The organism is Campylobacter sp. W0014 (genome assembly GCF_020135975.1).
GTDB lineage: Bacteria > Campylobacterota > Campylobacteria > Campylobacterales > Campylobacteraceae > Campylobacter_D.
This window is the reverse complement of sequence record NZ_JACHTR010000007.1, coordinates 1-57,671: the sequence shown is the minus strand read 5'-3', so window position 1 is coordinate 57,671 and position 57,671 is coordinate 1. Positions and strand designations below refer to the sequence as shown.

55 protein-coding genes, 1 tRNA gene and 1 other RNA gene (1 of these 57 running past the window's edge) are annotated in these 57,671 nt (G+C 29.9%); 35 read left to right on the top strand and 22 right to left on the bottom strand.

Annotation, left to right across the window (positions count from 1 at the left end; genetic code table 11):
- Both H2277_RS03705 and H2277_RS03700 read left to right on the top strand, forming a co-directional pair.
- Window positions 1-643, top strand: partial view of a phosphomannomutase/phosphoglucomutase gene (locus H2277_RS03705; protein ID WP_337201038.1) — the final stretch only. It extends 728 nt beyond the left edge of the window; the window shows 643 of its 1,371 coding nt (coding positions 729-1,371); its start codon lies beyond the left edge, outside the window; its stop codon occupies window positions 641-643.
- 38 nt (window positions 644-681) lie between these two features.
- Complete coding sequence (locus tag H2277_RS03700; protein ID WP_337201037.1) at window positions 682-1,059, top strand: DUF1090 family protein; 378 nt, start codon at window positions 682-684, stop codon at window positions 1,057-1,059.
- Window positions 1,060-1,116: 57 nt separating this feature from the next.
- Here H2277_RS03700 and rsfS read toward each other — a convergent pair whose 3' ends face one another.
- Complete coding sequence (gene rsfS, locus H2277_RS03695; RefSeq protein ID WP_337201036.1) at window positions 1,117-1,437, bottom strand: ribosome silencing factor; 321 nt, start codon at window positions 1,435-1,437, stop codon at window positions 1,117-1,119.
- Window positions 1,438-1,466: 29 nt separating this feature from the next.
- Window positions 1,467-2,012, bottom strand: coding sequence for a nicotinate (nicotinamide) nucleotide adenylyltransferase (gene nadD, locus H2277_RS03690; protein WP_337201035.1), 546 nt, complete (start codon window positions 2,010-2,012; stop codon window positions 1,467-1,469).
- Window positions 2,013-2,073: 61 nt separating this feature from the next.
- Between nadD and gap the strand changes: the two genes are divergently transcribed.
- From gap to H2277_RS03665, 5 genes are read left to right on the top strand one after another with little or no spacing between them, the layout of a single operon-like run.
- Window positions 2,074-3,072 carry a type I glyceraldehyde-3-phosphate dehydrogenase gene (gene gap, locus H2277_RS03685; protein WP_337201034.1) on the top strand — a complete coding sequence of 333 codons (999 nt, stop codon included), beginning with the start codon at window positions 2,074-2,076 and terminating at the stop codon, window positions 3,070-3,072.
- A 1-nt stretch (window position 3,073) separates the two neighbouring features.
- On the top strand, window positions 3,074-4,273 hold the full coding sequence (locus H2277_RS03680; RefSeq protein WP_337201033.1) for a phosphoglycerate kinase: 1,200 nt from the start codon (window positions 3,074-3,076) through the stop codon (window positions 4,271-4,273).
- Complete coding sequence (locus H2277_RS03675) at window positions 4,274-4,945, top strand: triose-phosphate isomerase (RefSeq protein WP_337201032.1); 672 nt, start codon at window positions 4,274-4,276, stop codon at window positions 4,943-4,945.
- A 3-nt stretch (window positions 4,946-4,948) separates the two neighbouring features.
- Entirely contained in the window at window positions 4,949-5,773 is an 825-nt protein-coding gene (gene fabI / locus H2277_RS03670) for an enoyl-ACP reductase FabI (RefSeq protein WP_337201031.1), read from the top strand.
- A gap of 3 nt (window positions 5,774-5,776) precedes the next feature.
- Window positions 5,777-7,285 carry a hydrogenase small subunit gene (locus H2277_RS03665; RefSeq protein ID WP_337201030.1) on the top strand — a complete coding sequence of 503 codons (1,509 nt, stop codon included), beginning with the start codon at window positions 5,777-5,779 and terminating at the stop codon, window positions 7,283-7,285.
- A gap of 32 nt (window positions 7,286-7,317) precedes the next feature.
- On the opposite strand, the gene H2277_RS03660 is transcribed toward H2277_RS03665, so the two are convergent.
- Genes H2277_RS03660 through H2277_RS03640 form a run of 5 tightly spaced genes read right to left on the bottom strand, consistent with a single transcriptional unit; the run spans window position 7,318 to window position 13,074 of the window.
- Window positions 7,318-8,649, bottom strand: coding sequence for an MmgE/PrpD family protein (locus H2277_RS03660; RefSeq protein WP_337201029.1), 1,332 nt, complete (start codon window positions 8,647-8,649; stop codon window positions 7,318-7,320).
- Window positions 8,650-8,657: 8 nt separating this feature from the next.
- Complete coding sequence (gene purB, locus H2277_RS03655) at window positions 8,658-10,025, bottom strand: adenylosuccinate lyase (RefSeq protein ID WP_337201028.1); 1,368 nt, start codon at window positions 10,023-10,025, stop codon at window positions 8,658-8,660.
- A gap of 12 nt (window positions 10,026-10,037) precedes the next feature.
- Window positions 10,038-11,201, bottom strand: a complete 1,164-nt coding sequence (locus H2277_RS03650) for a PLP-dependent aspartate aminotransferase family protein (RefSeq protein WP_337201027.1) — start codon at window positions 11,199-11,201, stop codon at window positions 10,038-10,040.
- A gap of 11 nt (window positions 11,202-11,212) precedes the next feature.
- Complete coding sequence (dcuC, locus tag H2277_RS03645) at window positions 11,213-12,709, bottom strand: C4-dicarboxylate transporter DcuC (RefSeq protein WP_337201026.1); 1,497 nt, start codon at window positions 12,707-12,709, stop codon at window positions 11,213-11,215.
- Between the two features lie 2 nt (window positions 12,710-12,711).
- A complete protein-coding gene (locus H2277_RS03640; RefSeq protein ID WP_337201025.1) occupies window positions 12,712-13,074 on the bottom strand; it encodes a RidA family protein in 363 nt (120 codons plus the stop codon).
- Between the two features lie 120 nt (window positions 13,075-13,194).
- Here H2277_RS03640 and H2277_RS03635 point away from each other — a divergent pair, with 120 nt between their 5' ends.
- Window positions 13,195-13,863, top strand: a complete 669-nt coding sequence (locus H2277_RS03635) for a PAS domain-containing protein (protein WP_337201024.1) — start codon at window positions 13,195-13,197, stop codon at window positions 13,861-13,863.
- Here H2277_RS03635 and H2277_RS03630 read toward each other — a convergent pair whose 3' ends face one another.
- On the bottom strand, window positions 13,864-14,334 hold the full coding sequence (locus H2277_RS03630) for a Cj1386 family hemin-binding protein (protein WP_337201023.1): 471 nt from the start codon (window positions 14,332-14,334) through the stop codon (window positions 13,864-13,866).
- 56 nt (window positions 14,335-14,390) lie between these two features.
- Window positions 14,391-15,815, bottom strand: coding sequence for a catalase (locus H2277_RS03625; RefSeq protein ID WP_337201022.1), 1,425 nt, complete (start codon window positions 15,813-15,815; stop codon window positions 14,391-14,393).
- A 180-nt stretch (window positions 15,816-15,995) separates the two neighbouring features.
- On the opposite strand from H2277_RS03625, the gene H2277_RS03620 reads away from it, so the two are divergent.
- The 3 genes from H2277_RS03620 to H2277_RS03610 are packed head-to-tail and all read left to right on the top strand — an operon-like array spanning window position 15,996 to window position 17,481.
- A complete protein-coding gene (locus H2277_RS03620) occupies window positions 15,996-16,313 on the top strand; it encodes a DUF2325 domain-containing protein (protein ID WP_337201021.1) in 318 nt (105 codons plus the stop codon).
- Complete coding sequence (locus H2277_RS03615) at window positions 16,313-16,999, top strand: hypothetical protein (protein ID WP_337201020.1); 687 nt, start codon at window positions 16,313-16,315, stop codon at window positions 16,997-16,999. The genes H2277_RS03620 and H2277_RS03615 overlap by 1 nt, the downstream gene beginning before the upstream one ends.
- A complete protein-coding gene (locus H2277_RS03610) occupies window positions 16,990-17,481 on the top strand; it encodes a flavodoxin (RefSeq protein WP_337201019.1) in 492 nt (163 codons plus the stop codon). Before H2277_RS03615 ends, H2277_RS03610 begins: the two co-directional genes overlap by 10 nt.
- A 28-nt stretch (window positions 17,482-17,509) precedes the next feature.
- Here the strand turns inward: H2277_RS03610 and H2277_RS03605 are convergent, their stop codons facing one another.
- Window positions 17,510-19,144 (bottom strand): 4Fe-4S dicluster domain-containing protein, encoded by a 1,635-nt coding sequence (locus H2277_RS03605; protein WP_337201018.1) that lies wholly within the window; start codon window positions 19,142-19,144, stop codon window positions 17,510-17,512.
- Between the two features lie 72 nt (window positions 19,145-19,216).
- Between H2277_RS03605 and selA the strand changes: the two genes are divergently transcribed.
- From selA to H2277_RS03585, 4 genes are read left to right on the top strand one after another with little or no spacing between them, the layout of a single operon-like run.
- Window positions 19,217-20,533 carry an L-seryl-tRNA(Sec) selenium transferase gene (gene selA, locus H2277_RS03600; protein ID WP_337201017.1) on the top strand — a complete coding sequence of 439 codons (1,317 nt, stop codon included), beginning with the start codon at window positions 19,217-19,219 and terminating at the stop codon, window positions 20,531-20,533.
- Window positions 20,533-22,335 (top strand): selenocysteine-specific translation elongation factor, encoded by a 1,803-nt coding sequence (gene selB, locus H2277_RS03595; protein ID WP_337201016.1) that lies wholly within the window; start codon window positions 20,533-20,535, stop codon window positions 22,333-22,335. Before selA ends, selB begins: the two co-directional genes overlap by 1 nt.
- A 46-nt stretch (window positions 22,336-22,381) precedes the next feature.
- Window positions 22,382-23,092 carry a thioredoxin fold domain-containing protein gene (locus H2277_RS03590; RefSeq protein WP_337201015.1) on the top strand — a complete coding sequence of 237 codons (711 nt, stop codon included), beginning with the start codon at window positions 22,382-22,384 and terminating at the stop codon, window positions 23,090-23,092.
- A gap of 32 nt (window positions 23,093-23,124) precedes the next feature.
- The gene (locus H2277_RS03585; RefSeq protein WP_337201054.1) at window positions 23,125-23,613 is read left to right on the top strand and encodes a hypothetical protein; all 489 of its coding nucleotides are present in this window, start codon (window positions 23,125-23,127) and stop codon (window positions 23,611-23,613) included.
- Here H2277_RS03585 and H2277_RS03580 read toward each other — a convergent pair.
- Window positions 23,603-24,898 (bottom strand): MFS transporter, encoded by a 1,296-nt coding sequence (locus tag H2277_RS03580; protein ID WP_337201014.1) that lies wholly within the window; start codon window positions 24,896-24,898, stop codon window positions 23,603-23,605. The two genes, H2277_RS03585 and H2277_RS03580, sit on opposite strands and share 11 nt — an antisense overlap.
- Window positions 24,899-25,048: 150 nt before the next feature.
- On the opposite strand from H2277_RS03580, the gene rdgB reads away from it, so the two are divergent.
- Window positions 25,049-25,660 carry an RdgB/HAM1 family non-canonical purine NTP pyrophosphatase gene (gene rdgB / locus H2277_RS03575; RefSeq protein WP_337201013.1) on the top strand — a complete coding sequence of 204 codons (612 nt, stop codon included), beginning with the start codon at window positions 25,049-25,051 and terminating at the stop codon, window positions 25,658-25,660.
- Between the two features lie 21 nt (window positions 25,661-25,681).
- Here rdgB and H2277_RS03570 read toward each other — a convergent pair whose 3' ends face one another.
- The 6 genes from H2277_RS03570 to mqnE are packed head-to-tail and all read right to left on the bottom strand — an operon-like array spanning window position 25,682 to window position 32,291.
- The gene (locus H2277_RS03570; RefSeq protein WP_337201012.1) at window positions 25,682-28,156 is read right to left on the bottom strand and encodes an MMPL family transporter; all 2,475 of its coding nucleotides are present in this window, start codon (window positions 28,154-28,156) and stop codon (window positions 25,682-25,684) included.
- Entirely contained in the window at window positions 28,157-28,723 is a 567-nt protein-coding gene (locus tag H2277_RS03565) for an ABC transporter substrate-binding protein (RefSeq protein WP_337201011.1), read from the bottom strand.
- 8 nt (window positions 28,724-28,731) lie between these two features.
- A complete protein-coding gene (locus tag H2277_RS03560; RefSeq protein WP_407928555.1) occupies window positions 28,732-29,415 on the bottom strand; it encodes a VacJ family lipoprotein in 684 nt (227 codons plus the stop codon).
- A 27-nt stretch (window positions 29,416-29,442) separates the two neighbouring features.
- On the bottom strand, window positions 29,443-29,886 hold the full coding sequence (locus tag H2277_RS03555; protein WP_337201009.1) for a phosphoribosyltransferase: 444 nt from the start codon (window positions 29,884-29,886) through the stop codon (window positions 29,443-29,445).
- A gap of 12 nt (window positions 29,887-29,898) precedes the next feature.
- A complete protein-coding gene (locus H2277_RS03550) occupies window positions 29,899-31,218 on the bottom strand; it encodes an NCS2 family permease (RefSeq protein ID WP_337201053.1) in 1,320 nt (439 codons plus the stop codon).
- Between the two features lie 8 nt (window positions 31,219-31,226).
- A complete protein-coding gene (mqnE, locus tag H2277_RS03545) occupies window positions 31,227-32,291 on the bottom strand; it encodes an aminofutalosine synthase MqnE (protein WP_337201008.1) in 1,065 nt (354 codons plus the stop codon).
- Window positions 32,292-32,498: 207 nt separating this feature from the next.
- Between mqnE and glmS the strand changes: the two genes are divergently transcribed.
- Together glmS and fumC are read left to right on the top strand one after the other, a co-directional pair.
- On the top strand, window positions 32,499-34,295 hold the full coding sequence (gene glmS, locus H2277_RS03540; protein WP_337201007.1) for a glutamine--fructose-6-phosphate transaminase (isomerizing): 1,797 nt from the start codon (window positions 32,499-32,501) through the stop codon (window positions 34,293-34,295).
- 136 nt (window positions 34,296-34,431) lie between these two features.
- Window positions 34,432-35,823 carry a class II fumarate hydratase gene (gene fumC, locus H2277_RS03535; RefSeq protein WP_337201006.1) on the top strand — a complete coding sequence of 464 codons (1,392 nt, stop codon included), beginning with the start codon at window positions 34,432-34,434 and terminating at the stop codon, window positions 35,821-35,823.
- A gap of 29 nt (window positions 35,824-35,852) precedes the next feature.
- Here fumC and H2277_RS03530 read toward each other — a convergent pair whose 3' ends face one another.
- Together H2277_RS03530 and ruvB are read right to left on the bottom strand one after the other, a co-directional pair.
- Window positions 35,853-36,896 carry an AI-2E family transporter gene (locus H2277_RS03530; RefSeq protein ID WP_337201005.1) on the bottom strand — a complete coding sequence of 348 codons (1,044 nt, stop codon included), beginning with the start codon at window positions 36,894-36,896 and terminating at the stop codon, window positions 35,853-35,855.
- A 4-nt stretch (window positions 36,897-36,900) separates the two neighbouring features.
- Window positions 36,901-37,908 carry a Holliday junction branch migration DNA helicase RuvB gene (gene ruvB / locus H2277_RS03525; RefSeq protein WP_337201004.1) on the bottom strand — a complete coding sequence of 336 codons (1,008 nt, stop codon included), beginning with the start codon at window positions 37,906-37,908 and terminating at the stop codon, window positions 36,901-36,903.
- 89 nt (window positions 37,909-37,997) lie between these two features.
- Here ruvB and H2277_RS03520 point away from each other — a divergent pair, with 89 nt between their 5' ends.
- Together H2277_RS03520 and ssrA are read left to right on the top strand one after the other, a co-directional pair.
- Window positions 37,998-38,408, top strand: a complete 411-nt coding sequence (locus H2277_RS03520) for a histidine phosphotransferase (RefSeq protein ID WP_137623744.1) — start codon at window positions 37,998-38,000, stop codon at window positions 38,406-38,408.
- A gap of 1 nt (window position 38,409) precedes the next feature.
- Window positions 38,410-38,769, top strand: a transfer-messenger RNA (tmRNA) gene (gene ssrA / locus H2277_RS03515).
- Here the strand turns inward: ssrA and H2277_RS03510 are convergent.
- Window positions 38,770-40,854: an RNA degradosome polyphosphate kinase gene (locus tag H2277_RS03510; protein WP_337201002.1), complete on the bottom strand. Its 2,085-nt coding sequence runs from the start codon at window positions 40,852-40,854 to the stop codon at window positions 38,770-38,772.
- 287 nt (window positions 40,855-41,141) lie between these two features.
- Between H2277_RS03510 and nrfH the strand changes: the two genes are divergently transcribed.
- The 4 genes from nrfH (at window position 41,142) to H2277_RS03490 (ending at window position 44,277) form a co-directional block, all read left to right on the top strand.
- Window positions 41,142-41,633 (top strand): cytochrome c nitrite reductase small subunit, encoded by a 492-nt coding sequence (nrfH, locus tag H2277_RS03505; protein WP_337201001.1) that lies wholly within the window; start codon window positions 41,142-41,144, stop codon window positions 41,631-41,633.
- Window positions 41,634-41,648: 15 nt separating this feature from the next.
- Window positions 41,649-43,481: an ammonia-forming cytochrome c nitrite reductase subunit c552 gene (locus H2277_RS03500; RefSeq protein ID WP_337200999.1), complete on the top strand. Its 1,833-nt coding sequence runs from the start codon at window positions 41,649-41,651 to the stop codon at window positions 43,479-43,481.
- A 92-nt stretch (window positions 43,482-43,573) separates the two neighbouring features.
- Complete coding sequence (locus H2277_RS03495; RefSeq protein WP_337200997.1) at window positions 43,574-44,128, top strand: hypothetical protein; 555 nt, start codon at window positions 43,574-43,576, stop codon at window positions 44,126-44,128.
- A gap of 59 nt (window positions 44,129-44,187) precedes the next feature.
- Window positions 44,188-44,277, top strand: a tRNA-Ser gene (locus H2277_RS03490).
- A 1-nt stretch (window position 44,278) separates the two neighbouring features.
- On the opposite strand, the gene H2277_RS03485 is transcribed toward H2277_RS03490, so the two are convergent.
- Both H2277_RS03485 and H2277_RS03480 read right to left on the bottom strand, forming a co-directional pair.
- On the bottom strand, window positions 44,279-45,259 hold the full coding sequence (locus tag H2277_RS03485) for a phospholipase A (RefSeq protein WP_337200995.1): 981 nt from the start codon (window positions 45,257-45,259) through the stop codon (window positions 44,279-44,281).
- Window positions 45,256-45,831, bottom strand: a complete 576-nt coding sequence (locus tag H2277_RS03480; RefSeq protein WP_337200993.1) for a molybdenum cofactor guanylyltransferase — start codon at window positions 45,829-45,831, stop codon at window positions 45,256-45,258. The genes H2277_RS03485 and H2277_RS03480 overlap by 4 nt, the downstream gene beginning before the upstream one ends.
- A 61-nt stretch (window positions 45,832-45,892) precedes the next feature.
- On the opposite strand from H2277_RS03480, the gene H2277_RS03475 reads away from it, so the two are divergent.
- The 11 genes from H2277_RS03475 to H2277_RS03425 form a co-directional block, all read left to right on the top strand.
- Window positions 45,893-47,200 (top strand): NFACT RNA binding domain-containing protein, encoded by a 1,308-nt coding sequence (locus H2277_RS03475; protein WP_337200992.1) that lies wholly within the window; start codon window positions 45,893-45,895, stop codon window positions 47,198-47,200.
- Window positions 47,201-47,202: 2 nt separating this feature from the next.
- Window positions 47,203-47,538 (top strand): hypothetical protein, encoded by a 336-nt coding sequence (locus H2277_RS03470; RefSeq protein WP_337200991.1) that lies wholly within the window; start codon window positions 47,203-47,205, stop codon window positions 47,536-47,538.
- A gap of 10 nt (window positions 47,539-47,548) precedes the next feature.
- Window positions 47,549-48,274, top strand: a complete 726-nt coding sequence (locus H2277_RS03465) for a phosphatidate cytidylyltransferase (RefSeq protein ID WP_337200990.1) — start codon at window positions 47,549-47,551, stop codon at window positions 48,272-48,274.
- Window positions 48,271-49,344 carry a 1-deoxy-D-xylulose-5-phosphate reductoisomerase gene (dxr, locus tag H2277_RS03460; RefSeq protein WP_337200988.1) on the top strand — a complete coding sequence of 358 codons (1,074 nt, stop codon included), beginning with the start codon at window positions 48,271-48,273 and terminating at the stop codon, window positions 49,342-49,344. The genes H2277_RS03465 and dxr overlap by 4 nt, the downstream gene beginning before the upstream one ends.
- Complete coding sequence (locus tag H2277_RS03455; RefSeq protein ID WP_337200986.1) at window positions 49,344-50,732, top strand: M99 family carboxypeptidase catalytic domain-containing protein; 1,389 nt, start codon at window positions 49,344-49,346, stop codon at window positions 50,730-50,732. Before dxr ends, H2277_RS03455 begins: the two co-directional genes overlap by 1 nt.
- Window positions 50,729-51,736, top strand: a complete 1,008-nt coding sequence (gene tsaD, locus H2277_RS03450) for a tRNA (adenosine(37)-N6)-threonylcarbamoyltransferase complex transferase subunit TsaD (RefSeq protein WP_337200985.1) — start codon at window positions 50,729-50,731, stop codon at window positions 51,734-51,736. Before H2277_RS03455 ends, tsaD begins: the two co-directional genes overlap by 4 nt.
- Before the next feature lies 1 nt (window position 51,737).
- Entirely contained in the window at window positions 51,738-52,256 is a 519-nt protein-coding gene (locus tag H2277_RS03445) for a prepilin-type N-terminal cleavage/methylation domain-containing protein (protein ID WP_337200984.1), read from the top strand.
- The gene (locus H2277_RS03440; protein ID WP_337200982.1) at window positions 52,243-53,496 is read left to right on the top strand and encodes a DUF2920 family protein; all 1,254 of its coding nucleotides are present in this window, start codon (window positions 52,243-52,245) and stop codon (window positions 53,494-53,496) included. Before H2277_RS03445 ends, H2277_RS03440 begins: the two co-directional genes overlap by 14 nt.
- Window positions 53,483-54,733, top strand: coding sequence for a DUF2920 family protein (locus H2277_RS03435; RefSeq protein ID WP_337200980.1), 1,251 nt, complete (start codon window positions 53,483-53,485; stop codon window positions 54,731-54,733). The genes H2277_RS03440 and H2277_RS03435 overlap by 14 nt, the downstream gene beginning before the upstream one ends.
- Window positions 54,734-56,560, top strand: a complete 1,827-nt coding sequence (locus H2277_RS03430) for a motility associated factor glycosyltransferase family protein (protein WP_337200979.1) — start codon at window positions 54,734-54,736, stop codon at window positions 56,558-56,560. It abuts the gene before it with no gap.
- 83 nt (window positions 56,561-56,643) lie between these two features.
- Window positions 56,644-57,671, top strand: a 1,028-nt coding sequence (locus H2277_RS03425) for a flagellin hook IN motif-containing protein (protein ID WP_337200978.1), incomplete at its 3' end; no start/stop codon positions are given.

The following is a 57,671-nucleotide window of genomic DNA, read 5'->3' as shown; positions in this document are numbered from 1 at the left end:
TGATAGAATGGTGGCTTTAAGTAAAACGCATATTTTTTGCGGAGATGAGCTTTGTTATTTGTTTGCTAAAAACATCCCAAATCCTAGAATTTTAGGAGAGGTAAAATGCAGCAAAAATCTTTTTGATGAGGTTGCTAAATTCGGAACTATTTTTATGGGAAAAACTGGACATTCAAATATTAAAAAAATGATGAAAGAAAAAGATATTGATTTGGCTGCGGAAGTAAGTGGACATATATTTTTCAAGCATAGATATTTTGGATATGATGATGGAATTTACGCTTTTTTAAGAGCCTTAGAACTTGTTTATAAAGGTTTTGATTTAGAGGGCATGATTAAAGAATTGCCTAAATTATACACCACGCCAGAAATTAAAATTCCAGTAAACGAAGAAGAAAAATTTCAAATCGTTAGTGAATTTCAAAAAGCAGTTGAAAAAGGTGCTTTAGAGGGAGTAAAAAGCCTTTGTGAAATTGATGGAGCTAGAATTGATTTTGGTTATGGTTGGGCCTTGCTTAGAGCGTCTAATACAAGCGCATATCTTATCACTCGTTTTGAGGCAAATTCGCTAGAGCAAGCAAATGAACTTCAAGATAAAGTAATGAATTTATTTAATCAAATAAAAGCCAAACTTAAGAGTTAATCAAGTAGTATTTGAGATTTTATTTTAAGGAGTGATTGATGAAAAAAATATGGATTTTAATGGCTGCATTATGTACTATGGCATTTGCAAATGAATGCGATAAAAAAATAGAACGCATCAATAAAGAAATAGAATTTGCAAAAATTCATAATGATAATGCAAGAAAATTAAGCTTAGAACTTGCTTTAAAAGAAGTTAAAAATGATTGCAGTAAAGATCCTCTTTTTTACGATAAAAAGCTAGAGGCTAAAAAGCTAAAAGAGCAAGAGGTAGAAAAAATAGAAAAAGAACTTCATGCTTTAGATGAAAAAAAGGACTACATGAGTAAGGTTGAATACAAAGCCAAGAAAAAAGCTTTAAAAGAGCAAAAACATAAAATTAAAAAAGAAATTGAAGAGTATATTGATCATCTTTGATTTAAAAATTTATTCTCTATGGTTTAAAATCATAGAGAATGTTTGTTTTAATTAGTTTTATTTTTTTTTCAAACTTTCTAACAATTCTTCTATATTATAAATTCCTCTATGTTCAGGTGTTAAAAGATGGATTAAAATATCACCTAAATCAATCACGCTCCATTCTTCACTGCTGTCTATATTTAAAAATTCTTCACCCTTGCTTTTGAGTTTGGTTTTTAACTCATCAATTAAAGATAAAGCGTGTTTTTCTCCCAAGGTTGCAGCTATAATAACGTATTTTACAAAATATTCTTCTTTGCTCATATCAAAAGTTTTTATATCTTCTGCTTTTTTTTCATCTAAAATTTTAACAATTAAATCAATTCTTTCTTGCATTTTTTTCCTTTAATTTTTTTGAAATTGTATCAATTTTTTTGAAATTTTTTATAATAATTTCGTACTTCATCTTTAATTTTTCCACACACTTCATCAGTATTTAAGGTGTTTCTTATAAACGAAGAGGCTATTTTAATATCGGTTTTTAAATCTTTAAATTGCTCTGGAATTTCTATATTATCTCGTTTAGCGATGACAAATTCAACCAAAGAAGCCAATTTTTCAAATTGATGCCAAAGATAGAGTTTTTCTAAATGATCTGCTCCAATTAAAAAATAAAATTTACTTGGCCGATAAATCTTATAAAGGTATTCTACGCTTTCTATACTTGGAACCGGACGTTTTTGCTTGATTTCAAAGTCACAAATTTTTACTTTGTCTAAATTTCCCCAAAGTTTAATCACCCATTCTAATCTTTTTTCTTCATCAGCAAAAAATTCTTTTTTAAATGGATTGATAAAGGTTGGCATGATAATTAATTGATCAATATCAATGGTTTTTAAAGCTTCTTCTATGACAGCATTATGCCCTTTATGTGGTGGATCAAAGCTGCCTCCAAAAAGTGCGATTTTCATCTATTTTTTAACCTTTTTTTAGTAGAATATTAGCATAAAAAATTTGTATAAGGAAAATAAAATGGCCGTAAAAGTTGCTATTAATGGTTTTGGACGCATAGGAAGATGCGTTGCAAGGATAATTTTACAAAGGAATGATATAGAGCTTGTAGCGATTAATGATACTACCGATATAGAGCTTGCAAAATATCTTTTTAAATACGATACGGTCCATGGAGAATTCAAAGGAAGTGTAGAAAGCGAAGGTGATGATTTAATAATTAATAATAAAAAAATCAAGGTTTTTAAAAGTCGCAGTGTTAAAGATCTTGATTTTGCAAAATATGGAGCTCAAATCGTCTTAGAATGCACAGGAGCGCATTTAACAACAGAAAAATGTCAAGAATTTTTAAACATGGGTATAGAAAAAGTTATAATGAGTGCTCCTGCAAAAGATAATACGCCCACTTATGTTTTAGGCGTTAATTCTGATCTTTATCGTGGTGAAAAAATTATTTCCAATGCAAGCTGCACCACAAATTGCTTAGGGCCAGTTTGTAGAGTTTTGCAAGATAATTTTGGGATAAAAAAAGGCCTTATGACAACTATACATGCTTATACTAATGGACAAAGTATTATTGATGCTAAAGCCAGAGATAAGCGTCGCTCACGTGCTGCAGCACAAAATATTATTCCAACTTCTACAGGTGCTGCTAAGGCCATGAAACTTGTTATGCCAGAGCTTGACGGAAAGCTTCATGGGCAAAGTATGCGTGTTCCAGTTGTTGATGTATCAAGCGTTGATTTAACTGTTTTACTTGATCATAAAGTTAAAAAAGAAGAAATCAATGATGCTTTTAGAAAGGCTTCGGTTTCAAATTTAAAAGGCCTTTTGATGGTGGATGATGAAGAGCGTGTTTCAAGTGATTTTATCACTTGTTCTTATGGTGCGATTGTAGCTAGCGATTTAACTCAAGTTATAGCAGATGATTTGATAAAAGTGATCGCTTGGTACGATAATGAATGGGGTTATTCAAGTCGTTTAGTCGATATGGCCGTTTATATTGCAAATAGGAATTAAAATGAATGGTATTATTTCAATTAAAGATCTTGATTTAGATCATAAAAAAGTTTTTATAAGATGTGATTTTAATGTTCCTCAAGATGATTTTTTAAATATTACAGATGATAGACGTATCCGTTCAGCTATTCCTACTATTAGATATTGTTTAGATTGTGGTTGTAGTATTATTTTGGCTTCACATTTAGGTCGCCCAAAAGAACTCAATTCTAAATATTCTTTAGAGCCAATTGCCAAACGATTATCAAGACTTCTAGATAAAGAAATTATAATGGCTAAAGATGTTATCGGAGATGATGCGAAAAACAAAGTTTCCGCCTTGCAAACAGGCCAAATTTTAATGCTTGAAAATTTACGTTTTGAAAAGGGTGAAACTAAAAATGACAAAAATTTAGCTAAAGAGCTTGCTTCTATGGCTCAAATTTATATTAATGATGCTTTTGGGGTTTGTCATAGAGCGCATGCAAGTGTTGAAGCTATAACTGAATTTTTTGATGAAAATCACAAAGGAGCAGGATTTTTACTCCAAAAAGAAATTGATTTTGCGATTAATTTAATCAAACGTCCAGTACGTCCTTTTGTTGCAGTCGTAGGGGGTTCTAAAGTGAGTGGAAAATTGCAAGCTTTAACAAATTTATTACCTAAAGTTGATAAGCTGATTATCGGTGGAGGTATGGCCTTTACTTTTTTAAAAGCTTTGGGTTATGATGTGGGAAATTCGCTTTTGGAAGAGGAACTTTTAGAAGAAGCTCATAAAATTTTAATCAAGGGTAAGAATTTAGGAGTGAAAATTTATTTGCCTGTGGACGTTGTTGCAGCTCCTTCTTACTCTCAAGAGGCACCGATGAAATTTTCACCCGTTCAAGAAATTCCTAGTGGCTGGATGGGATTAGATATTGGACCTGCTAGTGTAAGGCTTTTTAAAGAAGTGATTTCTGATGCACAAACAATTTGGTGGAATGGCCCAATGGGAGTTTTTGAAATTGATAAATTTTCAAAAGGCAGTATAAAAATGAGCCATTATATCAGCGAAGGACATGCTACTTCTGTTGTGGGCGGAGGAGATACGGCTGATGTGGTTGCACGTGCTGGTGATGCAGATGAAATGACTTTTATTTCAACAGGCGGAGGAGCTTCTCTTGAGCTTATAGAAGGTAAAGAGCTTCCAGGTATTAGGGTTTTAAGAGTAAAGGAGAATTAAGTGATTTTTGCTGCAAATTTAAAGTGTAATCATACTAGGGCAAGCTTTAAAAATTATGCTGATATCTTAAATAAGACTATGGGTGCAAAATGTGATGATATCATCGTTTTTCCACCTAGTATTGCTTTTTTGGAGTCTCAAACTAACTTTATACAAGGAGCGCAAAATTTTTATCCTTGTGTTAATGGAGCTTTTACAGGCGAGCTTGGAAAAGAGCATTTGGACGAATTTGGTATTAAATGCGTCTTGATTGGGCATTCTGAAAGAAGAAATTTAGGTGATGAGGCTATAATTAAAGCTAAATTTGATTTTGCAAAAGAGCATCGTTTTAAAATAGTTTTTTGCATAGGAGAGGATTTAAAAACAAAAAATTCAGGCAAAACCTTAGAATTTTTAAAATCCCAGCTTGATATAATCGATTTAAAATATGAAAATTTAATCATCGCTTATGAGCCTATTTATTCTATTGGAACTGGAGTGAGTGCAGATATTAAAGATATTAATAACGTTCTTGAGTATTTGGCCACTTTAACTCAAGCACCTTTGCTTTATGGTGGAAGCGTGAATGAAAGCAATATAAAAGAAATTTTAAGTATTAAAGAATGTGGAGGAGTTTTGATAGGCTCCGCTGCTTTAAAAGTTGAGAATTTTATAAAACTAATCAAAGGATAAAAGATGATAATGAAAGGCAAAAAAGGTCTGATTGTAGGAGTTGCTAACAATAAATCAATTGCTTATGGTATAGCAAAAGCTTGTCGCGAACAAGGCGCAGATTTAGCTTTTACTTTTTTAAATGATGCTTTGAAAAAACGCGTAGAACCTATTGCTGAAGAACTTGGTTCCCATTTTGTTTATGAACTTGATGTCAATAATGAAGAACATTTATCTAGTATTGGAGATAAAATTAAAAAAGATTTAGGAAATATTGATTTTCTTGTGCATGCAGTTGCTTACGCTCCTAAAGAAGCTTTGGAAAATGATTTTTTGCAAACTTCAAAAGAAGCTTTTGATATAGCAATGGGAACTTCGGTGTATTCTTTACTTTCCTTAACCCGTGCGGTTTTACCCATCTTAAATGAGAATTCTTCCATTTTGACTTTAAGCTATCTTGGTGGGGTAAAATATGTACCGCATTATAATGTTATGGGTGTAGCAAAAGCAGCCCTTGAAAGTTCTGTGCGTTACTTAGCAAGGGATTTGGGTCTTAAAGGAATTCGTGTAAATGCTATTTCAGCAGGTCCTATAAAGACTTTAGCGGCTAGTGGAATAGGGGACTTTAGAATGATATTAAAATATAATGAAGTTAATGCACCATTAAAACGCAATGTTAGCATAGAAGATGTTGGAAATTCAGCTATGTATTTACTTAGTGATTTATCTCGTGGGGTTAGTGGAGAGATTCATTATGTAGATGCAGGATACAATATCATGGGAATGGGTGATGTTGAAAAAGATGAACAGGGTAATACTATTCTTTGTTGGGATAATATAAAAGGATAAAACATGACAAAGCTTAGCAATGAAGAATTAAAAATTATACTTCAAAATCGTATAGTTGAAATTGAAAATTCAAGCTCAAAACATGAGAAGATTATCAATGAAGAAAGCGTAAAAACCATTGTTAAGCATTTATCTTTAGGAAATGAAATTCTACCTTTAGCCCAACAATATTTTAAAATAGCTTCAAAAATGAAAATAGTTTGGCTTCATCTTTGTGAGTGTACCGGTTGTAGCGAGAGTTTATTGCGTTCTGAATTACCGAGTTTTGATGAATTTATATTTGATTTTTTTTCTTTAGAATACCATGAAACTTTGATGGCTGCAAATGGAACAAAAGCCGAAGAACTTATAAAAGATATTTTAGATCAAGATTTTCTTTTGGCTGTTGAAGGTGGGGTTGCTGCGATTGATACCTTTTTCTTAACTATAGGTGCTAACGCTGAAAGTGGTTATGAAATTTTACAAAAATTAGCTAAAAAAGCTAAGGCTATTTATGCAATTGGAACTTGTTCTTCTTATGGAGGAATTCAAGCTGCATATCCAAATCCTAGCAAGACTTGTGGAATTTCTGAAGTCTTAACTCAAAAAGTAGTTAATATCCCAGGATGTCCACCAAGTGATATAAATATCGTTGCAAATTTGGCATTTTTTGCACTTTTTGGAATTCTTCCAGAATTAGATGAGCAAAATCGTCCTGTATGGGCCTATGGTAAATGTTTGCATGATATGTGTGAAAGAAAAGCCAAATTTGAAAGCGGAATTTTTGCAGAACATTTTGATGATGAAGCGGCAAAAAATGGAGCTTGTCTCTTTAAAATAGGCTGCAAAGGTCCTTATACTTACAATAATTGTCCAAAAGTGAAATTTAATTCTAAAACCTCTTGGCCAGTTGCTTCTGGGCATGGTTGTATCGCATGTAGTGAAAAGAATTTTTGGGATGAATTTGGCAATTATGAAAAACCTATGGCAAATATTTTTTCTTATGCAAAATTGCAAAATAAAAATTTTTCAACTCAATTTATTTTAGAAGAGCAAATCAAGACTTTATCGAGTATAGATTTTGAATTTGAAACTAATATAAAGCTAATTTTGCAAAATATAGCTAAAAATAAATTAGGAGCTTTATTGGTTGAAAATTATAAAAAAAGTTTTGAAGCAAACTATGCCTTTATAGAGAAAAATTTTGACGAAAACTCAAATATTTCAAGTGATTTTTGGAAATACCTCGAAATTAATTTTATTTTAGCTAAGGGAGAGTTTTTAAAAAATAAAGAAGATTTTATAAATGCAGCGCAAAATTATGCTTTTAAGCACGCTAGTCCTTATGATTTTAAATTAAACTTGAGTGGTGAAAAACCTAAGCTTGATGTAAGTAAATCTTTTCGTATGCCTTTAATTTATCTTTGCGGTGGGCTTGATTTTGAAGGCATTGCTTTTAGTGTTTTAAAAGCTTTTGAAAAGAGTATTAAAGATGTGCTAGAATTTAACAATCCAAAAATTGTTAATCTGTAAGAGGCTTTTGTTTTTTAAATAAAAGCCTTTAATTAGGGTTTAAAATCGTTTTGATTTTCTAAATTTATAATTTGTTTTAGTAAATCATGAGCTTTTTCTTCTGTAAGGCTCATTTTGGCGTTGTTTAAAAATTTTTCTTTTAATTCTTCAAAGCTCAAAGGATTATCAAAATTTCCTTTATTGATAAAAACATCTTTTTGAATGACTTGTCCATTTTGCAAAGTCACTTTTATATGCCCTGGAAAGTATTTTGGAAATCCCGTAGATTGTTTTTTCTCATAAGTGATTTTTTGCGCAAAATTTATAAGTTCTTTACGCATTAGATTTTCATAAGAATTTAATGTGATTTTGCCATCAAAAAAACCTAAAGCCATCAAAAAAGGTAAAGAAAATTTAGCTTCATAAGCAGTTTTTGGTTGATATTTTTTTTCAATTGGATCGCAAACAAAAGAAATAGGAACCTCATCAACAAAACAATGGATATTTTTTATTTCATTGGCTTTTAAACCATCATTTTTTAAAGAAATAGCACACTCAATAAAACCATGCGTAAAATGGCAACTTGGATAAGGTTTGATAGAAACTTGCATAATCTGCCAAATTTGACCTAAAGCTTTATCAAGTTCTGTTTTATCCGAGTTTTCTTCTATGCCAAAGCATTTAAAAATATTATCTCTTCCTTCAAAAATACTCAAAGGTCCACTCATGTTATTTTTAGCTAAATTTGCAACCAAAATACCATTTTTTACAACATTTGCTAAATGTAAAACTTTAGAATTAGATCCATTGGATAAAAATTCATTCACTCCGCTTGCAAAACTCCCAGCAAGACCTAAGGCATTGATGATTTGTTCCTTATTTAAATTTAGCAAAACTGCACTTGCACTTACACTCCCAAAAATTCCAGCAATAGCGCTTGTGTGAAAACCACGTTTATGAAAACTTCCTTTACTTGCAATACCCACTCTAGCAGCTATTTCCCAGCCAATAATAAAAGCTTTTAAAATTTGTTTTGCATCTTTACAAACACTAAAACCATAGCTTAAGCAAAGCGGAGTTAAAAAAGCACTGCCATGCAAAATCGCTTCTGTATGTGTATCATCAAAATCAAGAGCATGGGAAGCGATTGAGTTAAGCATGGCTGCATTAATGGCATCTATTTTTTGTTCTTGTCCCCAAACAGTTGTACTTCCTTCGGTTTTTAAAGCATTTAAAGCATTTAAAACACATTCTTCTTTATGGGCGGCTAAGGCTGTTCCAAGACTATCAAGCATAAGTTCCTTAGCTCTGTAAATTACATTTTGAGGTATATCATCAAAATGTAATTTTATAATAAATTCAGCTAATTTTTCACTATAAAACATTTGCTTTCCTATTTTAAAATAGCACTATTTTTAATTTTTGCTAAAAATTCATCCACAAGTTTTGGTGCATAACCTACGTAAGTAGTTGCGTCAAGTAAAGCATCAATTTCTTTTTCTTTTAAAACTTTAGAAACTCTTTTATCGGCTAGTAATACTTCTTTAAAAGTTTTTTGTTTTTCGATGCCTAACATAGCGTTTTCATAAACGATTTCATGCGCATGTTGCTTACCGTAGTGATCACTCAGAGCAAACATAACACGTTCTGCTAAAACAAAACCATTAAGAGTATTTAAATTTTTAAGCATTTTGTCTTTCTTAATTTCTAAACCACTTAAGGCAAATTTCATATTAGCTAAAACCACAGAAAGCATTAAAAACATTTCAGGTAAAAGCTTCCATTCCATTTTCCAAACCTGCCCATCTCTTTCATGTTCATGTCTTTCTATATCACTAAGTATGGCTAAATTTGCCTTTAAAGCATTGCTTACTGTAACAGCATTTTCACTGACTGCGGGATTTCTTTTATGGGGCATAGTGCTAGATCCTACTTGACCTTTTCCAAAAGGTTCTGCTACTTCATCAATTTCATTGTGCGAAAGTATAAGAAGTTGATGAGCGATTTTATTGAAAGTTGCATTGATATTGCCTAAAACATATCCTAATTCTATAAAACGATCGCGTGCAGGTTGCCAAGAAATATTTGGCATACAAAGTCCTAAATTTTCTAAAGTCAACTTTTCAACTTCATTAGCCTTTTCACTTAAACTCGCTTTAGTTCCAACAGCTCCTACGATACTTCCAACATAAAGTCTCTTTTCAAGCTCCAATATTCTTTCAAAATGACGATCAAGTTCGCTAAGCCAAATAGAAACCTTGTGTCCAAAGGTTATTGGCAAGGCTTGTAAAGCCAAAGTTCTTCCCATCATCGCAGTATTTTTGTGAGTTTTAGCAAGTTTTACTAAGGCTTTTGCAATAGCTTTTAACTCTTTCTTGATAATTTGCATTGCTTCTTTAAACTGTAATACGATACCTGTATCAATGATGTCTTGAGTAGTAACTCCAAAATGAACAAATTCGCCCAAATTATCTTTACAAGCTTTTTCTAAGCCTCTTACTGTAGGAACTAGTGGATGTTTTGTTTTTTTAAATTCTGCAAAAATAAATTCCATATCCATAAATTTATAATGTGCTTTTTTAGCAATTTCATCTGCTGCTTTTTTAGGGATAATTTCAAGCTTTGCTTGGGCTTTTGCTAAAGCTGCTTCAACATCAAGCCATTTTTGAATGCGATTTTCTTCGCAAAAAACAGCACGCATTTCTTGAGTGCTCCAAGAATCTGCCAATAATTTATGATCAAATACACTTATTCCGGTCATTTTTTAATCCTTTTATTTTTTAATTTTTCCAAAAGCTTGTTCTAAATCAGCTATAAGATCTTTAGTATCTTCTAACCCTATGTGAAATCTCACAAATGGACCCCTCTGACTCCAATCACTTGCTGTTCTAAGAGGGATTGTTACCGTAGCTAAGCTTTCATATCCACCCCAACTTGCTCCTATAGAAAAATATTTTAAATAATCTACAAAAGCAATGGCATCATTTTGATTGTATTTATCATTAAATTCTATAGTGATCATTCCATTACTTCCTTTATGATCGCGCATAAAAATTTCATGATTTGGATGAGATTTGAGTTTTGGGTAAAAAATAGTTTTAATTTCTTTTCTGGTTTTTAGAAATTCAACTATTTCATCAGCACTTTTTTCATGAGCTTTCATTCTCACATCTAAAGTTCTCATTCCTCTAAGTACTAAATACACATCATCAGGACTTGTGGTAAAACCAAAGGCTTCTGGAAGTTCGTTGAAATTTTTCCATTCTTTTTGATTACAGACTACTATACCCATGGTAACATCTGAATGTCCACTTAGATATTTTGTTGCTGCGATAACAGAAATATCAACTCCAAGCTCTAAAGGATTTAAAAAATATCCACTTGAATAAGTATTATCAATGGCAACTGGAATATTATGAGAATGCGCGATTTTGCAAAGCTTTGGCAAATTAATGATTTCATAAAGTATAGATCCTGGACTTTCACATAAAATCAGCTTAGTGTTAGCTTTGATTTTTTCTTCTACATCGCTCGCATCAGCCTTTATAAAATCAACTTCAACGCCCATTTTTTCTAAAAATTTGTCACAAATGGTTCTAACAGGTCCATAAATTGCATCTGTGATTAAAAAATGTGCGTTTTTACTCGCATAATTTAAAAGTACCATAGCTAAGGCTGCAAGTCCAGTAGGGAAAAGCTGAGCTCTATAACCACCTTCTAATTCACAAATGAGTTTTTCAAGTTCAAAATTAGTAGCTGTACCTCTTGCCCCATAGCTTAAAACTCTTTCAGTTTTTCTTAATTCTTTATATTTTTGCCAAGTTGCATGATCTTTAAAAAGTATAGTTGATGCACGCATTAGAGTCGGATTTACTGATCTTGCTTCGGCACTTTGATCGCCTCTTCCTTGATGGATTAACTTAGTTTTTGGTTTCATTTTTCTCCTTTTTAAAGATAAATATAAGTCATTATGATATTTACAATACTTGCTACTAACATAGGAATAGCTGTTCTTTTTACCACTGCAAAGGGGCTAACTTTTGTCATAGCAGATATAGCTAAAATTGCAGGAGCAATAGGGCTAACACATCTTCCAAAACCTGTCATGATTTGAATAGGTGCTATCATGGAAATAGTTTCAACTCCAAAATGCTTTGCTATATTTGGGATAAGCGGAGCAAAGCTAAAAAATGCTGCATTTCCAGATCCCATTAAAAAAGCACAAAAAGCGAGAAGTATAGAAACGGCTATAATGATAGCTAGTACTCCAAAACCTGCATTTTTTAAAATTTCTATCAAGGTATCTACAAAACCAACTGATAAAAGTCCATTGGCAAATATTTGACCGCAAACAATCAGCGAAACTGTGATTACAAATAAATGCCCCATGCCTTTAAAGAAAATCATGATTGAATTTAAAGTTTCAATAACGCTTTTATAGCGTATCATCTCAAAAATAATAGCTATAAAAGTTGAAATCATCATAGCAACAGGAACATTGATTTTAATGTTTGATTGATAATGAATTTGAAATAAGGCTAAAATGCTATCAATGACAGAACTAAAACCTAGGATTAAAATTAAAGGTATAATAGGTAAAAGAGCGTATATTCTAGGTGGTTTTTTGACTTCTTTTGCTTTATTTTCATTAAGTTCTTCTTCAACTTTTTTAGAATTGTAAACAAAATGTTCTTTTTTATCAAAAAAATAATTGCAAAGATAAATAGAAATTCCTACAGCTATAATGATAGGTAAAGTTGTGGGAAGTTGATAGTGAACGAAATAAAATGCAGGATCAATCTTAGCCACATTTGAAGCCATGATGACATTGCCGCTTCCAGGCCCATGATCGATATATTGACAAATTGCAATTACACTTAAAGCAGAAAGTTTAGATACCCCTGTTCTAACTAATATTGGATACATAGTCACCATTAATAAAAGCGCTAAACCAGCATGAGAAGGTATAAAAAGAACTAAAAATTGAGAAATAAAATATGCAAGTATAAGCAAAATATAGGGTGATTTTACCATTTTTAAAGGTTTTTCAAAAACTTTAAAAAGAGCATAAGAAGCACCAACATGATCCATATAAACAGAAAAACCTGCTATACACATTAAAGTTAAGCCAAGACCTGCTAAAGTGCTTGATAAAGTTTGATTAAAAACTTCAAAAATATTAAAAAAACCTAAATTTAAAGATCCTTTTTCAAGGATGGGATGTCCCAATTTATAAAAATCTATACTTTGTAAATAAGTATAGATTTGAGGATAATTTATTTGAATATTTGATTCTGGAAAAGTATAGATTAAAAATGAAACAATTGTTGTTATGCCAAGTAAAAAAAATCCACTTAAAAGCAATGCCATATGGGCATTGACTTTTTTATAAAGCATGAAAATAAGTAAAAAAATACTTAAAAGTGAAAAACCAAGACCTAGCATATTTATCCTTTTGAGGCGATAACCTCTATTTCCACTTTTGCTCCTTTTGGTAAATCTTTAACCGCGAATGCGCTTCTTGCGGGATAGGGAGCTTGAAAAAATTCAGAATAAACTTCATTAAAAGCAGCAAAATCTGAAATGTTAGCTAAAAAGCAAGTTGTTTTTAATACTCTATCGTAAGAAATTCCATTTTCTTCTAAAATGGCTCCAATATTTTTTAATGATTGCTTGGTTTGTTCTTTTATATCTTCACTTTCTATTTCTCCAGAATTAGGATTGATAGGAAGTTGTCCCGAAATAAATAACAACCCATTAGCCTCTCTATAAGCTGAATAAGGTCCAATAGCTTTTGGATAATTTGACATTTTTTCTCCTTGAGTGTTAAATTATTATTGTTATAATAGAATATTATCATTTTAAAAATAATTTGTCAATATTTTATTATCATGATAATAAAATATTATTTATTTTTTAAAGGAAAGTCTATGGATGAAAAGCAAAAGGAACAATTTATCAAATTAACAAAATTTTTAGGGCAAGTTTTAGGTAAACAATATGAAGTTGTTTTTCATGTTATAGATAAAAAAGGTGCTTATATTGCTGCTATTGAAAATAATCATATTAGTGGTAGAACGCTAGAATCTCCTTTAAGTACTTTTGCGAGTGAACTTATACAAAAAAAAGTTTATTTAAACAAAGATTTTTTGTATGATTATAAAGCTTTAATCGGAAAAAATAAACTTGTAAGAGGTTCAACTTTTTTTATAAAAAATGCTAATAAACTTGTAGGAATTTTATGTATAAATCATGATACAAGCGTTATAAGAGATGTAATTTGTAAAATCATAAATATAGAAAAATTAGACGATATGGGTGAGTTTCTAAGCCAAGATGAAAGTAGTAATTTAGAAATTAATGATTTGGCCAATGTAGAAACACTGAGTCGATCTATAGAAGAAATTTTAGCCCAAAATATTGATATGAATTATTTAAATTCAAATTATCAACTTAGCATTACTCAAAAAGAAGAAATCGCAAAAACCCTTTATGAAAAAGGTATTTTTAATATCAAAGGCGCTGTTTCTATTGTTGCAAAATTTTTAAAAATTTCAGAACCTAGCGTTTATAGGTATTTAAAAAAGTTTAAAAAATAATCATTTTCTTTTTATGAAATTCAATATGGTAAAAGAAATTTTCTTTAAGAAACTTTTTTTAGAATTTTTTAACAAAAAGGCTGCAATTTCTTTGCGTCCAAACATTAAAGCAAAGGTGTAAGGAGTCATGCCTAATCCATTATTTTCATCAATATTTGCACCATGTTCTACCAAAAGCTTACACATAGATAAATATCCTTTAAAACAAACTCCAGCAAGTGGGGTTTGTCCGCGATCATTTTTTTCATCAACCTTTGCACCTTTTTCTAAAAGCATTTTTGCGCTTTCATAAGAGTTATTATAAGCAGCCAACATGAGCAAAGTATCGCCTTTATGGGTTTTTAGATTGACATTTAATCCTGTCTCTATCATGATTTTAAGATTTTTATAATCATTATTTCTAGCAAAATTAAAAGCCATATTGCATAATTGTTCAAATCTTTTTTCTTCTTCTATACTAAGAGTTGTCATCTTTTTTCCTTAAAATTAATAATCTTTATTTTACCGCCCAAGGCGGTAAGTAAAAATTATTTTTTTAAAGCTTTTTTAACCCCATTAGCATAATCAGGTGAAATTTTTTCAAAATGCTTTAAAGCTCTATCTATAATTTTTTCATTGACATCTTCCATGGAATTAGCAATATTTTCAAAAAGTTGCTCTTTTTGGTTTTCATTCATGAGATTAAATAAAGCTCTTGGTTGGGTGTAAAAGTCTTCATCAAGTGGAACATGTCTTTGTGCTGATCCCTCTAAAAATAAATCAGGCTCAAGATAACTTCTATCTTCTTTTGGACTATCATCATAACTGTTTGGCTCATAATAAGCTTCTTTATTTTTATAGCTATCACTATTCATTGCTCCAGCTACATTGTAAGTGTTTATTTCATTTCTTGGACGATTAACTGGTAAAAGATGATAATTTGTACCTATTCTATATCTTTGTGCATCAGGATAACTAAATATTCTAGCTTGGAGCATTTTATCAGGACTAAAACCTATTCCAGGAACTATATTGCTAGGACTAAAAGCAGCTTGTTCAACTTCATTGAAATAATTTTGTGGGTTCTTATTTAAAATCAATTCTCCAACATCCATTAAAGGAACAATACTATGTGGCCAAATTTTTGTTAAATCAAAAGGATTGAACCCAAGTTTATCTGTATCTTTTTCGGCTAAAATTTGAAGTTGGACTTTCCATTTTGGAAAATCACCTTTTTCAATAGCATTATAAAGATCTCTTTGATGACTTTCTCTATCTTTGGCGATCAATTCTTGGGCTTCTTTATTGTTAAGATTTTTGATTCCTTGTAAGGTTTTAAAGTGAAATTTAACCCAAAATCTTTCATTTTTATTATTAATAAAACTATAAGTATGACTTCCAAAACCATGCATATGACGATAAGTTGCAGGAATTCCTCTATCACTCATAAGTATCGTAACTTGATGTAAGCTTTCAGGACATAAAGTCCAAAAATCCCAAGCAGCATTGTTACTTCTTAAATTACTGCGAGGATCTCTTTTTTGAGTGTGAATAAAATCAGGAAATTTATACGCATCGCGGATAAAAAAAGTTGGAGTATTGTTGCCTACTAGATCCCAATTGCCTTCTTTGGTATAAAATTTAACAGCAAAGCCACGAACATCGCGTTCAGCATCAGCAGCACCTAATTCTCCTGCAACTGTTGAGAAGCGTAAAAAGAGTGGAGTAACTTCGCCTTTTTGAAAGACTTTAGCTTTAGTATAAGCAGATAAATCAGCAGTGATTTTCATTTCTCCATAAGCTGCACTACCTTTAGCATGCACTGTACGTTCAGGAATTCTTTCTCTATTTTGATGAGCAAGTTTTTCAAGCAATAAATAATCTTGCAAAAGCAAAGGCCCTTTTGCACCAGCACTTAAAGAATTTTGATTATCAGCGATAATATTTCCAAAATCATTTGTCATTCTTTTCATTTTTTAATTTCTCCTAAATAATAATTTTTATTAATTAATAAATTATATTCTAATAAAAATTAAAAATAACTTAATTAATTGACAAATTTTGAAATAAAATTTATTTTGATAATAAATTTCAAAATAAATTTAGTTAAGTCATATTATAATAATAATTATCAAAATATATAAGGAGGATATATGTCGGTTTTAGTTATCGGTGCGGATGAAATTACTCCTATAAAGGCTGTTTTGCATGATTTGGGCGCTAAGAAAATTGAACATTGGGACGCGCGCAATGAAAATAGAGTTAATCGCAAACCTATTCCTTGTGATACAGAGTGTATAGTTATGCTGACAAGTTTTTTAAATCACAATACTATGAGAAAAATTAAAAATGAAGCCAAAAAAAGAAAAATTCCATTAGTTTGTGCTAAAAGAAGTGTTAATTGTGTGTATTGCGAGTATTGTAAAATTTTTAATTTAAATAAAGAAATATGCGATTTTAAAGGATTTTAATGTTGTTTGGTTTTGAAAAAAATAGAGAAATAATTCCTGAAATTTATCGTTCCTTAGATAAAAAAGATCTTATAATGACTTTTTTAATTCAATATAATTCTTGCGTAGAAGATGAGATGAAAATTCCTCTTATTTATGGAAAACAAGCTAAAAGCATTCAAGAAGCCTTTAATAATTTTATAAAAGATATTTCCAAAGTAAAATTTGGAAAAATTAAAACTATTTTTAAATATAATGAATTTCAAGAAAGAAGATTGATTTTCCAAACAAGAAATTTAAAAAAATGCAATTTAAGTCAAATTTTAAAATTTTATCATAATGGATTATATTTCGATACACAAAGCTTATTTGGTGATTATGTGTATGATAAAATTTCTAGGCAAAATCCAGATAAAATAATTGATCAGCAAGGAAATCTTATTGTGATAAATAAAAAATTTGCTATTTGGGCACTTTGTAAGAAAATCGATATTTGTAATTTAGAAATTGAAAATGAAATGCAAAAAATATTAACTTTTATCGAAAACAATAATTTTGAAAAATTATACATTGTTTGCCCTCACAATGAAAATTTTAAACATTTTATTGAAATAAAACATTTTTTGTATGATTTAAACAAAACTATGGTAAAATTAGTTCCGTATAAAATATCAAATCAACTTATAAGGAGAAATAAATGTCAGTAGCAGTAGTTTATGGAAGTGCTATGGGTAACACAGAAGGTGCAGCGAACATGATCGCTTCAAAATTGGGAATCAGTGATGTATTAAATATCGCAGATATTGATGCAGCTAAAATCAATTCTTATGATAAACTAATCTGCGGAACTTCAACTTGGGGAAGTGGAGATTTGCAAGATGATTGGGATGGTTTTGATTTTTCAGGACTTAGCCTTAGTGGTAAAACAGTAGCTGTTTTTGGTATGGGTGATAGTGAAAGCTATTCTGATACTTTTTGTAGTGGTATGGGAAAATTGGCTGAAAATTTAAAAAATGCAGGTGCTAATTTAGTTGGAGAGGTTTCAACTGATGGCTATAGTTTTGAGGCAAGCGATGCTGTTGTAAATGATAAATTTGTAGGTCTTGCTTTAGATAACGACAATCAAGAAGATCAAACAGAGGCAAGAATCGATGCTTGGATAGATCAAATTAGATCTTATTTTGCATAATAATTAAATATCGACTTTTGGTCGATATTTATAAATTACTCATACTTTTTATCATTATTTTTGCCTTGCATTCTGCGCAACAATAAAGTGTTTTAATTTTATTTTGATCTTTAAATTTAGGTTTCATAAGTTCTGCTATTTTTTGCACAGCTTTTTTGGTGGCAAATTCTTTTCCACATTCTATACATGCAAAAAGTTCATCTTTTGCCATCGTTTGATATTCAAAAAACTTAGGATTAAATTCCATCCCACTTCTTGTTAGCTTTAAGGTATCTTTTTCAGCACAGCTCATTTCACAATACCCACAAGTAGTGCAAAGTGAAGCATTAAATTTTAAAGCATTTTCTTTATGATCTGCGATTAAAGCCCCTACGTTGCAAGCTCCAACGCAAGAAAGACAAAGAGTGCAAGTTTGAGTATTGATTTCTATTTTTCCATATCTTATCCAATTTCCACTTTTTAAAGAGCCAAAATCATCATTTTGTATAAGCTTTTGCATTCTTTTAGAAAAATTTTCTCTTGTGGTAAGAGTATTATTGTGAAATTTAAAATATAAATTTTCTATAAATTCTTGTTGCTTTAAATGAGTATTTAATTTTTCATTAGCAATAAAAATAGCTTTTTTATTAAATTTTCTCTCAAAAAAAGTATTTAAAAGTTCTATGGCTTCATGATTTCCTTGAGATAGTGTTTGAGTGAAAAAGACTATATTAGCACTACTACTTTGCAAAAGAGCTAAAAAATGCATAGGAGTAAGCCATCCATCTTTTATGATTAGTGGCAAGGTATTTTTTGGAAGCTCTAAATTTAAATTTTCTAGAGGAATTTTTTCTGAAATGAGTAAAATTTTATTTTTTTTAAAAAAGTTGCAAATTTCAAAAAAGCTGTTTCTAGGTAAATTAGTACTATCAAGCGACCCACTAGGGCAAATGCTAATACAAGAACCACACTCCAAACAATCTATTTGCGAAAAAATTAGATTTTTATTTTCATCATCTTTTAAAATAGCTGTTGTAGGGCAAATTTCAACACATTTAGCACAGTGCTCACTACGCCTTGAATGATATTGACATATATTTAAATCATAAGAAAAATAATTTTTGTAAGTGTAATTTGGAATAATGCTATTTAAAAATTCAAGCAGAGCTTCTTTGTTTTTAAAATTTTGCATATCATAGCAGCCACTTTGTCTTGAAAAATCCTTTCTTAAACATTGATGATTAAAAATTAAAATATCAAAATCAATTTCTATTTCATCAGATATTATCGCGCATAATTCTCCTATAGTCCCAAAAATACCTTTAACTTCTTCATTTTTTAAAGCAATGACTTTAAAATCATTTTTTTTCAAAAAATCAGCAAGTTCTTCTTCAAGATCAATAAGAATAATGCGTTTTTGAATAGATTTATTTTCTTTAAAATCAAGCCCAAAATCATAAATATGATTTCTAATTTGATAGAGTTTTAAAATATTTTTAGCCTTTTCTAAAGCATCATCTTGAGAATTTCTAAGGTAAAAATTAATTTCTGGAGCGTAGATGCTAGATTTTTGTTTTTTATCATTAGAGATTAAAACTTCTATATCTTTATTCGTTTCCCAAATTTCAATTTCATCAGGCAAAGGGATTAAATCTTTGTTTTTTATGAAAACAAATTCTTTCATTAAGTTTTTCCTCTAAAAAATATTTTTTTAAATTTTATGTTAAAATAACCAAATATTTTCTTAAGGTTTAAGATGGACAAAATAAAAAAATTCCCACAAATTGGAACTTTAATCGAGGATGAAACTTTAAAAGAGTATCCTTTTTATTTAAGGGCTTATTTTTGCAAAAATATCGTAGCCAGTCTTAAGGCTTTGGGTGAGAATAACTGTGAAAAAAGCATTCTTTTAGAAAAAATAAAATCAGAAATTAAAAAATATCTGCGTAAAGATTTACAAAGTGTGATCAATGCTACAGGTGTGATTATCCATACAAATTTGGGTAGAAGTGTGATTGATGAAAGTATTTTTAATCAATGCAAGGATCAAATTTGTAATTATGTAAATCTTGAATTTGATTTAGAAAATGGCAAAAGAGGAAGTCGCTACGCTTTAGTGCTTGAGAAACTTAAAATGCTTTTTGAGTGTGAAGATGCTTTGGTGGTAAATAATAATGCTGCAGCGGTTTTTTTGATTTTAAATTCTCTTTGTTTTAATAAAGAAATTATTAGCTCTAGAGGTGAGTTGGTCGAAATAGGTGGGAGTTTTCGTGTACCTGAAGTGATTAAGGCTGCTGGAGTTAAGCTTAAAGAAGTTGGAACAAGTAATAAAACACATTTAAAAGACTATGAAGAAGCTATCGATGAAAATACAAAGTTACTATTAAAAACACACAAATCAAATTTTGCTCTTATAGGTTTTCAAAGCGATGTAAGCATTGTGGAGCTTGATAAATTAGCTAAAGAAAAAGGAATTTTAACCTATTATGATTTAGGTTCTGGATGGTGTGAAAATTTAAATAAAGAATTGGCGAAAAATGAACCTATGATTAAAAAAGTGCTTAAAAATTGTGATATTTTAAGTTTTAGTGGCGATAAACTTTTTGGTTCTGTTCAGGCTGGGATTATACTGGGAAAAAAAGATTTGATTGAGAAGATTAAAAAAAATCAGCTTTTAAGAATGTTAAGAGTAGATAAAATCACTTTGGCACTGCTTAATGAAACACTCAAGGTTTATCTTGAAAAAGATTATAATAAAATCACTACTTTAAGACTTTTAAACGATGATATTAAACACATAGAACAAAAAGCTTTGTGGGTGCAGCAAAGAATTAAATTTGAAAGTGAAATTAAAAATAGCAAGAGTTTAGTCGGGGGTGGCTCTATGCCTGATAGAACTTTAGAAAGTCGAGTTTTATCTTTTAAGGGCAAGGCTTTAATATTGCAAGAAAAATTTAGAGAAAAAAATATCATAGGTCGCGTCGAAAATGATAGTTTCGTTTTAGATTTTAGAACGATTAGGGAAAGTGATTTGGATACTTTGATTCAATTGATTAATTCTATGGAAGATTGATGAATTCTTTACTTATTGGAACTGCAGGGCATATTGATCATGGAAAAACTTCTTTAATTAAAGCTTTAAATGGCTTTGATGGAGATAATTTAAAAGAAGAAAAAGAAAGACAAATTACGATTAATCTAAGTTTTTCGGATTTAAAATTAAAAGATAAACACTTTTCTTTTATCGATGTTCCAGGTCATAAAGATTTAGTTAAAACTATGATTAGCGGAGCATTTGGTTTTAGTGCTTGTTTGTTTGTTGTTGATATTAACGAAGGTTTAAAAGAGCAAAGCATAGAGCATTTAGAAGTGCTTGAAATTTTAGAAATTAAAGATATTATTATTGTATTTAGCAAATGCGATTTATGCGAAAATTATAAGGAGCGCGGACAAGAAATTTTAAAAAAAATAAATTTTACCCCATTAAATGTTTTTTACACATCTATAAAATATCAACCTAGTATCGATGTTTTAAAAGATTATCTTTTAAATTTAAAAGATAAAAATGCAAATAATGATTTGATTTTCCGTTATTATATAGATAGAATTTTTTCACTCAAAGGCATAGGAACTGTTGTTACAGGTAGTTTAAATGAGGGAAAAATCAGTGTTAATGAAAAAATTATTTGCTTGGATAACCAAAAAGAACTTTTGATTAAAAATATACAAAATCATGATCAAGATTGCAAAGAAATCAGAGCTTTTAATCGTGTTGCATTGAGTTTAAATTGTGATCATAAAGATTTGAAAAAAGGTTTTGTTTTAAGTAAGAAAGGTGTTTTTAAAGGATTTTTAGAATGCGATGTTTTAATCAAAGCCAAAAGAGGATTAAAAAATGAAAAAATGCTTTTTTGCGTAGGAAGTAAAAGTATAGAATGCAAGCTTACAATTTTAAAAGAATTAGACAATGATGAATTTTTTGCCCATATTGTTTTTAAAACGCAGCTTTTTTTATGTTTTGATGAAAAATTTATCTTACTTCAAAATAATCGTATTGTAGGAGGCGGTAGAATTTTAAATCCTGTAAGTGAGCCTTTAAAGAAAGACCTAAAAAATAAATTATTATTTTTACTTAAAAATAGAGACTTTAAAGCGGTTTTTAGCTTTTTAAAAGATATTCATAAAATGGGATTTGGTTTGCTTTCTAGCTATCAAAGATTTAAATTACTTCATAAAGAAGCTTTAGATTTGGCAAAAAATTTAAACGGGGTTTTTGTAGATGAAAAAAATCTCAATGTTTATAATCTTTTAGCTTTGGATGAATTTAAAAAAATGATTATTTTTATACTAGATAAAAATCCTTATGCTATGTTTTCTCCGACTTCATTATCTTTGAGAATCTCTTGGGCGAGTGTGGAATTTTGTGAATTTGGGCTTAAAAATATGCAAAATTTGCTCGATTTTAAAAATGGAATATATTTTAAAAAAGGGATTGACTTTGAAAAACTCAAACAAAGAAATAATAACGAGCTCTATGAAATATTAAAAAAACAAGGCATCAAACCCCAAGCTCCTTACAATCTTTATGAAGATTTGGATCTTGATCGAAAAAGCGGCGATGAAATTTTAAAAAAACTCACTCAAGAAAAGTTAGTTATCAGACTTTCTCATAATCTTTTTGTAGAAAAAAAAGCTTTAGATCAAATGATACAAGAATGTTTGAAAATTTTACAAACAACAGAACTTGATGTACAAAAAATGAAAGAAATTTTTCATCTATCAAGAAAATATGCAATAGCGTATTTGGAGTATCTAGACAAAGATAAAAGAGTGCAAAAAAAAGAGGAAAAAAGATTTTTAAAAACAAGTATTTAGAAAATCATTATACAATAAATCTATATTTTATTTTTAAGGAAGATGAATGAGAAAATTAAGCTTAATTTTAGCTTGTTCAGCATCTTTATTTGCTGCAAGCAATAGTGAAATCAGTGATTTTTATTCAAAAAATATCAAAATGCGGTTTCCAAATGCTACTGTAAGTGTGAAAGATCGTCAAAAAGTTGGAAATACAGGATTTGAAAGCGTAATTGTTAGTGTGAGTGTTGATGGTCAAACTCAAGATCAAATTCTTTTTACAAAAGATAATATTATAGTTCCTGATATTATTGATATAAAAACAAGAACTTCCTATGCTCAAGAATATGAAATGAAGAAATTTCAAGAAGCTAGAGAACATTTTTCCAAAAATGCCAAACCTGTAGCACAAAAGGAAAAAATGGTCATTACCATGGGCGATAAAAATAAACCTGCAATATATGTATTCTCTGACCCAGAATGTCCTTTTTGTAGAGAGCAATTAGAGCAAATTAAAGATGAGCTTAAAAATTATCAAATCAATTATATTTTAACTCCAGTGCATGGAAAATCAGCTTTTGAAAAATCCGCACTCATTTACAAAGAAGTTAAAAAAGCTAAAAATGATGATGAAAAAATAGCAATTTTAAAGAAATATTATGATCCAAATATAAAAAATTATCCAAAAGTGAGTGATGCTGAATTAAAACAGATATTCTCTCTTTATGAAAAATATCGTGCTTTAGGGCTTAGCGCTACGCCAACTATCATAAAATGAAAATTTTTATTTTTATCTTTTTGGCATTCTTTATGAGTGCCTGTGCTAATTCTACTTTTGTTGAAAGCTCTATACAAACCAATAATGAAGGCATATTTCTTCAAGCGCATCCTAATGAAACTTTTGAAATTCTTTTTCAAAATCCAAGTAAAATTAAAAGTGAGCTAGAGTATAAATTAGCCAATAAATTGCAAAATTTAGGACTTACGCAAAGCAATCAAAATCCAACATATAAAATTTATCTCAATCTTGTGGATATGAAAAAACATTCTTATGCACAAAGGATAAGCACTTCAGCTAGCTTTTTTTATGATCTTGATCCTTTAGAAAGCCAAAGAGAGTGGCTTGTTGAGAATTATTATAGCATGCAATTAAATATAGAGATTGTTAAAAATGGTAAAACCCAAAGAACAAGCTTAATCGCTAGAACAGCGTATTTGGCAAATAAAGAGCGTTGTCAAGCTTCATTAGAAGATAAAATTCTCAATCAAATTGCGAGTTTTTTCTATTTTAAATTTTAGCCTTTAAACTTTCTTCATTTGTAATTTTGCTGTCAAATTTAATAATTAAATTTTTGGAATTTTTATAAATATCAAAAACCCCTATATTTTTACCAAATTCTTTTAAATCTAAAGATGTATTTAAAGGTAGATAAATATTTTTAAATTCGGATGGATTTTTTAAGAAAAAGAGACCAATTAGCCAAAAAATAGCTAAAACAACTAAGATAGTTGTTAAAAGATTTAATTGATTAAGATGTAAAAATATTCCACCAATAGAGCCACCTATAAAACTTCCTGCATAACCAAAGGCATTAAAAAGACCTAATGCTGCGCCTTTTTCATGGACTTTACAAAATTTTGACGCACAACTTTGCATAATAGGTTCATGCAAATTAAATCCAATAAAAAATATGACAATAGCAACAATAAAAAGATTAATAGAATTAGAAAAACTAAAAAGAATATAAGAAAAAATAAAAAATACCACACCAAGTAATAAAATTTGTTTAGCTAATCCTTTTTTTTCTCCTAAACTTCCAGCAAATCCCATAGCAATAAATCCTGCAATCATAGAAGGCGTATAAACAGCCCAAAGTTTATTTTCATGAAAACCTAAGTGTTTAACTAAAATAATAGGTATGCTTAAAAACGCTATACTCATAAGCATTTTTTGCATACAATTTGTAATATTCATCAGGGCTAAATTTTTTTGTCTAATAAGATGTAAAAAAGGTGTTTTTTGATTGTGATGAGTGATTTTATTTTCTTTTGGAACAACGCTATAAAGTAAAACAATGCATAAAGCCGATAAAGCTGCACTCAAATAAAAAAGACTAGATAGGCCCCATTTTGCACTCATTAAAGGGGAAATAATCATAGAACTCGCAAAACTAAGACCTATAAAAGAACCCATAATGGCCATAGCTTTGCCACGATTTTCTTCCGTGATAAAATCGCTAATCATAGCCGTAGCGACACCGCCAATAGCTCCAGCACCTTGAAGCATTCTGCCTAATAGCATCATATAAATATCATGAGAAAAGGCACAGATTAAAGAACCCACGATAAAGACTAAAAGTCCTATAAGCATTGTTTTTTTACGACCTATTTTATCACTTAAAATTCCAAAAGGCATTTGCAAAATCATTTGCGTAAGAGAATAAATTCCTACCAAAAAACCTACTAAAAATTCATTTGCGTGTTCTAATTTTAAAGTATAAAGACTTAAGACAGGTAAAACAATGAAAAGCCCAAAAAATCTAGTTCCAATTATAAATGATAAAGCTAAAACATTATTTAACATTGTTACCTTTCTAAATATTTTAAATTGAGATAATTTTACTATCATTTAGATTAACTTATTTTTAATTTTATATGATATTTTTCTTGTATGCTTTTAAAAATTATGCTAGACTTTTCAAAGTTTTTATGGCTAAAAAAGAAAGGGATAGGTATGAAAATTCTTTTGGCGACAAATAACGTACATAAAGTTTTAGAATTTAAAGACATGGTAAAAGATTATTCTTTATATTCTTTTGGTGACGTTCTTGAGCCTTTTGAAATTGAAGAAAATGGTAAAAGCTTTAAAGAAAATGCTTTGATAAAAGCTAGAGCGGTTTTTAATGCTTTAAGCCAAGAGCAGAAAAATGATTTCATTGTTTTAAGCGATGATAGTGGAATTTGCGTTGATGCTTTAGGGGGGAAACCTGGAATTTATTCTGCTCGTTTTAGCACTAAAGGCGATGATAAGAGTAATAGGGAAAAACTACTTTCTAAAATGAAAGAATTAAACATTTGTGAAAGTAAAGCTCATTATAAAGCTGCCATTGCTTTAGTAACTTTAAGTGGAGAATATGTAACTCAAGCAAGTATGCATGGAAAAGTTATCGATAAGGAAAAAGGAGATAAAGGTTTTGGTTATGATAGTCTTTTCATTCCAAAAGGCTATAAACAAACTTTAGCTGAACTTGAATCCAGTAAAAAGAATAAAATTTCACATAGATTTAAAGCCATGGATCTTGCTTTAATTATTTTGGAAATGATTAAAAGGGAAAAAGAAAGATGAAGAAATTTATAAAATACATGATCATTGTTGTTTTAATTTATGTTGTTTATGTTGGTTTTCAAGCTTGGCTTTCTTAGAATAAACACTGATTAAAAAGCTAGGGAGTAAAAATAAACTCCCACTTAAAAGTAAAATCATCACAAATACCGTTAAAACTCCAAAATAAATTGTAGGAATAAAATTACTGCTCATCATAATACTAAATCCCAATACTATGCTTATAGTAGTATAATAAAGCGCTGATCCTATGCTAAGATGAGAATTAATTATAGTCTCTTCAATACTTTTGTTTTTGATTTCCTCTTTAAAACGATAGATATAATGAATGGCATCATCAACTCCAATACCTATAGCAATAGCAGCTATTGTAATACTCATCATATCAAGAGGAATTTGGCACAGCCCCATTAAAGCAAAAACAACACTCAAAGGAATGACATTAACGAGTATAGCTATAATGGAAAATTTTAAATCACGAAAAACAAAGATAAAAAGAATAAAAATGGCTAGTATAACAAATATAAGTGTATCAAATTGCGAAGAAAAAAGACTTTGAAGCATATTATTGTAAAGCACCATAATGCCTGTGATTTGTATTTGCACATCATCATTTTTTAAAAGTTTGTGTAAATTTTCATTAAGTTTTATTAAAAATTCATTACGCCTTAAATTTGGATCAGAATCAACAATACGCATTGTAAATCTTAATTCATTGTTTTTTATATTAACAAAAGGAGAAATAAGATCTTGTTTGAATTTTTGAGGTAAATTTTCATTTAAGAATGCTAATGCAAAATCATCTAAATCCTCGCCATGATTGATATTTTTACCTAAAATTAAAAGACTATTTAAACTGAGAACTGAGCCAACGAATTTTTGATGTTCTAAAAATTCATGAACTTTTTTAGCAATACGTGTTTTTTGAGAATTAAACCAGTAGGTATCTTTTTTTTCTAAATTTTCAAATTCATCTTCAAAACTATCTAAAGTGTTATTTGAGTCGATATTTGTTTGATTGTTTTTAAAACGTATGATTACATCTAGAGGCAAGGTTCCACCTAAATTTTTATCAATAACAAGCAAACCTTTTTTAATCTCACTACTATTTCTAAAATAATTTACAAAAGAATTTTCAACCCTTAGCTGAGAAATTCCAAATAAGGATACTAAAATTGCTGCACAAGAAATTCTATAAATAATATAACGTTTTTTTGGATCAAGACTTATTTTTGCACAAAATTCTAGAAGATTGAATTTAAATTCTTTTTTGTGGTACTGCTTTGGCTTGAGTAAAACTAGAATACTTGCTAAAAATAAATAGCTAAAAATCAAAGCCAAACCAATGCCCACGCTCATCATAATGCCTAATTTTATAATAGGCTCTATATTTGAAAATATAAGAGAAAAAAAGCCTATCATAGTCGTAACTATAGCATAAAGGCTAGGTTTTGCTTTGGCAAGTAAGGTTTGAAGCACAAGGCGTTGAATTTTTGCATTAGGGTAAGTTTGAGAGATTTCTATAAAATGAGTGATTAAATGTATGACTACACTTAAAGTTATGATTAAAACTAGAGCAACGTAGTTAGAAGAAATAACCGTGATTTGAAAATTTAAAAGAGCAAATACTCCACTTGCTGCACTCAAACTGATAAAACATATAAAAAGAGGCAAAAGGACAAAACGCCAAGTTTTAAAAAAATAATACAATGCAATTGCTAATAAAAAAACTAAAGAAACTCCATAGATTAAAAGATCGGATTTTATATAAGTGATCATATCATCAGCTATCATGCTGACACCACCAAGATAAAGTTTATCTTGGTTAGTTTCGTATTTTTTTATGATATTTTTTATAAAATCTAAGTTTTGTTTATTGAGAATTTTTTGCTGATCTTGATGTTTTTTAATCGCTAAACGAATAGCATTTTTTTCTTTTTCATTTTTAGCTAAATCTCTTTTTTCTATAAGTTCATTGTAAATATAATCTGTTTTTAGATAAATGACAATTCCTGCGATTTTTCCATTTTTTGAAATAATATTATTTTTATAAAAAGGATTGTTTAAAATTTCATTTTTTGCTTTTGTTTGATTGATGTCTTTGCTTTGTATATCGGGTATATTTTTTAAAAGCTCTTTAAGATCTGTGTTTTCAGAGCTTTGCAATAAAGGCGCATTGATAATACTAAAAACGCGTTCAACCAAAGGCGCTTTTTCTAAATCATTATGAAGTTTTTGCAATTTAGATAAATTTGTTTTTGAGAAAAGATTTTCATCTTGAGGTTTGAAAGCAAGAATTAAAAAATTATCATTTTTATAATGTTTTGAAATTTCTCTAAAAGTTTTTAAATCGATATCATCTTCAAGTAATAAACTCTCAGCACTTGCATCAACACTTATTTTAAAAGCAAAAAAACTAAGAAATAGACATATAAAAAAAGTTCCCAAAAAGGTAGTTTTTGGGTAAGAAATAATCAGTTTTAAAAATTTTGAAAGCATTTATTTAATGGTGATGCTTTTGAGTTTTTGCAATAAAGTTTTAAATCCTTCACTCGATAAAATGTCTCCAAATTGGGAGCGATAGGTCTGAATAATACTTACTCCTAATACGTCAACATCATAAATTAGCCAATTATTATCATTGTTGTAAAATTTGAAAATAATATTTTTTTCTTCTCCATCATCCACAATAGAAGTTGTAAGAAAATATCTTTTTTCATTTTTAAGTTCTCCGTTTTTTACTTTTAAAATTTGATCTTTATAGAGACTTAATTTATCAGTGAAACTTTTTTTAAGACTTTGTTCAAAAGCTTTTGAAAATTCTTCTTGCTCTTTCTTGCTAAGTTTATCATAGTTTTTCGAAAGACTAAGTTTTGCCATAAGTTTATAATCAATAATATCATCAAAGAGCTTAAAAATTTGATTTGCAACTAAAGTTTTATCTTTTTGAGTTTTTAAAAAATTCAAACTTTTATCAATGTTATTTTGCATAGTATTTGGGATATCGTTTAAATTTAAAGCCCAAATATTTCCTAAAAAAAATAATAATAAAATAATTTTTTTCATTTGTTTCCTTATTTACTTAATTCTTGTCTTCTTTGTTCATAAGCATCTCTTAAAAACGGATATAAATTTGGCGTATTATAATAAATTTCGTCAATTTCATCAAGTTTAAAACTAAGTTCATTGCCAAAACCATAGGCGCTGATTGCTATATTTGCCCATTGAGGATTTATATAGCTTATAGGATCTGCATACCAAATTGCAGGCAAAGTTAAAGTATCTCTTAAATTACTAGACCCTAACACAGGTAGCACCAAGTGAAATCCTCCACCAACTCCCCAGTGTCCTAGGATGGTTCCAAGATCAGCGGGATGTTTTTTTAAGCCCATTTGACTAGCTGGATCCATTAAGCCGCCAAAGCCCATAATTGTATTTGCTGTAAATCTTTTAAATTCCTCTCCAGCATTTTCAAATTTCAATTGTAAAACATTCCCAACAAAACGTAAAGGTGAAAATAAATTGTCAAAAAAATTCCTTACCCCTATACGTAAAAACTGAGGTGTAATTTCATTATAACCCTTTAAAATAGGGCGAAATCCATAAGTATATAAGGCTACATTAAAATGAGTCATAGCTTTATTGTAGCTTGCGAGTGGATCATTGATTTGATAATTTTTGTATTCTTGCTCAAAATCTTCGAAATTTTGATCCAAAGCAAAAGAATAACTTAATAATAACAATAATACGATTTTAATTTTCAAAATTTAAAACTCCAAAAAACATTAATTAATCTTTATATCCCAGAAGAAATCTATCCATTCTTTAGCTTCTTTAACCTTGAAATCAGGTTCTAAAAGAGCTGTTTTTTTATAGAAAATCGTTGCAATTTTTAATTCTATATGAGGAAATTGTTCTTGCAGTCTTTTTTTAATTTCAGATAAGCTTTCTCCGCTATCCACTATATCATCAATGAGTAAAATTTTTTTATAATTTTTAAGATCTGGGATATTAAAAATTTCAATAGTATCGAGTTTTTTAGTATCGTCATAATGTATAGAATTGAGACTAAAAAGGTTGCGAGTATCTAGGGCAACGGCTAAAGAATGTCCTAAAGTCATACCACCTCTAGCAATGGCAATAAGAGCATCAGGATTAAATTCTTTTTTTATTTGTGTGGCCAAAAATTTAACGTCTTCTTCAAAATAATTATAAGAATAAAAAAACATTCTTTCCCTTTTTTATTGTAGTGCAATCAGTAAAAAATTACCTAAAGAAATTAAGCTTAAAACAACAATACCTAAGCTAATTTGATCCCATTGACGTTTAAAAACTCTAATCAGTAGATAAGTAAGAAAACCAAAAGCAAAACCCGAGGTAATAGAATAGGTTAGCGGCATCATAATGATGGTAAAAAAGCTACCCACCGCTATAGCCTCATCTTTAAAATCTATATTTTTAACTTCCATAAACATTAAAATTCCAACCATGATAAGAACAGGATAAATTGCATTTGCAGGAATAGCTTTAAAAAGCGGGAGTAAAAAAAGAGTTAAAATAAAACACAAAGCCACGACAAGTGCTGTAAGACCAGTTCTACCACCACTTTCCACTCCGGTTGTGCTTTCAACAAAAGCCGTTACAGTGGATGTCCCAACCAAAGAACCAAGAGTAGATCCTGTAGCATCTGCCATTAAAGTTTTTCCAAGTTTTTTCTCGCCATTTTTAGCATCATCAAATATTTTCCCTCTTTCTCCTACACCAGTAATTGTTCCAATGCTATCAAAAAGCTGGGTAATAAAAAAAGTAAGTATAATGGGAATCATGCTAATATTTAAAGCGCTTTTAATATCTAAATTTAAAAAGATAGCTCCTAGACCATTGATAGAATCAAAGGCGGGCAAGGAGAATAGTTGAGTAGGAAATTGTGCTTGATCAATATGAAAAATCCAAGCAATGATTGAGCTGATTAAAACTCCAAAAATAAAAGCCCCTTTAAGTTTTATAGCCCAAAAAAAGATAATAAGTGCAAGGGTAAAAATTCCAAAAAGCACATGAGAACTTCCAAAATTTCCTATTCCTACTAAAGTATCTTTATTGTGCACGATAATACCTATTTGGCTCAATCCTAAAAAAGTGATAAAGCAGCCAATACCTGCACAAATTGCCAGTCTTAAATCTTTAGGAATATTTCTAATAATCCAAAGACGAAAATGCGTAAAAGAAAGAATAAGAAAAATAATACTTGAAATAAAAACTGCTCCTAAAGCACTTTGCCAAGGAATTTTTTGTGCCCCGCAAACCGCAAAAGTAAAATAGGCATTTAAACCCATACCAACACTCATAGCAACAGGCGTATTAGCGAAAAAAGCATTAAAAGCAGTTGCTATAATAGTAACTAAAGCAGTTGCTGTGATTAAAGCCTCTATAGGCATACCAGTATTACTCACAATCGCTGAATTAACAGGGATGATATAAACCATAGCTAAAAAGGTGGTTAATCCAGCAATCAATTCTGTACGAAGATTAGTTTTATTCTCCTTAAGTTTAAACAAATTTATCTCCTAAATTAATAAATTTTTAACTCATTGTATAAACTATCACGCTCTACAGGGATTAAATTAGCAGTTTTTATCATATCTATGAAAGTTTTTAAACTTGTTCCTTTAGCTGATTTTGCTCCTCCAGCGCTTTGAATACTTTCTTTTTCAATGGTTCCATCTAAATCATTAGCGCCAAATTCTTGAGCTACCATAGCTAAATTTAAAGTCATAGTTGCCCAATAAGCTTTGATATTTTTGATATTATCAAACACTAAACGAGAAATAGCAACGGTTTTTAAAATCTCTTCGCTATCCATAATTTTATCAGTTTGTATAAAGCTATTATCTCTTTGCCATACTAAAGGAATAAAAGCATTAAATCCACCAGTTTCATCTTGTAAATTTCTAAGTCTAAACATATGATCGATTCTATGTTCTCTTTCTTCTATGTGTCCAAAAAGCATAGTCGCATTACTTTGTTTGCCTTTTTGATGCCATAGTTTGTGAATTTTTAACCAGTTTTCACTGCTCACTTTTCCATGGCAAATTTTTTTACGAATTTCTTCATCAAAAATTTCAGCTCCACCACCAGGCATAGAATCAACTCCATATTCTATCATCTTTTCAATTACTTCTTCATAACTCATATTAAAGCGTCTATATAAGAAATCAATTTCGGCTGCTGTCATAGCTTTTATGTGGATATTAGGATGCTTTTCTTTGATCATTTTAAAAATTTCTAAATACCATTGCCAACTTGTATCTTTATTATGAGCAGAAACTATATGCACTTCTTTTGTGCCACGAGTTACGGTTTCATCAACAATTTTCATAATTTCTTCATGAGTCATTATGTAAGGATTTGGATTTTTGCGATGAGCTGAAAAGGCGCAAAATTTGCAAGTATCTGCACAGATATTAGTTGGATTGATATGACGATTGATATTAAAATAAACTTTTTTACCGTGAAGTTTCTCACGTCTTTTATGGGCTAATTTGCCTAGAGTAAAAAGATCTAGATCCCAAAGTTTATTTGTTTCTTCTTGGTTAATTCTCTCTTCATTTTCTAATTTTTTAAGTAAATTTTTCATTTGATAATCGCTTTTTGTTTTTTAAAATTTTAAAATAAACATTATAAATTCTTACTGAAAAAAAGATTGAACCTATAAGTAAATTTCGATAAAATAGCGTTCTATTTATGATTTTAAGAAAAAGAAAATTCTAATTTTGGAATAAATTGTTAAAAAAGATAAGTTAAAATATTTCTAAAATAAATTTATAAATACAAGAGAGTAAAAATGTGTGGAATAGTAGGCTATATAGGAAAAAATGAAAAAAAACAAACCATAATAAATGGACTTAAAGAACTTGAATATCGCGGCTATGACAGTGCCGGTTTAGCAGTGATGAAAGATAAAGAACTTAGTTTTTTTAAAGCTGTAGGAAAGCTTGAGAATTTATCTAATAAATGCAGTAGTTTTTCTAGTGAAGGCTATGGATTTGCTATAGGCCATACGCGCTGGGCAACACATGGAAAACCAACAGAAATCAATGCACATCCACATTTGGGGCAATACTCTTGTGTGATTCATAATGGAATTATAGAAAATTATAAAGAAATTAAAGATAAATTAGAAAAAAATGGTATTCATTTTTTAAGCCAAACTGATACTGAGGTGATCGTACAACTTTTTGAATTTTATGCTAAAGATATAGATGCATTTGAAGCTTTTAAAAAGACTATTGATGAGTTACGTGGAGCTTTTGCGATTCTTTTGATCACAAAAAAAGATCCCAATCATGTCTTTTTTGCTAAAAATGCAGCTCCTTTAATTGTGGGAAAAAATGAAGAGAATGAGATTTATTTTGCTAGCGCCGATACACCTTTAATCGGACTTTGTAGCGAGGTGATTTATCTTGAAGATTTGAGTTTAGGCTATGCTAATAAAGAAGAATTGGTGATTTTTGAAAATCATAAACTCAAAATCAATTCTTTTACAAAATTGCGAGGTGATAAAGCTTTTGCTAAAAAAGATGGTTTTCGCTTTTTTATGGAAAAAGAAATTTATGAACAAAGTCGTGTTATGAGTGAAGTTTTAATGGGACGCATCAATGGAGATGAGGTGGTTTTTGATGAGCTTGAAAATGAAAATTTAAGCAATATTGATGAAATTACTTTATGTGCGTGTGGAACAAGTTATCATGCAGCTATGGCAAGTGCTTATTTGTTTGAACGTTTAGCAAAAATTAAAGCTAAGGTTGAAATTGCAAGTGAATTTCGCTACCGCGAGGCAGTGATTAAGCCTAATTCTTTATTTATTGTAATTTCTCAAAGTGGAGAAACTGCAGATACATTAGAGGCTTTAAAAATAGCAAAAGAGCAAGGTGCAAAAACTTTTGCAATTTGTAATGTCGATAATTCTAATATGGTGCGTTTGGCGCATTTAAGTCTTTTAACCCGTGCAGGTATTGAAAAAGGTGTGGCTTCAACAAAGGCTTTTGCAACTCAAATTTTAACTCTTTGGATGTTAGCTATTTTTATTGCACAAAAGAAAAATTTTGATACTTCTACAGAAATTCAAGCTTTGTTACATACTCCAAATTGTGTTAAAGTGGATGCAAAATTACACGAAAAAATTCATCGCCTATCTAAGCGTTATCTTGATGGGCATGGATTTTTCTTTATAGGGCGTGATGTTTTTTATCCTTTGGCTTTAGAGGGTGCTTTAAAATTAAAAGAGCTTTCTTATTTGCACGCTGAAGGCTATCCAGCAGGTGAAATGAAGCATGGTCCTATAGCACTAGCTGATTCTAAACTTTATACCATTGCTTTAATGCCTAAAAACATGCTTTATGAAAAAACAAAATCCAATGTCGAAGAATTAATCGCTAGAGATTCTACCGTGCTTAGTATTTCACCTTTAGAATTTGATTTGAGTGATGATTTTATAAAAACCAATGAACAAAATCATTATATGTGCGAATTTTTTGAAATGATGGTGATCACTCAACTTTTAGCGATGGAAATTTCTATTAGATTAGGTAACGATGTAGATATGCCAAGAAATCTTGCAAAAAGTGTAACAGTAGAATAAAAATTATTAAATGTGCAGTTTTGAAACAAAGTTTGTTTAAAACTGTGCTTATTTATTTAAAATTTAAATTATAAGCTAAATTTATGTCTATTTTTGTTTAAATCATTGTATGAAACTAAAATTAAAGGAAGATGCAATGGAGTTTAGAATAGAGCATGATACTATGGGTGAAGTTAAGGTTCCAAATGATAAATATTGGGGAGCACAAACTGAGAGAAGTTTTGAAAATTTTAAAATTGGTTGTGAGAAAATGCCAAAGGCTTTAATTTATGCCTTTGCTAATCTTAAAAAATCTTTAGCTTTGGTTAATCATAAACTTGGAAAGCTTGATGATGCTAAAAAAAATGCTATCATTCAAGCTTGTGATGAAATTATTGCAGGTAAATTTGATGATAATTTTCCACTTGCGATTTGGCAAACAGGATCAGGTACTCAAAGCAATATGAATATGAATGAAGTGATTGCAAATCGCGCAACTGAAATTATGGGTGGAGATTTTCGCAAAGAAAAGTTTGTGCATCCAAATGATCATGTTAATATGAGTCAAAGTTCAAACGATACTTTTCCAACAGCTATGAGTATAGTTGCGGTTGAACAAGTTGAAAAAAAACTAATTCCTGCTTTAGATGAACTCATTATAACTTTTGAAAAAAAAGTAAAAGAATTTGAAGGTATTATTAAAATAGGACGTACCCATTTGCAAGATGCTACGCCGTTAACTTTGGCACAGGAATTTAGTGGTTATCTTTCTATGCTTTTGCATTCTAAAGAGCAAATCATTGCTTCTTTGCCAAGTTTAAGAGAATTAGCTATTGGCGGCACAGCTGTAGGAACAGGTCTTAATGCTCATCCAGAACTTAGTGAAAAAGTTAGCGAAGAATTAAGCAAACTTATGGGGACTAAATTTATTTCAAGTCCAAATAAATTTCATGCTTTAACAAGTCATGATGCGATTAATTTTACACATGGAGCTATGAAAGGTTTGGCGGCAAATTTGATGAAGATTGCTAATGATATTAGATGGTTATCTTCTGGTCCAAGATGTGGTCTTGGAGAGCTTAATATCCCAGAAAATGAGCCAGGGAGTTCTATTATGCCAGGTAAAGTAAATCCTACTCAATGTGAAGCTATAACTATGGTTGCAGTTCAAGTTATGGGAAATGATGCGACGATTGGATTTGCAGCGAGTCAAGGAAATTTTGAACTCAATGTATTTAAACCTGTGATTATTTATAATTTTTTGCAAAGTCTTGATCTTTTAGCTGATTCCATGCATTCATTTAACATCCATTGTGCTATAGGTATAGAGCCAAATCGTGAAAAAATTGATCACAATCTTCACAATTCCTTAATGCTAGTTACTGCCTTAAATCCACATATTGGTTATGAAAATGCTGCAAAGGTAGCTAAAAATGCACACAAAAAAGGAATTTCTTTGAAGGAAAGTGCGATGGAGCTTGGTTTAGTCAGTGAAGAAGATTTTAATCAATTTGTTGATCCGACTAAAATGATAGGGCCCAAGGCTTAATTTGAATTTATCTAGCTTAGCTAGATAAATCAGATCAATTTCTTATCTTTTAAAATCATATACATTCTAATTGTAGAAATGAAAAAGGTTAAAATCGCAGGACCTAAAATGATACCCCAAAAACCAAAGCTTGATATTCCCGCCATCATAGCTAAGAAAATCAAAAGTTCATTGATTTTTGTTGGCGTTTTAACGAGTTTTTTATTGATCCATTTTATAATTAAAGGTTTGATTAAAGTATCAGCAATAAAAGAAATAACAACAACAGAATAAATTAAAATTACAAGCGCTGAATTTAAACCATTAGACGCAAATTCATAAAGGCTCACAGGTATATAAACTAAAGCACCACCAACGGCTGGTATTAAGGAGCTAATAGCAAAAATAGAACCCATTAGAATACCATCATATCCATAAAATAGGGTAATAATTCCAAAAAGAGTTCCTTGAAAAATAGCAATGATTACCATAGAATAAAGCACAACGGCCATCACATTACCCACTTCAGATAAAACATCATCCAATTCTTTTCTATCTACTGGCACAATTGATTTTAGATAAATGACAAGTTCAGTTCCATATAGATTAGCAAAAAAGTAAAAGACACAAATTAAAGCCATGTCTATGAGGAATTTGGCTCCAGATTTTGTAAAACTTGAGGCATAATTTAAAACTTGTTTTGAAATATTGTTTAAGTCTATAGACGCTAGAAATTCTTTGATTTTAGGTTCTAAAAAATTCAGTCCTTCGGGCAGGGTAAATTGATAATTTTTGATATAATCAAGAGTATGAGAAATTAAATTAATATCAAAGTTTTTTAAAGTTTTAGCCAGTTCTATCATGGTATAAAAAAAAGGAGCAAAAAACAAAATTACCATACAAGAAGTTGTTAAAATTGAAGCAAAAAATTTATGCCCTTTAGTTAGATGTAAAAATTTTGCATTTATATTTGATGTTGCTACTGCCATTAAGCTAGCGATAATAATCACAAGCAAAAAGCTTTTAAAAAGATAAAGTAAAAGTGATAAAATAACTAAAATAAAAGAAATTAGAAATATTTTTCCATTTTTCAAAGAATTACTCCTCAAATAAATTTTTTTGATATTTTATTTTTAAAGCGCTAAAGCTTTTGTGACTCGCTATACGTCCTTTAGCGGTGCGTTCTATATAGCCATTTGCTAATAAATAAGGCTCTATGACATCTTCAATTGTATTTTCATCTTCGCTTAAAGCCGCAGCTATACTCGCAAGTCCCATAGGTTTTTGTTTTGCTGCTGTTAAAAGTTCAAGATATCTCAAATCCATCGCATCAAAGCCTAATTCATTTACTCCTAAAGAATTTAAGGCCTCATTAGCTCTTTTTAGGGTGATATTTTTTTCATCATTCACATCAGCAAAATCTCTCACTCTTTTTAAAAGTCTAAGTGCAATTCTAGGTGTTGATCTTGATCTTTTTGCGATTTCAAGCGCTGCATCTTCTTCGCAGGTTTTATTAAGTTTTAAGGCAGCTTTTTGAAGTATAGTTGCAAGTTCGCTATCTTTATAAAATTCTAAACGAAATTGCATACCAAAGCGATCCCTTAAAGGATTGCTAAGCATACCTGCACGCGTCGTTGCTCCTATAAGTGTAAATTTGGGTAGATCAATTTTTATCGTTTGCGCTGCAGGGCCACTCCCTATAATAATATCCAAACGATAATCCTCCATAGCCGGATAAAGTACTTCTTCAATAGCAGGGCTTAAACGATGAATTTCATCGATAAATAAAACATCTCCTTCGCTTAAATTTGTTAAAATAGCAGCTAAATCTCCGCTTTTTTCTATCATCGGCGCGGCTGTTGTTTTGATATTTGCACCCATTTCATAAGAGATAATATTGGCCAAAGTTGTTTTTCCAAGTCCAGCTGGACCACTAAAGAGGATATGATCTAAACATTCATTGCGTTTTTTTGCTGCAGCAATAAAAACATTTAAATTTTTTTTGATACTTTCTTGCCCTATATAGCCATCAAAACTTGAAGGACGTAAGGAATTTTCATAAGTTTCATCAAAAGAGTATTTTTCTATCTCTACTATTCTATCCATTTTTCATTCTTATTTTTCTAGGAAAATTAAAATAAGATTTTAACTAAATTTTGCTAGAATTTACTTAAACTTTATAATATGGTTTAAAAATGGGAATTTTAACAAAATTAGAATTAGAATATGAAATTGACGATATAGAAAAGTTTTTGCAATTTTTTAGAACGATGTGTGATAGGTTTGAACCCTTGATTATAAAACTAGGTAGTGATAGTGTGCGTTATAAGGAAGCAATTAAGGAGCTTGAAACTTTAGCACACAATACCGCATGGGCTGCAAGGCGTTTAGAACTTAGTGAAATCACTGATTTTTGTGTATTTTGTGAAGAAATGATGGCGCAAGCAAATCGTTTTGAGGGTCCAGCTAGTGAAGAATTTACAGATTGGATGCTTTTGGTGAGTGATCAGTTTGAAAAATATTGTCGTTCGTATGAAAATGATGATTCTGTTTTAGCTGTTTTTAATCCTTTAATTGTTAATGTTCCAAATATTATTTCTAAATAATGGGAGCGACTTGGCTTCGACAGGAGTAAGTCTGCTTAGATGGCATGTCGCTTTAGGCAAAGCGTAAAAAGCCTAAATAAAATTAAACGCAAACAACGTTAAATTTGCTCCTGCTTACGCTAAAGCTGCGTAAGTTCAGTTGAGCCTGAATTTTAAGTGATACTATCTAGCTTGAAATTTGGTCATCTTAAGATAGTGTAGTTTAAAACTTGACACATTTTAAACGAAATTAAAGTCTTAGCTATATTTTTAAGTTTTGGAAGATGAGCGAAATATAGTGAAACAGTCATCTTTGCTAAGCATGTAGAGATCTTTGTGGGGTTATTTTTGGACAGGGGTTCAATTCCCCTCGCTTCCACCATTAATTTTCCTTAAATAATTTTGACGCTAATTGTGTTGCTCTAGTTTGATCTGTATCCTTTTTTAAGGTTTGATATATCTTGCTAACATAATCTTCTAAGGTTTGTTGAGAGTCTATAGTTTTGTCATTTTGCTCAACCTTGATATATTCTCCATCACTTTGTAATTCATAGGCTAAAGTGTTATCGCTAAGTTGCAAACGTAAAAATTGCGCTAATTTAGCTTTATTTCTTTCATCAAAAATTGGAGTCATAAGTTCTAAACGACGTTCTAAATTCCTTGGCATCCAATCTGCGCTTGATATAAAATAATTAGGTTCACTATGCTTAAAATAAAATACTCTTGCATGCTCAAGATATTTTCCTATGATGCTTCTTACACGTATATTTTTACTGTATTCTTGATTGGGTTTTAGGCAACAAATTCCTCTGACAATAAGATCGATTTGAACTCCTTGTAAACTTGCTTCATAAAGAGCTTTGATAATATGACTATCTACTAGAGAATTCATTTTAGCAATAATAACACCTTCGCTACCTTTAGCTGTTTCTATACGAATCATTTCTAGAATTTTTTCTTTAATCTGATTAGGACTCATAGAAAGAGTTTTAAGGTGACGATTCTTATTGAAACCAGATAGAATATGAAAAAAGCTTGTTACATCTTGAGCGATTTCAGCTTTATTGGTAAAATAACTTATATCCGTATATATTTTTGCACTACTTGCGTTATAATTTCCTGTGCTTAAATGGATATAAAATTTAAGTTTTTCTCCTTGTTTACGTATAACTTGAGAGACTTTAGCATGGACTTTAAAACCTCTAATTCCATAAATAACATGCGCACCTGCATTTTCTAAAGCTTTTGCCCAATGTAGATTATTTTCCTCGTCAAAACGAGCTTTTAATTCTACCATGACTGTAACTTGCTTTCCTTCGCTAGCGGCATCAATCAAAGCTTGGACGATTTTTGAATTTTTTTCCACTCTATAAAGTGTCATTCTTATAGAAATAACTTCAGGATTTTGACTTGCTTCTTTTATAAATTTATATACAGGATCAAAACTTTCATAAGGTTGAATGATTAAGATATCTTCTTTATCAATTGCATCAAAAATGGATAAATTTTCATCAAAAGGAGGTAAAGTTTTTGGTGTATAAAGAGGGCTTAAAAGATGGGTAAACGTCTTATTTCCTACAATTTGCCAAATTCTTGGAAGATTTAATAAAGTTGAGTATTCATAGACATCCTTATGAAAAATTTTCATATGAGTGCTTAAAAATTCGACTATTTGCTCATCCGCATCTTTTTGAATTTGGAGTCTGACAAAAGCACCTTTTCTTCTTAATTTTAAGCCTTGTTCAAGTATCATCATAAAATCATCCGCTTCTTCTTCTTCGATAACCATATCTGCATTTCTTGTGACTCTAAATGCTGCTGAAGCTAATAGTTTATAACCAGGAAAAATTTCTTCAATATGTTGATGAACGATACTTTCGATAGGAACATAAATATTTGAAACTACCTCATAAAAACGAGGTAACACTCTTGAAATTCTTACCATTCCAAATTTAATAAGTTCTGGATGTGATTTATCGCAAATTTTAACTGCTAAAGAAAAAGATAGATTGTTTAAATGTGGGAAGGGATGTGTTGCATCAACAGCTATAGGAACGATTACAGGGAATATATTTGAGAAAAAATATTCATCACATTTTTGCTTTAAATTTTCATCTAAATGATCATATTGCTTGATAAATAAATTTTCTTTTTCAAGTTCTTTGGTAATGTCTTTAAAATATTCTTCTAAAAGTTCTTTTTCTTTATGCAAATATTTGCGTATAGCTTTAAGTTGTTCCAAAGGACTCATTTCATCACTACTGCTTGCATTTACACCTGCAGAAAATAATTGTTTAAGCCCTGCAACGCGTATCATGTAAAATTCATCTAAATTTGTACAATATATAGCAATAAATTTAAGTCTTTCTAGTAAAGGTATTGCTTTTGTGCATTGATTTAAAACTCTTGAATTAAAGCGTAACCATGAAAGTTCTCTATTTAAAAACATATCAGGATTTGTTTGCATAGAAAATTTCCTTTTTTTATTTTAATTTTACCATTTAAAAATCAATGATTTTTTACAGAGCTTATAAGAATTTAATTTTCATAATATTTATTTAAAAATAAAATTTATTTTTTATTTTGAATAGTTAATAAATTAAATTTATTTTTAAAATTATCAATGTATAAAAAATAAAAATTATTATTAATTAATTATTAATAAATATATTTAAATTTTTATTAATAATATTTACGTTATAATCTCAGATTATCTTTGTTTAAGTTTTAAATGCTTTTTAAAGGGGTATAAAATTGAAAAAAACTTTAAGTTTATTTAATGTTTTTCTTATTTTACTCTTTGTATTTTTTGTGATTGGTTTTTATACCTTTTATAATGCAAAAGGTACGTCTTATTTGAGTAATGCGAGCGAATCTTGTAATAATTGTCATATTATGAATGAGGTTTATAACGAATATATGCAAGGGCCACATTCTAAAAAAGTTAAAGGAGAAACTAGGGCAACTTGCGTGGATTGTCATTTGCCTCATGAATTTTTTGCTAAATGGATTGCTAAAGCACAAAGTGGATTGGGGCATGCTTATGCTTTTACTTTTAAACTTGATGAGCTTCCTACAAATTTAAATGCAAGTAATAAAACCCAAGAAACTATACAGCAAAATTGTATTCGTTGCCATACAGATTTTGCGCAAGCAGCGATCAATGCAACCATTAATCCCCACGCACAGAATTCTTTAAAATGCGCTTCTTGTCATAAAGATGTGGGTCATAAACATGGAATTTAATAAGGAGATTGTGTCATGAAAAAAAATATTTTACGTTTAGGTATCATCATTCTTATTTTACTGATTTTAGGAGTTTTGTGGCTTAATAATGATATTGAACAAAAAAAGAAAGATGAATTAAATAAAAATATCATCACTGCAAGTGCCGATCTTTCTTTATTGAGCGATGATGATCCTAATTACGAAAGATGGGGTAAGGTTTTTCCAGAACAGCTTGATATGTATTTAAAGGTTGAAAAGGAAAAACCACAACCAACTGAATTTGGTGGTAATTTAGCTTATTCTAAGTTGATTCGTTTTCCGCAATTAACTATTCTTTGGGCTGGTTATCCTTTTAGCGTTGATGCTAATGAGGAAAGGGGGCATTTTTGGGTTCAAATTGATCAAATGAAAACTGCAAGAAATAACAAAGATTTTTTAAATGCTCACGGATTTAAAGCTTTTAAGGGGCAACCTACAGCTTGTATGAATTGTCATAGCGGGTGGACTCCTTGGCTAATTAAAAATGTTGCTAAAGGAGATTTTGTAGCGTTTAATTCTACAAATTATTGGACAATGATAAAAAACATTCCTGCAGCCAATGACATAGAGGAAAATTCACTACAGCATGCCGGAGCACACGGTGGAAAGAGAATGGGCGTAACTTGTGCAGATTGTCATAATCCAAGTGATATGAGTTTAAGAGTGACTCGAGAGGCTGCTATCAATGCTTTAGTGGCAAGAGGTTATGAAAAAGATCCTATCCAAGGTATAAAAGCTAGCAGAGAAGAAATGAGAACTTTGGTTTGCTCGCAATGCCATGTGGAGTATTATTTTAAACCAACTGGAGAAAAAGTTAAGGTGATGGGGGAAAGTATTGCTGATGATAGCTCTAAAAAATGGTGGGATGGAACTCAAAAAACTTATGATGAGTATGAATTTTGGAGAGATGGTAATAAGGCAAAAGAAATAGAAACAAACGGAATCATGCTTACTTTTCCTTGGAATGAGTGGAAAAAAGGACAGCCATTTAGAATTGAAATGTTTGACGAGTATTATGATAAAGTTCGTGCGATCTTTGGCGCAGATTTTACACATAAACTTACAGGAGCTCCAATTATTAAAATTCAACATCCAGAAAGTGAGCTTTATAGCGGTGGTGTGCATGCTTTAAATGGTATAACTTGTGCAGATTGTCATATGCCTTATATTAGAGAAGGCGCTAAGAAAATTTCTCAACACAATATTACTTCTCCCTTAAGAGATATCAATTCAGCTTGTAAAGCTTGTCATAAACAAAGCGAAGATGAGTTAAGAGCACAAGTTAAAGATATCCAAAATATAGTTGCTTCAGAACAAAGAACAGCTGAATATGCTTTAGTAAGTTTTATTATGGATACTAAAAAATTACGTGAAAAATTAGGCGCTATGGAAAAATTTCAAACTGATAGTAAGCCAGATGAGGCTAAGATCAGTACAGAATTAAAAGATGTTTTAGAGCTTCATAGAAAATCTCAAATGAGAGTTGATTTTGTCAATGCTGAAAATTCAACTGGTTTTCATAATCCACGCGAAGCTTCAAGAATTCTTTTCCAAGCTATAGATATGGCAAGAATTGGGCAGGCTAAGCTTTTAGAAATTGCAAATACTAATGATATAAAAGATTTTCAAATTTCTAATTTAGGCTTTGAAGATATTCAAAAATTAAACCCAGGTGAGCTTTATTATAAAGTTGATGTTAATGGACATAAGGCAGGGGAACGCTACTATGAAGGTGAAGAAGATGTTAATGGAAATCCTCCAAAAGAACTCTTAGAAGAGGATAAAAATCTTTCTCCTTATAATTATAAATTTATGGATAAAAAATGATTTACAAATCCCGCTTTGGGATTTGTATTTTTTCACATTCAATTCACATTATTTTCTTATAATTGCTCGGAAATTATTCAAAGTTGGAAAAAATGATTCATAAAAATAAATTATTCAGACAAATTCATATTTATATAAGTTTGTTTTTCTTACCTTGCGCTTTAATGTTTGCAATTTCTGGCATTACTTATATTTTAGGTTTTGATCAAGATGTGGGTTTGAAAGTGCAAAGTTATAAATTAAATCAATATATAGAAAAAGGCAAAGAAAGAGAAGCTTTGATCGAATATCTTGTAGAAAATAAATTAAAACTCCCATCAAATATAGAACCTATAAAAAGCAAAAATAAAGGAGTGACCATCGGTACAATACACTATAGTGCCAATATAGCGCCTATTGGTGTAAATGAATATCTTATCACTCTTAAAATCAGATCTTTATTGGGTGATATGATTATGCTGCATAAAGATAAGGGTTTGTGGTATTTTTCTATTCTTAGTGTTGGGTTTGGAGTTACTTTATTTTTGCTTTATATTTCAGGACTTATCATTACATTTTTTTCAAGCAAAAAAGATAGAAAAAAGCAATTATTTGTTTTAATTTTAGGATTTTTGATCACTTTTATTTTGGCTTATATCAGTCTTTAAATTTTTGTTTTAAGCTAAGTATTATTTAAATTGCTGTATAATCATACTTTTATTTTTAAGGACAGATGGGTGAGCGGCTGAAACCACACCCCTGCTAAGGGTGCAGATCTTAACGGGTCTCGAGGGTTCAAATCCCTCTCTGTCCGCCACTTAATAAGAAATCAAAAATCCTGTAGAAAGTCTTTGTAATTTTCTATTGTAATCAATTAAACTTTCCCCATAGCCATTGAAATATTGTAAATACCAATAAATTCCGTTGTTAAAAATATCATATCCTATATCAACTTGAATCGCACCTTTATTGCGGCGAAGATTAAGGTTGTTTCTTAGCATAATATTAGCAAAATAATCTTTGCCTAAATATCCTAAATTTAAATCAAAATTTCCAAGATAATGCCTAATATCAGGATTATCATCATCTTTTCTTTTTTCGGGAATTCTATACCATATTCTAGGAACAAATAAAAAGCGTTCATAAAAAATGGCAGTTGAAGCATAGATTCTATTCCACGAGCGAGATTCTAAATTTTCATCACCCTTGCCGTTACTTTCATGTAAAATTCCTAAGCGAAGATTGTTAAAAAAAGAATGGTTTTCAAGAGGAAAATCAACGAAAAATTCAGGCTGATAATTCGTCTCTCTAAAAGGGGAGGAGTGTTTATAATTTTGCCACCAAGAAGTTTGAGTATAGCCTATATAGTATTTTTCATTAAGTCCAAATAAATTTTCAAATAATCTTTTTTTAATGCTGAGTTGAAATTTCATTTCCATTTTGCGATTATCATTACCAAGAGAGCCAAAACTATAAGCAAAAGGCAAAAAATAATTCATTTTGTAAGCTGTAATGCCAAGTGGATTAAAACCCGTATCTTCATCAAGATAATTTGCTAGGGCAAGTTTAGAAAAGTCTTCTTTATCTTCTGGATTTTTTCGGGATTGGATGTTTGAAACCACTATTTTTTCATGTTTTTTATCATCAATAAAAGATTGAGTTTGATTTTTTAAAAGCAAGTTTTTATAAATTTGCATAGCTTTTTTATAATCACCTTTTTTTTCAAATTCCAAAGCTTCTTCAAAATTTTCAGCCCATGCTAAATTGCAGATTAAGAAGAATAAAATTATTTTTTTCATTTAAACTCGCTTTTGAATTTTTCATACTCTTGATAAAAATTTAAATTTAAAAAGGCATCTTCATTTTCAAATTCTACAAATTTAGTCTTAACTTGAGAAAATAAAAGTCCAATCTTATGTTCATTTTTTTTCAAATACTCTTCACATAAATTTTTTAAAGAACTGTGATAAAACCCGCATAAAGGATGTTTATAAGATTTTGTTTTGGCTATAATGATATAATAGTCTTCCTTTAAAAAAGAATGAAGTTTTAAAATTTCATTTTCGCTGATACTAGGACTGTCCACACTTAAAATAAAAACAAATTCATCTTTAAAATAAGAAAATATAGAATATAGTGCGAGCATAGGGGAGTAAAATTGAAATTTTAAATCATCTTTTATGAGTGAAAACTGCTGGTTAAATTTATCTTCTTTGGCGCTTACATAAACTTTTTTAAAAAAACGTGACATTTTTTTGACTTGAAATTCGCTTAAAGTCTCATTTTTAATTTTTAATTTACTTTTATCTTCACCCATACGACTTGATTTTCCGCCACATAAAATCACACAATTTAATTCTTTAAGTTTCAAAATTCATTCCTTTTTAAAAAACTCTACCATAAATTCGCTAAAATATCTTATAATTTTTATTATGAAATATACAGAGCTTTTGCAATTAAGAGATTTTTTTTGTGATTTTAAAAAAGTCGATTTTATAAAACGTATCAATGATAATGTTTTAGAACTTAGCCTTGAAAGACAAAAATTTATTTTTGATTTAAGTCGAGGAAATAGCGCGATTTACACAGCTAAATTGAATGTTAAAAATTATAATGCTCCTTTTGATTTTATGCTTAAAAAATATTTTAGCAATGCTTTATTAAAAGATGTAAAGGTATTGCAAGATAATCGTATTTTATGTTTTCATACCCTTGCAAATAAATCTTATAAAAGTTATGAAAATAAAATTTATTTTGAATTTACAGGTAAAAATACCAATGTGATTATCACAGATGTAAACGAAATGATTATTGAAGCTTTAAGGCATATTGATAAAAGTTATCGCATTGTAAAACCTAATGTTATTTTAGAGTCTTTAAAGCCTTATAAAATGGATGATTGTTATGAAAAAATTGTTGATTTTAGTCTCTATTTTGACAATAAATTTAAGTCTATTAACCAAAACAAAATTCATCAAATTAAAATTTCAAAACTTGCGCAAATGGATAAAAAAATACAAAATTTAAATGAAATTTTATCAAGTTTAGAACAAGAAGATTTTTTGATCGAAAAAGCTTTGGAGTTTAGAAAAAAAGCAGACGTTTTGTTTGCAAATTTGAGTGTTTTAAAAGAGCATGAAAGAGAATTTGAACTTAATGATTTTGAAGATAAAAAAATGCATTTTAAACTTGAAACAAGCCCTAAAGAGAGTGCTAATTTATTTTATAAAAATGCTAAAAAATTGGAACAAAGAGCTAAAAATTTAAATATACAAAGGGATAATTTAGAAGAAAAATTAGATTTTGCTTTAAATTTAAAAGCTTTATTAGCCAAGGCTAAAAATGAGTTTGAGCTTGAAATTTTATTGCCCAAAAAAAGCAATAAGAAAAATAACGAAAATAAAGAAAGTGATCATATTGCATATTTTTATTTTCAAGATTTTAAAATTTGTGTAGGAAAAAATGAACAAGGAAATGAAATTTTATTAAAAAATGCAAAAAAGGATGATCTATGGTTTCATGTGAGAGATATTCCAAGTTCTCATGTGATTGTTATTTCAAACAAGAGAAATATTAGTGAAGATGTGATAGAATTTGCCGCAAAACTTTGCGTGAGTTTTTCAAAGTTAAAAAAAGGTTCTTATTGGGTCGATTATACTTTAAGAAATTTTGTCAAGGTTCAACAAAAGGCATTTGTCAATTATGTCAATTTTAAAAGTATCAATATTACAAAGGATTAAATATGCCAGTAAGCCCTTTAGGAAATATGAATTTTATCAATCAAAATATGGCTTATCCAGCAACTCAAGCGAGTAATGAACTTGCAAAAGAGGGTGTTAGTGCTGCTTTAAATATGGCAGCCGCTAAAGAAGAAGAAAAAGTGATCGATAAGCTTGAAAAAGTTAATGAAGCACACGATATAAAAGAAGAAATCAAAGAAAAAGCAGAGCAAGAAGAAAAAAAGAAAAAGCACAAACAAGAATTAGAAAAAAGTGATCAAGAGGATGTTAGTGAAGAAAATGAAGAAGAAAATTTTAAAAACGCACAAAGTATCCATCGTATCGATATGAGTATTTAAAGGATGAGAAATGTTTAATTCAACTAGGATTATTTGGGGTTTATTGATGGTTGCAGCGGTGATTATCGTTGCGTTAATCGATCAATTTTTTATCAATTTTATTATTTTTGGAATTTTATTGTTTTTAGCTTTTAATGAAGCAAAAAAACTTTTTAATTTAGAAAAAGTGAGCATTATACCTTTGGCTTTGGCTTTTATTTTGGGTACTATGATTTTAAAGCCTTTATTTTTAGGAATTTTAGCCGCACTTTTGATCCTTGGATATCAAGTGTATAAAAAGTCAAATTTAAAACCTGCTTTGATTTATTTGTATCCTAGTTTGCCTATTTTAGCACTTTGGCAAGTGTATTTAGCTCATGGAATGTTTGCTTTATTTTGGTTAATTTTAATTGTTGCAAGTTGTGATAGTGCCGCATATTTCATAGGAAAGCTTATGGGAAAAACCCCTTTTTCTCCTACAAGCCCTAATAAAACCTTAGAAGGCGTTATAGGCGGACTCATTTTTGCTAGTATATTTGGAACTTTAATAGGAATTTTTGTTTATGATTTTTGGCTTTCTTTGCTTTGCTCTTTCTTTTCAGCTTTTATGGCGGTTATAGGGGATTTATTAGAAAGTTATTTTAAAAGAGAAGCAGGAGTAAAAGATAGTGGAGATTTAATCCCAGGACATGGTGGTTTGCTTGATAGAATTGATGCGGTGATTATCGCTGCTTTTGTCATGGTTAGCTTTTTATGATCGTTTTTGGAAGTACTGGAAGTATAGGAGTTAATGCTCTTAAGCTTGCCGCTTTAAAAAATATCAAAATTTCAGCCCTTGCTTGTGGAGAAAATATTAAGCTTTTAAACAAGCAAATTCAAGCCTTTAAACCTCAATTTGTCGCGATAAAAAATGCTAAAGACAAGCATTTGGTAAAGCATGATAAGGTTTTTATAGGACAAGCTGGTTTAGAAGAAATTTTACAAAATTGCCAAGACGATTTTTTGCTTAATGCTATAGTAGGATTTGCAGGATTAAAAAGCACTATTAAGGCAAAAAAATTAGGCAAAAAAATCGCCCTTGCCAATAAAGAAAGTTTAGTAGTAGCAGGAAATTTTCTAAAAGGGGCTAAAATCATCCCTGTAGATAGTGAGCATTCGGCTTTAAATTTTTTACTTAAAGATAAAAAAAACATAAAAAAACTTTATATTACTGCAAGCGGTGGAGCTTTTTATAAAAGCAAAATTAAAGATCTCAAAGATGTTAGCCCCAAAGATGCACTCAGGCATCCAAATTGGGCAATGGGAGCTAAGATAACTATAGATAGTGCAACCATGGTAAATAAGCTTTTTGAAATCATAGAGGCATATCATTTGTATGATTTTAAGGATATTGATGCTTTAATAGAGCCAAAATCCATTATTCATGCAATGTGTGAATTTAAAAATGGTGCGACTACAGCATATTTTTCAAAAGCCGATATGAAACTTGCTATTTCAGAAGCTATTTTTTCTACTCATGAAACTCAAATTTTAGATCCTATTGATTTTGTTAAACTTTCTAGTTTAAAATTTTATGAAATCAGTACAAGAAAATATCCTGTTTTTAAGCTTAAAAATTGGCTTTTAAAAGAACCTAATTTAGGCGTGATTATCAATGCGGCTAATGAGGTTGGGATAGAAAATTTTTTAAATTACAAGGGTAATTTTTTGGATATTTCAAAGACGATTTTTAAAGCACTTGATCATTTTGGAGTTCCTAAAATTTCAAGTATTGAAGAAGTTTTTGAATATGATGATAAAACAAGGAAATACTTAAAAGGTTTTTGATGAAATTTTTTTTAGTTGTATTATTTTTATATACGAGTGTTTTTGCTTTGGATTTTAGTGTAGGGGAGAATGGAAAAAGCTTAGATGATAATAATACAGTTTTGATTTTTGGTGGAATTCAAGGCGATGAGCCTGGTGGGTTTCATGCTGCAAGTTTGCTTTTGAGTGATTATAATATCACTAAGGGTAAGATTATCGTAGCACCTAATTTAGCTTTTGATAGTATTATTAAACGTTCTCGTGGAAATAATGGCGATTTGAACCGAAAATTTGCGAGTATTAGTCCAAAAGATCCTGATTATAAAACGATTGAGCGTATTAAAAAGCTTATTTTATTGCCTGAAGTCAGCATGGTGATCAATCTTCATGATGGATGGGGATTTTACAAACCTACCTATGTGGATGCTTTGCAAAATCCCAAAAGATGGGGAAATTCTAGCGTAATTGATACAAGCGAAATCAATGCAAGTAAATATTCTAATCTTGAAAATATCGCCACGCAAACGGTTAATAGCGTTAATTCCTCTTTGGCTGATCCTAAACATGCCTATCATCTAAAAAATACCAAAACGCAAGAATTAGGCGATACAGAAATGCTTAAGGCTCTGACTTATTTTGTTATTTCTCATCATAAAGCCGCTTTTGCCAATGAAGCGAGTAAAAATTTACCTGTAAATTTAAGAGCGTATTATCATCTTTTGGCTATTGAAAATTATTTAAAAACAGCCGGTATTGAATTTGTAAGAGATTTTGAATTAACCCCAGAAGGTGTAAAAGAAGCGATCAATCGAGAACTTGAGGTAAAGCTCTTTGATGATAGAATTTTACTTTCTTTGAAAAATCCAAGAAAAACGATTAAATATTTGCCTTTTCCAGTCAATAAAGAGCTCAATTACAATACAAGCAATGAACTCACAGCTGTTATTGCTGATGGTTCTTCTTTTTTTGTTCAGTATGGCAATCGTTTTCAAACAAGAATTTATCCTGAGTATTTAGAATTTAGCGATCCTTTTGATGAGGTAACTATAAAAGCAGATCAAAAAGATCTTATTGTGCATTTTGGTACTAAGGTTAAAGTTAAGGAAAATTTTTTAATCCCTAGCATTAAAGGGGTACGTGTTAATATCATAGGTTTTGATCATGGTAAGGATGAAAGCAACATTTTTATACATAAAAAAGATATGCAACAAGTTTATTCTTTGGATATGGAAGGAAAAATTTATCGTGTAGAATTTTATGAATTAAGATGGGTAAATTTACAGCAGCTTTTAGAAAATGCTACAGATGCAAAGTTGATCAAAAAAGCAAAAATTTTAGATCCAAGTATCTTAAAAGCAGCAAAAACTAAAGATAAATTTATCGGCTCTATTTTAGTGGAATTTGAATGAAAAATTTAATCCTAGCTATAGAGAGCTCTTGTGATGATAGTTCCATTGCCATTATTAATAAAGATAATTTAAAATGCATTTTTCACAAAAAGATATCTCAAGAGCTTGAACATAGCGTTTATGGTGGGGTTGTGCCAGAGCTTGCAGCTCGTCTTCATAGCGCAGCACTACCAAGTATTTTAGAACAATGCAAGTCTTATTTTAATGAGCTTTGCGCCATAGCAGTGACAAATGAACCAGGGCTTAGTGTATCTTTGCTTGGTGGTATAACCATGGCTAAAACTTTGGCTTCAAGTTTAAATTTGCCTTTAATTGCGATCAATCATCTTAGAGGTCATATTTATAGTCTTTTTTTAGAAGAAAAGCCTATTTTTGATATGGGAATTTTGCTTGTAAGTGGCGGGCATACTATGGTACTTTATGTCAATAATGAAAGAGAAATTCAAATTCTAGCTAATACAAGTGATGATAGTTTTGGAGAAAGTTTTGATAAAGTGGCTAAAATGATGGGTTTAGCTTATCCTGGAGGGGTGATTATAGAAAATTTGGCTAAAAATGCTAAAAATAAAAATATAAAATTTAGCATCCCTTTAAAGCATTCTAAAGACTTAGTCTATAGTTTTTCAGGGCTTAAAAATGCAGTACGTTTAGAAATTTTAAAGCATAAAAATTTGGATGAGGATATAAAAGTAGAAATCGCTTATGGCTTTGAAGAAGCTGCTTGTGAACATATCATGGATAAATTAGAGAAAATTTTTAAGCAGTATTCTTTTAAAGAATTTGGTGTTGTTGGGGGTGCGAGTGCGAATTTAAATTTACGTTCGCGTTTAAAAAGCTTGTGTGAAAAACACAATATAAAATTAAGATTAGCTCCTTTAAAATACTGCTCTGATAATGCTTTGATGATCGCAAGAGCTGCGGTGGATGCTTATAAAAGATCAGAATTTGTTAAAATAGATGAAGAAATTCTTAGCCCTAGGAGTAAAAATTTTTTAAGGATATAAAATGAAAAAAGCCTTTACGATTTTAGAACTTGTCTTTGTGATCATCATTTTAGGAATTTTAGCGGCTATTGCTTTGCCAAAATTAAGTTCAAGTAAAGATGAAGCAGAATTAAGCAAATCTTTAAATAATCTTAAAACTTTGATCAATGATATCAGTATCTATGCTTTAAAAAATGATGCTTTAAGCACTATCAATTCGATGAGTAATGTCAGCGGAGTTGAAAATGTTGATTTGAAAGATTTTAGCGGGGTTAAAGAAGTCAATTTTAAAGTAGGCGATGATAAGGAATGTTTAAAACTTATTTTTGTTAATAAAACAGATTTTATTTTTATGGGAATTTCAAGCAATGAAGCTAGTAAAAAGGTTATAGAGAGTGGTTTGGATAAAGAATTAGAAAACATTGATTTTACAAGCACTTCTAAAAATAAAGCTTGTGTAGCTTTAAGCAAAAATGAACATTTTAAAAGTTTAGCTTCAAAAACTTACACTCTAATAGGAGTCAATGATGCTAATCAATAAAATTTATGAGATCGATTCTTGTGATGATGTTGAACTTAATATAAAAAGAGAATCTAAGCTTGAGTTTAAATTGTGGTATGATGATGAAAAAAATCCTGAGGCTTTGGTATTTTTTATACAAGGTCTTGGAGCGGATTGTCATGATAAAATGTTAGATTTTATTGCTAAGGATTTGATGCAAAAATTCAGCATAGCCCTTGTGAGTGTGAATTATCATTGTATAGGAAATCGTCCAGATACTGGCTCTACTTTTTATATGGATGAGATTGATAAACTTATTTTAGATGCTACTACTCAAGCTGCAGATATAAAACTACCTTATAGTGTGGATAAAATTCAAAATTATGATCAAATGAGTGAAATTTTTCATTTTATCAATCAAGCTTTGATAGAAGGGAAAAAAGAGGGTAAATTTAGACTGGATTATTATTTAAATTTGCACGTCAGTTTACAACCAACAAAAAATGAATATCAAAATTACGGCATTATGCAAGCTCAAGATCTTGTAAATACAGCTCTTTATTTAAAGAAAAATGCTCCATTTGATACCATGGGGGGGGGTATTCCTGTGATTATGATTGGCACTTCTAGAGGAGGATATTTAGCATATTTGGCTGCAAAAATTGCTCCTTGGCTTATAGATGGGGTGATTGATAATTCTGGTAGCGCTAAGCTTTTATGGCGGCTTGTTGGGTTTGGAAAAGAGATTGATTTTATGCAGTATTCTGAATTTGCTACCTTTGATTTTTTTCAGCACATAAAAGTTTTTTGCTCTAACAAAACTTTTTGGACAAGCAATAGTTCTTCACCTTATTTTTTCTCTCCAGCAAGACGCATGATCCGCAATATTTTAGAACCAAGTCATCTTCAAGTGTGTGCTAAATTTCCTAACACTCATTATGTGAGCTATCACTCCATTAAAGATAAAAATGATCTTTTAGAAGATAAAATAGCTCTTTATGATTATTTTAAAAGATTAGGTTTTGATGCAAAATTAAATTCTATTACTAATGAATCACAAATTGATGGAAAATTTATAAAAAGTCTAGATCATGGTATGGGCATACCTGTAAAGCTTATGATCAAAAAAGAACTTCCTATTATACTTGAAAAGATTAAAAATAATCCTAAAAAAGAGTATAAGGATAAAAGTATAAGTTATCTTTGTGAAGATTTGCTTTATAAATTCACTCAAAAAGAAGATAAGATATTGTTAGAGGTTAAAAATGCTAATCAATAAAATTTATGAGATCGATTCTTGTGATGACGTTGAACTTAATATAAAAAGAGAATCAAAGCTTGAGTTTAAACTTTGTTTTGATGATGAGAAAAAGCCTGAGGCTTTAGTGTTTATCACTCCAGGGCTTGGCGGGGATGCTGATGATAACTATCGCGAGCATTTGGCAGAAACTGTAGCAAGAGATTTAAATGTTGCTGTAGTGAGTGTGAATTATCATTGTATAGGAAATCGTCCAAATACTGGCTCTACTTTTTATATGGATGAGATTGATAAACTTATTTTAAATGCAACTTGTAAAGCAGCAGATATAGAACTACCTTATAGTGTGGATAAAATTCGAAATTATGCTCAAGCATTTGAAATTTTAAATTTTATTAATCAATATTTAATTGAAAAGAAAAAACTAGGTCTGCTAAGTATGGATTCTTATGTTAATTTACATGTAAGCTTACAACCAACAAAAAATGAATATCAAAATTACGGGATTATGCAAGCTCAAGATCTTGTAAATACAGCTCTTTATTTAAAGAAAAATGCTCCGTTTGATACTATGGGGGGGGGTATTCCTGTGATTATGATCGGTAGTTCTCATGGAGGATATCTATCTCATTTGGCTGCTAAAATTGCTCCTTGGCTTATAGATGGGGTGATTGATAATTCTAGTTATGCTAAATTTCTTTGGAAATTGGTTGGCTTTGGAAAAGAGATTGATTTTATGCAGTATTCTGAATTTTCTACTTTTAGTTTATTTAGACATATTTGTATATGTGGTTCTACAAAAACTTTTTGGACAAGCAATAGTTCTTCACCTTATTTTTTTTCTCCAGCAAGACGTATGATCCGCAATGTTTTAGAACCAAATCATCTTGAAATTCAATCCTTTTATCCAAAACCTTATTATGTGAGTTATCATTCCTTTTATGATAAAAGAATTGCTCCGCCAGAAGATAAAATAGAACTTTATGATATTTTTAAAAAATATCATTTTGATGCAAAACTTTATATGATTAAAGATCAAGATCAAATTGATGGAAAATTTATTAAAAGTTTAGCCCATGGTATGGACATGTCTATAAAAACACTTATAAAAAAAGAACTTCCTATTATGCTTGAAAAGATTAAAAATAATCCTAAAAAAGAGTATAAGGATAAAAGTATAAGCTATCCTTGTGAAGATTTGCTTTATAAATTCACTCAAAAAGAAGATAAGATATTGTTAGAGGTTGAAAGGAATTAAATGAATATTTTAGAAAAAAATATACAAGCTTTAGCCAGCGGAACTAATGAACCTTTGGCTTTAAAACTTAGCAATTTTTTAAAAGATTCACAATGTGTTCGTTTTAGCTTGGATGAAAAATTAAATATTTTTGATTTTAAAAATCAAGTTTTTATGTATAGTGATGTGGAACAAGAAATTACTTATTTTCAAAAGGCGATTTTAGAAAAGACATTGAGATATCCTTTTGTTTGTATCTATGGTATAGGTAATGCTTTGCTTGTTAAAAATTTAATTTCATTTTATAAACATATTTTTATTTTTGAAAGCGAGGTTGAGCTTTTTTATTTGGCCTTAAGCATAGTTGATCTTAGCGAAGAATTAAGAAGTGGCAAAGTCTATCTTATAGATACCAATGAAGAAAAAATCAATATGCAATTAAGTATATTGTTTGACCAAAAAGATATGTTTGAGTACCTTAGTTTGTATGAAATGTTTATGAATTCTTATTATAAAAAATATTTTATAGATGAGATAGCAAAAATAGATGATATAATTTATGAAAATATTAATTTTATTATTAGAAATTTAGATACAAGTTCTAAAATACCTTTAAGTTGCTATGATAATTTCATACAAAATATTCCTTTAATGTTTAAAAATATCCCTTTTCAAAGAATTATCCAAGAGAGAAAAAATCAATTTGAAAATTGCATAGTGGTTTGTGCTGGACCTAGTCTTGAAAAGCAAATTCCACTTTTAAAAAAGTATCAAGAAAATTTTGTGATTTTTTGTGCAGATGGGGCTTTTTCTTTGCTTTATAAAAATGATATTATCCCTGATTATGTTTTAAATATAGATTTTGAAGAATATCCACTTGAATTTTTTAAAGAGATTGATAAAGATAAACTAAAGCAGACCTTGTTTGTTTTAGCTCAAAGTACTCATCCAAAAATTACTAAATATATAAGTGATATCAAAATAAATTTTTGTATCGTCTTAAATAGAAATTTAACTTATGAAAAGATGAATACATATGATTTTGGCTACTTAGAAATTGGAACCCATGTAGGTCATATGTGTTATACTTTAGCTTTAGCTTTAGGATTTAAAAATATAATTATTATAGGTCAAGATTTAGCTTACAATGAAAAAGGAAATTCACATTTTAGTGATTTTACTTTAGGAAAAGATGCTGATATTGCTTTAAATATTCCTAGTTTAAAAACTTTAGCTTATGGTGGAGAGGGTGAAGTTTTAACCCATTTGACTTGGGATGATTATAGAAAAAAGTTGGAATTTTTATTTGCTAATAATACTCAAGCAAATTTTTATAATGCCACTGAAGGTGGAACTAGGATAGCTTTTACTAAAGAATTAAGCTTTAAAGAATGTTGTTTAAAATTTAAAGATAAAAAAGAAAAAAGTCTTGAAATTCCAAAAACTTTAACTTCAAATAGAAGTGATAAAATTTTAAAAAAAGTTTTAGAGTATTTAAACAAAGATTTAAATATTATCAATCAGGCTCTAGAAGATGCTAAAATACTAAAAAATGCCTTAGAAAAAATTCTTTTAAGCGGCAAAGAACTTCCTTTTGAATTTTTAATGAGTGTTTATAAAAATATAGAAAATTTTAATTTATTTTTAGAAAATAATGAAATTTTCAAAGAAGGAATTTTTAAAGGAATTTTCTTTAATAGAGGATTTGAAATAAGCAAGATTATTTCTCAAAAAATTCAAGATGAGCGCAAATATTTATTTTTAATTATTTCAGTTTATAAAGACTGGCTTGCTTTATTGATCGAAAAATTAAATATAAGAAAAGAAAGTTTGCAAAAAATTATTTAAAACTATAAAGATTTTTTTTACACAAACGATATAGTGTTTAACAAGTTCATGGATGAGCTTGAATTTATTTAAAAGGATTTAAAATGGGATTTCGTATAAATACAAACGTTGCAGCTCTTAATGCTAAAGCAAACTCAGATCTAAACTCTAAAAGCTTAGATGCGTCTTTAAACAGACTTAGTTCAGGTCTTAGAATCAACTCAGCAGCAGATGATGCTTCAGGGATGGCTATTGCAGATTCACTTCGCTCTCAAGCTAACACTTTAGGTCAAGCTATATCTAATGGTAATGATGCTTTAGGTATCTTGCAAACTGCCGATAAAGCAATGGATGAGCAACTTAAGATCTTAGATACCATTAAAACAAAAGCAACTCAAGCAGCTCAAGATGGACAAAGCTTAAAAACAAGAACTATGCTTCAAGCTGATATTAACCGTTTGATGGAAGAGCTTGATAATATCGCTAATACTACTTCATTTAACGGTAAACAACTTTTAAGTGGTAGCTTTACCAATCAAGAATTTCAAATCGGTTCAAGTTCAAACCAAACTGTAAAAGCAAGTATCGGTGCGACTCAGTCTTCAAAGATCGGTGTAACAAGATTTGAAACTGGTTCACAAAGTACGACTTCTGGCGTGGTTGGACTTACTATCAAAAATTACAATGGTATTGAAGATTTTAAATTTCAAGATGTTGTGATTTCAACTTCAGTTGGAACGGGTCTTGGAGCCTTGGCTGAAGAGATCAATAGAAATGCTGATAAAACAGGAGTTAGGGCAAGTTATGATGTAAGAACAGTTGGAACATTTGCTATTAAAGAAGGAACTACATCTACTGATTTTGCAATTAATGGTGTAACTATTGGTAAAGTTGATTATAAAGATGGAGATGAGAATGGTTCTTTAGTTTCTGCGATCAATGCGGTTAAAGATACTACAGGAGTTCAAGCTTCTAAAGATGAAAATGGAAAACTTGTTTTAACTTCTGCTGATGGACGAGGTATTAAAATAACCGGTAATATAGGTCAAGGTTCAGGTATCTTAGCTAGTCAAAAAGAAAACTATGGAAGATTGTCTTTAGTTAAAAATGATGGACGAGATATCGATATAGG

What these genes read in the sequence shown, in the direction of transcription:
- purB (WP_337201028.1), bottom strand. Translation starts at nt 10,025, where the DNA reads ATGACCGGAATAAGTGTATTTGATCATAAATTATTGGCAGATTCTTGG.
- H2277_RS03485 (WP_337200995.1), bottom strand. Translation starts at nt 45,259, where the DNA reads ATGAAAAAAATAATTTTATTCTTCTTAATCTGCAATTTAGCATGGGCT.
- H2277_RS03510 (WP_337201002.1), bottom strand. Translation starts at nt 40,854, where the DNA reads ATGCAAACAAATCCTGATATGTTTTTAAATAGAGAACTTTCATGGTTA.
- H2277_RS03580 (WP_337201014.1), bottom strand. Translation starts at nt 24,898, where the DNA reads ATGTTAAATAATGTTTTAGCTTTATCATTTATAATTGGAACTAGATTT.
- H2277_RS03445 (WP_337200984.1), top strand. Translation starts at nt 51,738, where the DNA reads ATGAAAAAAGCCTTTACGATTTTAGAACTTGTCTTTGTGATCATCATT.
- rdgB (WP_337201013.1), top strand. Translation starts at nt 25,049, where the DNA reads ATGAAAATTCTTTTGGCGACAAATAACGTACATAAAGTTTTAGAATTT.
- H2277_RS03565 (WP_337201011.1), bottom strand. Translation starts at nt 28,723, where the DNA reads ATGAAAAAAATTATTTTATTATTATTTTTTTTAGGAAATATTTGGGCT.
- selB (WP_337201016.1), top strand. Translation starts at nt 20,533, where the DNA reads ATGAATTCTTTACTTATTGGAACTGCAGGGCATATTGATCATGGAAAA.
- H2277_RS03520 (WP_137623744.1), top strand. Translation starts at nt 37,998, where the DNA reads ATGGGAATTTTAACAAAATTAGAATTAGAATATGAAATTGACGATATA.
- gap (WP_337201034.1), top strand. Translation starts at nt 2,074, where the DNA reads ATGGCCGTAAAAGTTGCTATTAATGGTTTTGGACGCATAGGAAGATGC.
- H2277_RS03620 (WP_337201021.1), top strand. Translation starts at nt 15,996, where the DNA reads ATGTCGGTTTTAGTTATCGGTGCGGATGAAATTACTCCTATAAAGGCT.
- selA (WP_337201017.1), top strand. Translation starts at nt 19,217, where the DNA reads ATGGACAAAATAAAAAAATTCCCACAAATTGGAACTTTAATCGAGGAT.
- H2277_RS03435 (WP_337200980.1), top strand. Translation starts at nt 53,483, where the DNA reads ATGCTAATCAATAAAATTTATGAGATCGATTCTTGTGATGACGTTGAA.
- H2277_RS03470 (WP_337200991.1), top strand. Translation starts at nt 47,203, where the DNA reads ATGCCAGTAAGCCCTTTAGGAAATATGAATTTTATCAATCAAAATATG.
- H2277_RS03605 (WP_337201018.1), bottom strand. Translation starts at nt 19,144, where the DNA reads ATGAAAGAATTTGTTTTCATAAAAAACAAAGATTTAATCCCTTTGCCT.
- H2277_RS03635 (WP_337201024.1), top strand. Translation starts at nt 13,195, where the DNA reads ATGGATGAAAAGCAAAAGGAACAATTTATCAAATTAACAAAATTTTTA.
- H2277_RS03585 (WP_337201054.1), top strand. Translation starts at nt 23,125, where the DNA reads ATGAGTGCCTGTGCTAATTCTACTTTTGTTGAAAGCTCTATACAAACC.
- H2277_RS03455 (WP_337200986.1), top strand. Translation starts at nt 49,344, where the DNA reads ATGAAATTTTTTTTAGTTGTATTATTTTTATATACGAGTGTTTTTGCT.
- H2277_RS03680 (WP_337201033.1), top strand. Translation starts at nt 3,074, where the DNA reads ATGAATGGTATTATTTCAATTAAAGATCTTGATTTAGATCATAAAAAA.
- H2277_RS03625 (WP_337201022.1), bottom strand. Translation starts at nt 15,815, where the DNA reads ATGAAAAGAATGACAAATGATTTTGGAAATATTATCGCTGATAATCAA.
- H2277_RS03590 (WP_337201015.1), top strand. Translation starts at nt 22,382, where the DNA reads ATGAGAAAATTAAGCTTAATTTTAGCTTGTTCAGCATCTTTATTTGCT.
- mqnE (WP_337201008.1), bottom strand. Translation starts at nt 32,291, where the DNA reads ATGAAAAATTTACTTAAAAAATTAGAAAATGAAGAGAGAATTAACCAA.
- H2277_RS03615 (WP_337201020.1), top strand. Translation starts at nt 16,313, where the DNA reads ATGTTGTTTGGTTTTGAAAAAAATAGAGAAATAATTCCTGAAATTTAT.
- H2277_RS03465 (WP_337200990.1), top strand. Translation starts at nt 47,549, where the DNA reads ATGTTTAATTCAACTAGGATTATTTGGGGTTTATTGATGGTTGCAGCG.
- H2277_RS03665 (WP_337201030.1), top strand. Translation starts at nt 5,777, where the DNA reads ATGACAAAGCTTAGCAATGAAGAATTAAAAATTATACTTCAAAATCGT.
- H2277_RS03630 (WP_337201023.1), bottom strand. Translation starts at nt 14,334, where the DNA reads ATGACAACTCTTAGTATAGAAGAAGAAAAAAGATTTGAACAATTATGC.
- fumC (WP_337201006.1), top strand. Translation starts at nt 34,432, where the DNA reads ATGGAGTTTAGAATAGAGCATGATACTATGGGTGAAGTTAAGGTTCCA.
- H2277_RS03495 (WP_337200997.1), top strand. Translation starts at nt 43,574, where the DNA reads ATGATTCATAAAAATAAATTATTCAGACAAATTCATATTTATATAAGT.
- dxr (WP_337200988.1), top strand. Translation starts at nt 48,271, where the DNA reads ATGATCGTTTTTGGAAGTACTGGAAGTATAGGAGTTAATGCTCTTAAG.
- glmS (WP_337201007.1), top strand. Translation starts at nt 32,499, where the DNA reads ATGTGTGGAATAGTAGGCTATATAGGAAAAAATGAAAAAAAACAAACC.
- H2277_RS03440 (WP_337200982.1), top strand. Translation starts at nt 52,243, where the DNA reads ATGCTAATCAATAAAATTTATGAGATCGATTCTTGTGATGATGTTGAA.
- H2277_RS03700 (WP_337201037.1), top strand. Translation starts at nt 682, where the DNA reads ATGAAAAAAATATGGATTTTAATGGCTGCATTATGTACTATGGCATTT.
- H2277_RS03430 (WP_337200979.1), top strand. Translation starts at nt 54,734, where the DNA reads ATGAATATTTTAGAAAAAAATATACAAGCTTTAGCCAGCGGAACTAAT.
- dcuC (WP_337201026.1), bottom strand. Translation starts at nt 12,709, where the DNA reads ATGCTAGGTCTTGGTTTTTCACTTTTAAGTATTTTTTTACTTATTTTC.
- tsaD (WP_337200985.1), top strand. Translation starts at nt 50,729, where the DNA reads ATGAAAAATTTAATCCTAGCTATAGAGAGCTCTTGTGATGATAGTTCC.
- H2277_RS03650 (WP_337201027.1), bottom strand. Translation starts at nt 11,201, where the DNA reads ATGAAACCAAAAACTAAGTTAATCCATCAAGGAAGAGGCGATCAAAGT.
- fabI (WP_337201031.1), top strand. Translation starts at nt 4,949, where the DNA reads ATGATAATGAAAGGCAAAAAAGGTCTGATTGTAGGAGTTGCTAACAAT.
- ruvB (WP_337201004.1), bottom strand. Translation starts at nt 37,908, where the DNA reads ATGGATAGAATAGTAGAGATAGAAAAATACTCTTTTGATGAAACTTAT.
- nadD (WP_337201035.1), bottom strand. Translation starts at nt 2,012, where the DNA reads ATGAAAATCGCACTTTTTGGAGGCAGCTTTGATCCACCACATAAAGGG.
- H2277_RS03500 (WP_337200999.1), top strand. Translation starts at nt 41,649, where the DNA reads ATGAAAAAAAATATTTTACGTTTAGGTATCATCATTCTTATTTTACTG.
- H2277_RS03610 (WP_337201019.1), top strand. Translation starts at nt 16,990, where the DNA reads ATGTCAGTAGCAGTAGTTTATGGAAGTGCTATGGGTAACACAGAAGGT.
- H2277_RS03475 (WP_337200992.1), top strand. Translation starts at nt 45,893, where the DNA reads ATGAAATATACAGAGCTTTTGCAATTAAGAGATTTTTTTTGTGATTTT.
- H2277_RS03555 (WP_337201009.1), bottom strand. Translation starts at nt 29,886, where the DNA reads ATGTTTTTTTATTCTTATAATTATTTTGAAGAAGACGTTAAATTTTTG.
- rsfS (WP_337201036.1), bottom strand. Translation starts at nt 1,437, where the DNA reads ATGCAAGAAAGAATTGATTTAATTGTTAAAATTTTAGATGAAAAAAAA.
- H2277_RS03570 (WP_337201012.1), bottom strand. Translation starts at nt 28,156, where the DNA reads ATGCTTTCAAAATTTTTAAAACTGATTATTTCTTACCCAAAAACTACC.
- H2277_RS03660 (WP_337201029.1), bottom strand. Translation starts at nt 8,649, where the DNA reads ATGTTTTATAGTGAAAAATTAGCTGAATTTATTATAAAATTACATTTT.
- H2277_RS03640 (WP_337201025.1), bottom strand. Translation starts at nt 13,074, where the DNA reads ATGTCAAATTATCCAAAAGCTATTGGACCTTATTCAGCTTATAGAGAG.